General features: G+C 63.0%; 55 protein-coding genes and 2 tRNA genes (1 of these 57 cut by a window edge). 44 read left to right on the top strand and 13 right to left on the bottom strand.

All coding sequences use genetic code 11. The features are described 5' to 3' along the window. The first annotated feature begins 275 nt into the window (after positions 1 to 275). From EG244_RS09380 to EG244_RS09390, 3 genes are all read left to right on the top strand, one after another. Positions 276 to 352, top strand: a tRNA-Asp gene (locus tag EG244_RS09380). Between the two features lie 150 nt (positions 353 to 502). Beyond that, a tRNA-Asp gene (locus EG244_RS09385) sits at positions 503 to 579 on the top strand. A 140-nt stretch (positions 580 to 719) separates the two neighbouring features. Continuing rightward, positions 720 to 1,112, top strand: coding sequence for a hypothetical protein (locus tag EG244_RS09390; protein WP_124964755.1), 393 nt, complete (start codon positions 720 to 722; stop codon positions 1,110 to 1,112). 19 nt (positions 1,113 to 1,131) lie between these two features. Here the strand turns inward: EG244_RS09390 and EG244_RS09395 are convergent, their stop codons facing one another. Continuing rightward, positions 1,132 to 1,728: an exonuclease domain-containing protein gene (locus EG244_RS09395; protein ID WP_124964756.1), complete on the bottom strand. Its 597-nt coding sequence runs from the start codon at positions 1,726 to 1,728 to the stop codon at positions 1,132 to 1,134. Further along, positions 1,725 to 2,429, bottom strand: a complete 705-nt coding sequence (locus tag EG244_RS09400) for an NAD-dependent deacylase (protein ID WP_124964757.1) — start codon at positions 2,427 to 2,429, stop codon at positions 1,725 to 1,727. Before EG244_RS09400 ends, EG244_RS09395 begins: the two co-directional genes overlap by 4 nt. A gap of 437 nt (positions 2,430 to 2,866) precedes the next feature. Here EG244_RS09400 and EG244_RS09405 point away from each other — a divergent pair, with 437 nt between their 5' ends. The 3 genes from EG244_RS09405 (at position 2,867) to EG244_RS09415 (ending at position 4,817) form a co-directional block, all read left to right on the top strand. Beyond that, positions 2,867 to 3,304 carry a pseudoazurin gene (locus EG244_RS09405; RefSeq protein ID WP_124964758.1) on the top strand — a complete coding sequence of 146 codons (438 nt, stop codon included), beginning with the start codon at positions 2,867 to 2,869 and terminating at the stop codon, positions 3,302 to 3,304. 233 nt (positions 3,305 to 3,537) lie between these two features. Beyond that, positions 3,538 to 3,795, top strand: a complete 258-nt coding sequence (locus tag EG244_RS09410) for a DUF6455 family protein (protein ID WP_124964759.1) — start codon at positions 3,538 to 3,540, stop codon at positions 3,793 to 3,795. A gap of 92 nt (positions 3,796 to 3,887) precedes the next feature. Further along, positions 3,888 to 4,817, top strand: coding sequence for a carbon-nitrogen hydrolase family protein (locus tag EG244_RS09415; protein ID WP_124964760.1), 930 nt, complete (start codon positions 3,888 to 3,890; stop codon positions 4,815 to 4,817). Between the two features lie 15 nt (positions 4,818 to 4,832). Here the strand turns inward: EG244_RS09415 and EG244_RS09420 are convergent, their stop codons facing one another. Next, positions 4,833 to 5,855 (bottom strand): NAD(P)/FAD-dependent oxidoreductase, encoded by a 1,023-nt coding sequence (locus EG244_RS09420; protein ID WP_124964761.1) that lies wholly within the window; start codon positions 5,853 to 5,855, stop codon positions 4,833 to 4,835. Positions 5,856 to 5,941: 86 nt separating this feature from the next. On the opposite strand from EG244_RS09420, the gene mnmD reads away from it, so the two are divergent. The 4 genes from mnmD to uvrB are packed head-to-tail and all read left to right on the top strand — an operon-like array spanning position 5,942 to position 10,628. Further along, entirely contained in the window at positions 5,942 to 6,616 is a 675-nt protein-coding gene (mnmD, locus tag EG244_RS09425; protein WP_124964762.1) for a tRNA (5-methylaminomethyl-2-thiouridine)(34)-methyltransferase MnmD, read from the top strand. A 1-nt stretch (position 6,617) separates the two neighbouring features. Continuing rightward, positions 6,618 to 7,493, top strand: a complete 876-nt coding sequence (locus EG244_RS09430) for a DMT family transporter (RefSeq protein WP_124964763.1) — start codon at positions 6,618 to 6,620, stop codon at positions 7,491 to 7,493. Between the two features lie 3 nt (positions 7,494 to 7,496). Beyond that, complete coding sequence (locus EG244_RS09435) at positions 7,497 to 8,408, top strand: DMT family transporter (protein WP_124964764.1); 912 nt, start codon at positions 7,497 to 7,499, stop codon at positions 8,406 to 8,408. Between the two features lie 33 nt (positions 8,409 to 8,441). Beyond that, positions 8,442 to 10,628: an excinuclease ABC subunit UvrB gene (uvrB, locus tag EG244_RS09440; protein ID WP_124964765.1), complete on the top strand. Its 2,187-nt coding sequence runs from the start codon at positions 8,442 to 8,444 to the stop codon at positions 10,626 to 10,628. A 116-nt stretch (positions 10,629 to 10,744) separates the two neighbouring features. Here uvrB and EG244_RS09445 read toward each other — a convergent pair whose 3' ends face one another. The 4 genes from EG244_RS09445 to rsfS form a co-directional block, all read right to left on the bottom strand. Continuing rightward, positions 10,745 to 11,287, bottom strand: a complete 543-nt coding sequence (locus tag EG244_RS09445; RefSeq protein WP_124964766.1) for an NYN domain-containing protein — start codon at positions 11,285 to 11,287, stop codon at positions 10,745 to 10,747. Between the two features lie 70 nt (positions 11,288 to 11,357). Beyond that, on the bottom strand, positions 11,358 to 11,612 hold the full coding sequence (locus EG244_RS09450) for a GlsB/YeaQ/YmgE family stress response membrane protein (RefSeq protein ID WP_124964767.1): 255 nt from the start codon (positions 11,610 to 11,612) through the stop codon (positions 11,358 to 11,360). A 142-nt stretch (positions 11,613 to 11,754) separates the two neighbouring features. Then, complete coding sequence (rlmH, locus tag EG244_RS09455) at positions 11,755 to 12,225, bottom strand: 23S rRNA (pseudouridine(1915)-N(3))-methyltransferase RlmH (protein WP_124964768.1); 471 nt, start codon at positions 12,223 to 12,225, stop codon at positions 11,755 to 11,757. Next, a complete protein-coding gene (rsfS, locus tag EG244_RS09460; protein ID WP_407644042.1) occupies positions 12,225 to 12,653 on the bottom strand; it encodes a ribosome silencing factor in 429 nt (142 codons plus the stop codon). The genes rlmH and rsfS overlap by 1 nt, the downstream gene beginning before the upstream one ends. 449 nt (positions 12,654 to 13,102) lie before the next feature. On the opposite strand from rsfS, the gene leuC reads away from it, so the two are divergent. From leuC to EG244_RS09495, 8 genes are all read left to right on the top strand, one after another. Beyond that, the gene (gene leuC / locus EG244_RS09465; RefSeq protein ID WP_124964769.1) at positions 13,103 to 14,521 is read left to right on the top strand and encodes a 3-isopropylmalate dehydratase large subunit; all 1,419 of its coding nucleotides are present in this window, start codon (positions 13,103 to 13,105) and stop codon (positions 14,519 to 14,521) included. A gap of 48 nt (positions 14,522 to 14,569) precedes the next feature. Next, entirely contained in the window at positions 14,570 to 15,082 is a 513-nt protein-coding gene (locus tag EG244_RS09470; RefSeq protein WP_124964770.1) for an HdeD family acid-resistance protein, read from the top strand. 12 nt (positions 15,083 to 15,094) lie between these two features. Further along, on the top strand, positions 15,095 to 15,700 hold the full coding sequence (leuD, locus tag EG244_RS09475; protein WP_124964771.1) for a 3-isopropylmalate dehydratase small subunit: 606 nt from the start codon (positions 15,095 to 15,097) through the stop codon (positions 15,698 to 15,700). A gap of 263 nt (positions 15,701 to 15,963) precedes the next feature. Beyond that, complete coding sequence (locus EG244_RS09480; RefSeq protein ID WP_124964772.1) at positions 15,964 to 16,800, top strand: hypothetical protein; 837 nt, start codon at positions 15,964 to 15,966, stop codon at positions 16,798 to 16,800. A gap of 83 nt (positions 16,801 to 16,883) precedes the next feature. Continuing rightward, positions 16,884 to 17,666: an endonuclease/exonuclease/phosphatase family protein gene (locus EG244_RS21395; protein WP_325050388.1), complete on the top strand. Its 783-nt coding sequence runs from the start codon at positions 16,884 to 16,886 to the stop codon at positions 17,664 to 17,666. A gap of 94 nt (positions 17,667 to 17,760) precedes the next feature. Beyond that, the gene (gene leuB, locus EG244_RS09485) at positions 17,761 to 18,867 is read left to right on the top strand and encodes a 3-isopropylmalate dehydrogenase (RefSeq protein WP_124964773.1); all 1,107 of its coding nucleotides are present in this window, start codon (positions 17,761 to 17,763) and stop codon (positions 18,865 to 18,867) included. Positions 18,868 to 19,046: 179 nt separating this feature from the next. Beyond that, positions 19,047 to 19,565, top strand: coding sequence for a DUF805 domain-containing protein (locus EG244_RS09490; protein ID WP_124964774.1), 519 nt, complete (start codon positions 19,047 to 19,049; stop codon positions 19,563 to 19,565). A gap of 121 nt (positions 19,566 to 19,686) precedes the next feature. Next, complete coding sequence (locus EG244_RS09495) at positions 19,687 to 21,153, top strand: alanine/glycine:cation symporter family protein (RefSeq protein WP_124964775.1); 1,467 nt, start codon at positions 19,687 to 19,689, stop codon at positions 21,151 to 21,153. Positions 21,154 to 21,215: 62 nt separating this feature from the next. On the opposite strand, the gene EG244_RS09500 is transcribed toward EG244_RS09495, so the two are convergent. Together EG244_RS09500 and ssb are read right to left on the bottom strand one after the other, a co-directional pair. Further along, entirely contained in the window at positions 21,216 to 22,532 is a 1,317-nt protein-coding gene (locus EG244_RS09500) for a glycosyltransferase family 2 protein (protein WP_124964776.1), read from the bottom strand. A gap of 909 nt (positions 22,533 to 23,441) precedes the next feature. Beyond that, positions 23,442 to 23,975 carry a single-stranded DNA-binding protein gene (gene ssb / locus EG244_RS09505; RefSeq protein ID WP_124964777.1) on the bottom strand — a complete coding sequence of 178 codons (534 nt, stop codon included), beginning with the start codon at positions 23,973 to 23,975 and terminating at the stop codon, positions 23,442 to 23,444. 180 nt (positions 23,976 to 24,155) lie between these two features. Here ssb and EG244_RS09510 point away from each other — a divergent pair, with 180 nt between their 5' ends. Together EG244_RS09510 and EG244_RS09515 are read left to right on the top strand one after the other, a co-directional pair. Next, on the top strand, positions 24,156 to 24,764 hold the full coding sequence (locus EG244_RS09510; protein ID WP_124964778.1) for a lytic transglycosylase domain-containing protein: 609 nt from the start codon (positions 24,156 to 24,158) through the stop codon (positions 24,762 to 24,764). Position 24,765: 1 nt separating this feature from the next. Then, complete coding sequence (locus tag EG244_RS09515) at positions 24,766 to 25,092, top strand: arsenate reductase family protein (protein WP_124964779.1); 327 nt, start codon at positions 24,766 to 24,768, stop codon at positions 25,090 to 25,092. Between the two features lie 231 nt (positions 25,093 to 25,323). Here the strand turns inward: EG244_RS09515 and EG244_RS09520 are convergent, their stop codons facing one another. Beyond that, entirely contained in the window at positions 25,324 to 25,893 is a 570-nt protein-coding gene (locus EG244_RS09520; protein ID WP_124964780.1) for a YcbK family protein, read from the bottom strand. Between the two features lie 465 nt (positions 25,894 to 26,358). Here EG244_RS09520 and EG244_RS09525 point away from each other — a divergent pair, with 465 nt between their 5' ends. The 13 genes from EG244_RS09525 to EG244_RS09585 all read left to right on the top strand — a co-directional run bounded on the left by EG244_RS09525 (position 26,359) and on the right by EG244_RS09585 (position 37,778). After that, positions 26,359 to 27,972, top strand: coding sequence for a L,D-transpeptidase family protein (locus EG244_RS09525; RefSeq protein ID WP_233588965.1), 1,614 nt, complete (start codon positions 26,359 to 26,361; stop codon positions 27,970 to 27,972). Beyond that, positions 27,969 to 28,532, top strand: coding sequence for an RSP_2648 family PIN domain-containing protein (locus EG244_RS09530; protein WP_124964782.1), 564 nt, complete (start codon positions 27,969 to 27,971; stop codon positions 28,530 to 28,532). The genes EG244_RS09525 and EG244_RS09530 overlap by 4 nt, the downstream gene beginning before the upstream one ends. An 85-nt stretch (positions 28,533 to 28,617) precedes the next feature. Continuing rightward, positions 28,618 to 29,532, top strand: a complete 915-nt coding sequence (locus EG244_RS09535) for a YicC/YloC family endoribonuclease (protein WP_233588966.1) — start codon at positions 28,618 to 28,620, stop codon at positions 29,530 to 29,532. A gap of 3 nt (positions 29,533 to 29,535) precedes the next feature. After that, entirely contained in the window at positions 29,536 to 30,174 is a 639-nt protein-coding gene (gmk, locus tag EG244_RS09540; RefSeq protein WP_124964783.1) for a guanylate kinase, read from the top strand. A 31-nt stretch (positions 30,175 to 30,205) separates the two neighbouring features. Next, on the top strand, positions 30,206 to 30,724 hold the full coding sequence (locus tag EG244_RS09545) for a gamma carbonic anhydrase family protein (protein WP_124964784.1): 519 nt from the start codon (positions 30,206 to 30,208) through the stop codon (positions 30,722 to 30,724). Positions 30,725 to 31,041: 317 nt separating this feature from the next. Next, complete coding sequence (gene rpsD / locus EG244_RS09550; protein ID WP_124964785.1) at positions 31,042 to 31,662, top strand: 30S ribosomal protein S4; 621 nt, start codon at positions 31,042 to 31,044, stop codon at positions 31,660 to 31,662. Between the two features lie 179 nt (positions 31,663 to 31,841). Then, positions 31,842 to 32,384, top strand: coding sequence for a TIGR00645 family protein (locus EG244_RS09555; RefSeq protein ID WP_124964786.1), 543 nt, complete (start codon positions 31,842 to 31,844; stop codon positions 32,382 to 32,384). An 85-nt stretch (positions 32,385 to 32,469) separates the two neighbouring features. Continuing rightward, positions 32,470 to 33,558, top strand: a complete 1,089-nt coding sequence (gene hisC, locus EG244_RS09560) for a histidinol-phosphate transaminase (protein WP_124964787.1) — start codon at positions 32,470 to 32,472, stop codon at positions 33,556 to 33,558. After that, the gene (locus EG244_RS09565; RefSeq protein WP_124964788.1) at positions 33,555 to 34,502 is read left to right on the top strand and encodes a prephenate/arogenate dehydrogenase family protein; all 948 of its coding nucleotides are present in this window, start codon (positions 33,555 to 33,557) and stop codon (positions 34,500 to 34,502) included. Before hisC ends, EG244_RS09565 begins: the two co-directional genes overlap by 4 nt. A gap of 2 nt (positions 34,503 to 34,504) precedes the next feature. Then, positions 34,505 to 35,515, top strand: coding sequence for an extensin-like domain-containing protein (locus EG244_RS09570; protein WP_233588967.1), 1,011 nt, complete (start codon positions 34,505 to 34,507; stop codon positions 35,513 to 35,515). 7 nt (positions 35,516 to 35,522) lie between these two features. Beyond that, on the top strand, positions 35,523 to 35,855 hold the full coding sequence (locus tag EG244_RS09575; RefSeq protein WP_124964789.1) for a GIY-YIG nuclease family protein: 333 nt from the start codon (positions 35,523 to 35,525) through the stop codon (positions 35,853 to 35,855). A 172-nt stretch (positions 35,856 to 36,027) separates the two neighbouring features. Next, positions 36,028 to 37,305, top strand: a complete 1,278-nt coding sequence (locus tag EG244_RS09580) for a solute carrier family 23 protein (protein ID WP_124964790.1) — start codon at positions 36,028 to 36,030, stop codon at positions 37,303 to 37,305. A gap of 125 nt (positions 37,306 to 37,430) precedes the next feature. After that, entirely contained in the window at positions 37,431 to 37,778 is a 348-nt protein-coding gene (locus EG244_RS09585; RefSeq protein ID WP_124964791.1) for a DMT family protein, read from the top strand. Between the two features lie 82 nt (positions 37,779 to 37,860). Here EG244_RS09585 and EG244_RS09590 read toward each other — a convergent pair whose 3' ends face one another. Then, positions 37,861 to 38,067 (bottom strand): cold-shock protein, encoded by a 207-nt coding sequence (locus tag EG244_RS09590; RefSeq protein WP_124964792.1) that lies wholly within the window; start codon positions 38,065 to 38,067, stop codon positions 37,861 to 37,863. A 223-nt stretch (positions 38,068 to 38,290) separates the two neighbouring features. On the opposite strand from EG244_RS09590, the gene EG244_RS09595 reads away from it, so the two are divergent. The 6 genes from EG244_RS09595 (at position 38,291) to EG244_RS09620 (ending at position 46,027) form a co-directional block, all read left to right on the top strand. Continuing rightward, positions 38,291 to 40,111: an ABC-F family ATP-binding cassette domain-containing protein gene (locus EG244_RS09595; protein WP_124964793.1), complete on the top strand. Its 1,821-nt coding sequence runs from the start codon at positions 38,291 to 38,293 to the stop codon at positions 40,109 to 40,111. Positions 40,112 to 40,391: 280 nt separating this feature from the next. Next, the gene (locus EG244_RS09600; protein ID WP_233588968.1) at positions 40,392 to 41,975 is read left to right on the top strand and encodes an ABC transporter substrate-binding protein; all 1,584 of its coding nucleotides are present in this window, start codon (positions 40,392 to 40,394) and stop codon (positions 41,973 to 41,975) included. Positions 41,976 to 42,078: 103 nt separating this feature from the next. Further along, positions 42,079 to 43,062: an ABC transporter permease gene (locus tag EG244_RS09605; RefSeq protein WP_124964794.1), complete on the top strand. Its 984-nt coding sequence runs from the start codon at positions 42,079 to 42,081 to the stop codon at positions 43,060 to 43,062. Between the two features lie 73 nt (positions 43,063 to 43,135). Continuing rightward, positions 43,136 to 44,062, top strand: a complete 927-nt coding sequence (locus tag EG244_RS09610) for an ABC transporter permease (RefSeq protein ID WP_124964795.1) — start codon at positions 43,136 to 43,138, stop codon at positions 44,060 to 44,062. Continuing rightward, entirely contained in the window at positions 44,059 to 45,042 is a 984-nt protein-coding gene (locus EG244_RS09615; RefSeq protein ID WP_124964796.1) for an ABC transporter ATP-binding protein, read from the top strand. Before EG244_RS09610 ends, EG244_RS09615 begins: the two co-directional genes overlap by 4 nt. Continuing rightward, positions 45,035 to 46,027, top strand: coding sequence for an ABC transporter ATP-binding protein (locus EG244_RS09620; RefSeq protein ID WP_124964797.1), 993 nt, complete (start codon positions 45,035 to 45,037; stop codon positions 46,025 to 46,027). Before EG244_RS09615 ends, EG244_RS09620 begins: the two co-directional genes overlap by 8 nt. A 1,441-nt stretch (positions 46,028 to 47,468) precedes the next feature. Here the strand turns inward: EG244_RS09620 and edd are convergent. Next, positions 47,469 to 49,274, bottom strand: coding sequence for a phosphogluconate dehydratase (gene edd, locus EG244_RS09625; protein ID WP_124964798.1), 1,806 nt, complete (start codon positions 49,272 to 49,274; stop codon positions 47,469 to 47,471). A 188-nt stretch (positions 49,275 to 49,462) separates the two neighbouring features. Between edd and EG244_RS09630 the strand changes: the two genes are divergently transcribed. Together EG244_RS09630 and EG244_RS09635 are read left to right on the top strand one after the other, a co-directional pair. Then, the gene (locus EG244_RS09630) at positions 49,463 to 49,648 is read left to right on the top strand and encodes an RSP_7527 family protein (RefSeq protein WP_124964799.1); all 186 of its coding nucleotides are present in this window, start codon (positions 49,463 to 49,465) and stop codon (positions 49,646 to 49,648) included. A 116-nt stretch (positions 49,649 to 49,764) separates the two neighbouring features. After that, the gene (locus EG244_RS09635; RefSeq protein ID WP_124964800.1) at positions 49,765 to 50,964 is read left to right on the top strand and encodes an RSP_2647 family RNA methyltransferase; all 1,200 of its coding nucleotides are present in this window, start codon (positions 49,765 to 49,767) and stop codon (positions 50,962 to 50,964) included. An 82-nt stretch (positions 50,965 to 51,046) separates the two neighbouring features. On the opposite strand, the gene EG244_RS20405 is transcribed toward EG244_RS09635, so the two are convergent. Beyond that, positions 51,047 to 51,196: a hypothetical protein gene (locus EG244_RS20405; RefSeq protein ID WP_158617282.1), complete on the bottom strand. Its 150-nt coding sequence runs from the start codon at positions 51,194 to 51,196 to the stop codon at positions 51,047 to 51,049. Positions 51,197 to 51,469: 273 nt separating this feature from the next. On the opposite strand from EG244_RS20405, the gene EG244_RS09640 reads away from it, so the two are divergent. From EG244_RS09640 to EG244_RS09650, 3 genes are all read left to right on the top strand, one after another. Continuing rightward, complete coding sequence (locus EG244_RS09640; RefSeq protein ID WP_124964801.1) at positions 51,470 to 52,636, top strand: M20 aminoacylase family protein; 1,167 nt, start codon at positions 51,470 to 51,472, stop codon at positions 52,634 to 52,636. A 27-nt stretch (positions 52,637 to 52,663) separates the two neighbouring features. Next, positions 52,664 to 53,833 carry a M20 aminoacylase family protein gene (locus EG244_RS09645; protein WP_124964802.1) on the top strand — a complete coding sequence of 390 codons (1,170 nt, stop codon included), beginning with the start codon at positions 52,664 to 52,666 and terminating at the stop codon, positions 53,831 to 53,833. 105 nt (positions 53,834 to 53,938) lie between these two features. After that, positions 53,939 to 54,847, top strand: partial view of a UDP-3-O-(3-hydroxymyristoyl)glucosamine N-acyltransferase gene (locus tag EG244_RS09650; RefSeq protein WP_124964803.1) — the 5' portion only. The gene runs 204 nt beyond the window's last position; 909 of the gene's 1,113 nt are visible here — the first part of the coding sequence; the start codon lies at positions 53,939 to 53,941; its stop codon lies off the right edge, out of view.

Below are 54,847 nucleotides of genomic sequence, written 5' to 3' on the forward strand. Positions count from 1 at the left end.
TCCTGCGTCCTGCGTCCTGCGTCCTGCGTCCTGCGTCCTGCGTCCCGGGCCGTGTTTAATTATGCGCCGAAGGGCCAGCTCTCCGGCTGGGGTTTTGCGCGGCGCAGGCCCTGCGCTGACCGCAGTGCTGCCGCTCATCGCTACGAAGACGGGGGGCGGAGGTTGTGGGGGACAGGCTGTGTCAAATCTGTGCAAAAATATGCAGAGCGGCGTGCATTTTTCGCATTCGCCCCATTGCGCCCGCCTGGCGTTGCCCTTAGACACCCTCTCACAGCGCGGTTGTAGCTCAGTTGGTTAGAGTACCGGCCTGTCACGCCGGGGGTCGCGGGTTCGAGCCCCGTCAACCGCGCCACGCTCAAAACGCCCTCAGGTTTTCCTGAGGGCGTTTTGCGTTTCATCCATCACATTAAAGACGCCCCGCAGTATTTTGAAAAATATATCAAAATCCTGCTGATAGCGCATTGACGCCACCGGCCGCTGTCCGTAAATATCCCCGCATAGCGCGGTTGTAGCTCAGTTGGTTAGAGTACCGGCCTGTCACGCCGGGGGTCGCGGGTTCGAGCCCCGTCAACCGCGCCACTTTCAAAACGCCCTCAGGTTTTCCTGAGGGCGTTTTGCGTTTCCCGTCTGTGTTGAAAATCAGCCTGGTTCCGCGCGACGGAAGTGGCCGCAGGGGACGTTCTACTTTCAGATCCGGTTGAGATCTGAAGGAGATCACGATGAAAGCTGCACTCGCTCTGGCCCTCTGTGCCGCCCTCGCTTTGCCCGCTGTGCCAGCCATGGCCTGGCAGGCCCCGCGACCGGTCGCTCCGCAGGCGCATCATCAGCCGCATTCGAAGCCGCTGCCGCCGCGCCCGCAGCTGCAGCCCGTGAGGCCGCATCACGCGGCGCGTCCGCAGCCGGGGCGTCCGATGGAAAAGGCACCGCGTGCGCCGCGGATCGGAGAGTACCTGCGCGAGGCGCGTCCCTTCCGCCCGACGCCGGGCCCGCGCTTTCGCGCCCCGCCGCGCGGTCAGGAATACCGGGTGGCCAATGACCACCTGGTGCTGGTGAACAGCCGGACCCTGCAGGTGGTCGCGGTGGTGGGGCTTCTCTCCGCGCTGCTGCGCTAAGGACCTGCGGCGCTGCAGATCAGCTCTGCAGTGCCGCTCCGGTCTTTTTGCGGGAGGCGGGGGCGGCAAGCTCGGTGAAACTGCGTCCCGTCAGCGCTTCTGCCTTCAGAACCACCATGGCGGCGGCGCGGGCATCTTCGCCTGCGTCGTGGTGGTTGAACTGCAGATTAAGCTGTGTTTTCAGATGCCCCAGCCCATGCCCGCCCGCGCCTTTAAACTCAGGCCAGGCGGCGCGGGCCACGCGGACGCTGTCGATCCAGGACCAGTCCGGCGCGTCAATCCGGTTGCTGCGGCAGGCGGCATGGATCGCGCCGCGGTCAAAGTTTGAATGCTGGACCAGCGTGACCTGCGACAGCAGCGGCGACAGGCGGTGCAACAGTGGCGCAAAGGTCGCAGCCCCCGCGACCGTCTCTGCGCTGATGCCATGCAGCCGGGTGTTGAACGAGGAAAAGTAATCGCGCGGGTCCACATAGCAGACCCAGGTCGCGATGCTGCCATCAAAACCCACCCCCGCCAGACCGATCTGGCAGATGCTGGCGCAGTCAGAATTCGCCGTCTCAACATCCAGCGCGATAAAGCGGTAGCTGCGGGCAGAAAACGCGCTGAAACCGCTCATGCGGTGCCCAGCTTCTGGCGCAGCGCGCGCAGCATCTCAGGCACCTGCTCTCCGGCGCGGCCCTGGAAAAAGCGCTGAAAATCGCGGTGGTTCTCGGGCGGGTCCAGGTTCACCAGCCAGCTTTCCGCGCCGTAATGGCGCGCAAGCTCGGCAAAACCTGCGGCGGGATAAACATTCCCCGAAGTCCCGATGGCGATGAAAAGCGAGCAGTCAGAGAGCGCGCTTTGGATCTGCTCCATAAAACAGGGCATCTCTCCGAAAAAAACGATGTCGGGGCGCAGACGGCCCGTGCCGCAGTCAGGGCAGGGGATATCCGGGGTGCTGTCGCCCGGGAAGCGCTGACGGTGGTCGCAGCGGCTGCATTTCAGGCTGAGAAGCTCGCCATGGATATGCAAAAGCCCGGTCTGGCCCGCGCGTTCATGCAGATCATCGACATTCTGGGTGATGACCAGCAGGTCGCCGGGGATTTCTGCGGCGAACTCTGCCAGCGCCAGATGGGCGGCATTGGGCGCAACACCGGCCAGGGCCGCGCGGCGTTTGTTGTAGAACTCATGCACCAGCGCCGGATTGCGGCTCAGGGCTTCGGGCGTGCAGACATCTTCGATGCGGTGCTGCGCCCAGAGACCATCCTCAGACCGAAAGGTCTCAAGTCCGCTTTCCGCAGAAATTCCGGCTCCGGTCAGAATGACGACTTCGGGCATGGCGGCTCCTTTCATTTGTGCCTTTGTGCCATGACCCGCGCTCTGAGGCGAGGCACCTCAGAGCGCGATTGGGGTCCCGGCAGCCCCGGCGCGATTCGCGGCAGGCGCTGTGACGCACCGCAGCCTTGCGATGCCCGCAGGTCCGCTCTGACGAAGGCGCAGCAGGCGCTCACGTGGGTGTGATCGCAGTGGTGTGCAATGGCATACCGGCGACATTTCCTGTCGCTGCCCGGGGGTTATGCGCAAGTTCCTGACCCGGCCTGCCCCCGCGGGCTGCGACATAATAAGCAGCCGTCTTGCACCGGCTTGCACCAATCCCGACTTGGGTTTCAAACCGGCGCATCCCGCAAGGACGCGAGATCCGAGACAGCCGGTTTTCTGCCCCGCTCACGGGGTGTGACTGACTGACCGGCTTGTTGTGACTCTGGAGAACAGACATGAAAAAATCCTTCCTCGCCGTGGCTTCGGCCCTGGTCCTCGGCCTGACCGCTCCGGCATTTGCTGCTGAGCACGAAGTGAAAATGCTCAACAAAGGCGAGACCGGCACCATGGTCTTTGAGCCGGCTTTCATCAAAGCTGAGCCGGGCGACGTCATTAAGTTCATCGCTGAAGACAAAAGCCACAACGTCGAAAGCATCGCCGGCATGCTGCCGGAAGGTGTTGAGAAGTTCAAAAGCAAGATGAACGAAGACTTTGAGCTGACCGTCACCGAGCCGGGCGTTTACGGTGTGAAATGCACCCCGCACTTCTCGATGGGCATGGTTGCGCTGATCCAGGTTGGCGATGCTCCGGCAAACCTCGAAGAAGCTAAAGCTGCGAAAACCAACAAAAAATCGGCTGAGCGTTTCGAAGCTGCCTTCGCTCAGGTGCAGTAATTCCGGCGCGGCGTGACCGGCTCCTTTCGGGGAGTTGGTCCCGCCCCGGTATCTCCGCCCCCCGCCTGCTTCCCCCTTGAGCGGTGTGGCGGATGTGACGGCCCTGTCCCTCCCCGGGCAGGGCCGTTTTATTTTGTCCAAAACCTGCATTTATGTAAAAAGTTTGATCAAGATCAAAGTTTTAGCACTCGGGGCCCTGTAGCTCACAGGTCAGACTGATGTGCAGGTACCTGATGAAACTCTTTCGCCGTCCCGACAATGATGTCCGTATGAACCGTATGGCGAAGGCCGTTGGCCTGGATCTGCAGGTGGAGGCGCAGCAGGGTCGGCTTGCGCCCGCCGAACTGCGGCTGGCCTCGCATCGCTGTGGCGAATGCGGCGGAGAGCTGGAATGCCGCATCTGGCTTCAGGCCCGTCAGGATCAGGCCGCAAATCCCCCGGGCTATTGCCCCAATACATCCCTTTACAGAGATCTGAAGTCCGACGGCTGAGGCGGGCAGGCGACAAAGCTCTTGTCACCGCGCGGCTTTCCCCGTTCCATCCTTTCCATCGCTGCCAGGGAGGGCAGCAGGGGAGGAATGGAATGACGGAGAAGGTTCGGGTGGCTGTGGCGCAGATCGCGGCATATCCTGAGGATTCGGTGGCGACTGCAGAAAAGGTCGTCACCACCCTGCGCGAGGCCGCAGCTGGTGGCGCGCGTCTGGTGGTGTTTCCGGAGGCGCTGCTTGGCGGCTATCCCAAGGGGGCCTCATTCGGCGCCCCCATCGGCATGCGCCGCCCCGAGGGGCGCGAGGCTTACCGCCGCTATCATGCCGCCGCGATTGATCTCGACGGGCCTGAGGTCGGGATGATCGCCGCGGTCACCGCCGAGACCGGCCAGTTCGTCGTCATCGGCGTGATCGAGCGGGACGGTGGCACCGTCTATTGCACGGCGCTTTATTTTGACGGCGAAAAGGGGCTGGTGGGCAAGCACCGCAAGCTGATGCCCACGGCGGCAGAGCGGCTGATCTGGGGCTTTGGCGATGGCTCAACCCTGCCGGTCTTTGAGACGCCTTATGGCACCGTGGGGGCGGTGATCTGCTGGGAAAACTATATGCCCGCGCTCAGGATGTATATGTATCATCAGGGCGTTACGATCTATTGCGCGCCGACGGCGGATGATCGTGACACCTGGATCCCCAGCATGCAGCATATCGCCATGGAGGGGCGCTGCTTTGTGCTGACCGCCTGTCAGCATATCACCCGCAAAGCCTATGCCGGAGATCATGAGAGCGCGCTTGGCGATGATCCGGATCTGGTGATGATGCGCGGCGGCTCGGCGATCATCTCGCCGCTGGGGCAGGTGCTGGCGGGCCCGGATTTCGCGGGCGAGACGGTGCTTTACGCCGATCTGGACATGGGCGAGATCGCGCGCGGCAAATATGACTTTGACGCGACCGGGCATTATTCGCGCCCCGATGTGTTCCAGCTCAGCGTCGACACCCGGCCCAAACGTGCGGTCAGCACGATCTGAGCCGGGGCGTTCTTCTCAGGCGGGCAGGGCCCAGGCCGCGGGGATGGCATCGCGGCCTTCAAAGATCAGGTCACACAGCAGCCCTGCCGCCAGCGGGGCCATGGCAAAGCCGGTCTTGAAGCCGCCATTGGCGATATAATGCCCCTCCCGCCCCGGCCAGGGCGCAAGGCAGACCGTGCGCGTCGCAGCGCGCGGTCGCTCTCCGGCCCAGCGGCTTATGACCCGCGCGTCTTTCAGCGCAGGCAGGGTCTGAACCGCCAGTTCCAGCAGCGCCTCAAGCCGGGCATCGGTGCTCTCAGGATCGTCGTAATCGCGCTCTGAGGTGGAGCCGAGACCGGTGGTGCCATCGGCGTGAAAGACGAGGTGCAGCCCCGGCGCATAGACCTGCGGTGCCTCCGGGGCAGAGAAGGCCAGCAGCGCCGCCTGACCCTTTTCACCGCGCCCGATGGGGCGGCCGAAGGTCTCTGAAAGCTCTCGCAGCCCCGCCGCGCCGGTGGCATGGACCACCGTCCCGCGCAGATCACCCGTGCGCAGCACCTCACCGCCCAGACGGGTCAGCGCCGCCACCAGGGCAGGAACCGCCATGCGGGGATGGATGCGCGCCGTCAGATCATCTTGCGCCACCAGCCCCGTGGGGCTTTGCGGATCAAGCGGGCGACCGGCCTCGCGCACAAACCAGCGCGCCTGCCCCTGCCAGAGGCTCTCTGCCTCAAGCGCGCGCGCCTGCGCCAGTTCCACCGCGCGGGCGTCCTTCAGCGGTTGCACCCGGCCGGTGCGCGCCCAGCCCGCAGGCTGACCACCCGCCGCTTCGACACCGCGCCAGAACGCTCCGGCCGAAAGCAGCGCCTGCAGCTGCAGCGCTTTGGCGGGTTTCCAGTTTTCCGGGGCATGGGGGGCCAGTGCGCCCACGACGCCGCCGGAGGCCCCGGCTCCGGGGCCATGGGGGTCGATGACCTGCACTCTGGCGCCGCGCTTTGCTGCTTCATATGCCACCGAAAGGCCGAAGATTCCGGCACCAAGAACAGTCAGATCGGTCATGGCTTGCCTTTGTTCACAGAGGGGCAGAGAAGTGCAGAGACTGCGCCGCAATTTCGGCGCGCAGCCAGTTGAGGACAAGAGGAAAGATGACCGCAGGCAGCACTTCGGGTCTTGAGTGGAAAGAGGGCGATGTGCCCGTCTCGCTGCGGTTTGACGACCCCTATTTCAGCCTTGGAAATGGCCTTGCCGAGACGCGGCATGTGTTTCTGGGCGGCAATGATCTGCCCGCGCGGTTTCGCGATGGCTTCGGGATTGCGGAGCTGGGCTTTGGCACCGGGCTGAATATGCTGGCGACCTGGATTGCGCTGCGCGATCACGGCTTTCAGGGCGAGATGAACTACACCAGCTTTGAGGGCTATCCGCTGGAAGCGGAGGAGATTGACCGCGCACTCCGCGCCTTCCCCGAGGCCCATGCGGTGGCCGCCCCCTTCCTTGAGCAATGGGCCGCAGGCGCGCGGGTCATCACCCTGCCGGGGCTGCGGGCCGAGATCGTGATCGGCGATGTGCGCGAAACGCTGCCCGCCTGGTCCGGGCGCGCGGATGCCTGGTATCTGGATGGCTTTTCGCCTGCGAAAAATCCCGAGATGTGGGGCGCGGATCTGATGGCCGAAGTCGGGGCCCATACCGCCCCGGGCGGCAGCTTTGCCACCTATACCGCCGCGGGCCATGTGCGCCGCGCTCTGGGGGAGGCGGGCTTTGCGGTCGAGCGGGCCCCTGGCTTTGGCTACAAGCGCCATATGAGCCGCGGGGTCCGCAGCTGAGATGAGCGCCAGCGACAATCGCGCCGGGATCTGGCTGATGGTGGTGGGCGTTGCGGCCTTCACCGTTCAGGACGGATTGTCGCGCTATCTGGCGGGTCAAACCACGGTCTGGTTCACCATCATGCTGCGCTATTGGTTCTTCGCAGCTTTTGTTCTGCTGATGGCCTGGCGCAAGCCTGAGGGGTTTCGTGCCGCCGTTTCGCTGCGCCGCCCCGGTCTGCATCTGTCGCGGGCTGTGCTGCATGTGGCGGAGATCCTGGTGATCGTGCTCAGCTTTACGCTGATCGGGCTGATCAATACCCATGCCGTCTTTCAGATCTGCCCGCTGCTGGTGGCAGCGCTTGCCGGGCCGGTGCTGGGAGAGCGGGTGTCGGTCTCGCAGTGGATGGCGATCGGGGCGGGGTTCTGCGGCATCCTGCTGATCCTGCGGCCGGGCTCGGATCTCTTCTCTGCTCTGGCGCTGCTGCCGCTGCTGGCGGCGGTTCTTTTCGCGCTTTATACCGTGCTGACGCGGCTCGCGACGCGGCAGGAGGGGGCTTTTGTTTCGTTCTTCTGGTCGGGCATCCTTGGCGCGGGTCTGATGACACTGGGCGGGATCTGGTTCCGCGAGCCGATGCCCGCCACGCAATGGGGGCTGACCGTGGCCAACGGGGCGGTGGCCATCCTTGCCAACTGGCTGATCATCCGCTGCTATACCAAAGCGGAGGCCAATGTCGTGCAGCCCTTTGCCTATCTGCAACTGGTCTTTGTGACGATCATGGGGATCCTCGTCTTCCGTGAACCCGTTGAATTTATGACCCTGGTCGGGGCAGGCGTCATCGTGCTGGCAGGTCTGAGCACGCTGATCCGGGTGAGACCCGGCAAAATCGGAAACTGAGACATGGATAAAGCCAGCAATCCCGGACGCGGCATCATTTTGATGCTTCTCGCGGTGATGATCTTCGCGGTTCAGGATGCAATCTCGCGCCATCTCGTTGAAAGCTACAACGTCTGGTTCGTGATGATGATCCGCTTTCAGGTGATGTTCGCGGCCGTGATGCTGCTGGCGATGAAGCGGGGCCCGGATTTCCGCTCAGCGATCCGCAGCGGCATGCCGCGGCTGCAGATCTTTCGCTCGGTGCTTCTGGTGGCGCAGACCTGCCTGATTGTGACCTGTTTCACCAAAATCGGTCTGATCAATACCCATGCGATCTTTGCCTCCGCGCCGCTGATCGGCGCGGCGCTCTCGGTGCCGATCCTTGGCGAGAAGGTCGGCTGGCGGCGCTGGCTGGCGATCGGGGTGGGCTTTATCGGGGTTTTGATCATTCTCCAGCCGGGGGCGGACAGCTTTTCGCTGATGTCGCTTCTGGTGCTGATTTCGTCTTTCATGTTCGCCACTTACGGCGTGGTGACGCGCCTTGTCAGCCGCACCGACAGCGCGGCGGTTTCGCTGTTCTGGGTCGGCTTTGTCGGCGGCATTGTCATGACGCCTCCGGGACTTGCGAATATTGAGCCGATTGCCCTGGCGGACTGGCCCTGGATGGCGGTGCTTTGTGTGACGGGGATGCTGGCGCACTGGCTGATGATCATGGCCTTTGAGGCGGCAGAGCCGAGCGTGATCCAGCCCTTTGCCTATACGCAGCTTGTCTTTGTCTCTTTCATCGGGGTGATTGTCTTTAATGAAGAGCTGAAGACCTCTGTTCTGATGGGCACGCCGGTGGTGATCGGCGCGGGTCTTTTCACAATCTGGCGCACCGCGATGAAGGCAAGGGCAGAGAAGCGGGCCAGCCTCTTGCACGACGGGGGCAACTGACCCCATTTGTGGGGCTGAGCCTGCGGAGACGTTATGCCCCATAATAACATGAATGCCCTGACCGAGCGCCCTGATGTGCTGAGCCGCCCCAAGCTGGAAGGCGGGCGGGCCTTTGTGCTGCAAACCCCCTTTGAGCCGGCGGGCGACCAGCCGACAGCGATTGCCGAACTGGTGGCGGGGGTTGGCGCGGGAGAGCACAATCAGGTGCTTCTGGGGGCGACCGGCACCGGCAAGACCTTCACCATGGCCAAGGTCATTGAGCATACGCAGCGCCCGGCGATCATCCTTGCGCCCAACAAGACCCTGGCTGCGCAGCTTTATGGCGAGTTCAAGGGCTTCTTCCCTGACAATGCCGTCGAATATTTCGTCTCTTACTACGATTACTACCAGCCCGAGGCCTATGTCGCCCGGACCGATACCTTCATTGAGAAGGAATCCCAGATCAACGAGCAGATCGACCGGATGCGCCACTCGGCCACCCGGGCGCTGCTGGAGCGCGATGATGTGATCATTGTGGCCTCGGTCTCCTGTATCTATGGTATCGGCTCGGTTGAGACCTATTCGGCCATGACGCAGGACCTGAAGGTCGGCGCGTTTTACGACCAGCGCGAGTTCATCCGCGAGCTGGTCGCGCAGCAGTATAAGCGCAATGAGGCGGGGTTTCACCGCGGCCATTTCCGCGTGCGCGGTGATGTGGTCGAGGTCTGGCCCGCCCACCTTGAGGACCGCGCCTGGCGCTTCAGCTTCTTCGGAGAAGAGCTGGAAACCATTACAGAATTTGATCCGCTGACCGGGGCGAAAACCGCCTCCTTTGAGCAGATCCGCATCTATGCCAACAGCCATTATGTCACCCCGCGCCCGACCATGTCGCAGGCGATCAAAGGCATCAAAGATGAGCTGTTTCACCGGCTGAAACAGCTCAACGAGGAAGGCAAATTGCTAGAGGCCCAGCGGCTGGAGCAGCGCACCAATTTCGACCTTGAGATGCTGGAGGCCACCGGGGTCTGCAACGGGATTGAGAACTATTCGCGCTATCTGACGGGCCGCGCGCCCGGTGAGCCGCCGCCGACGCTTTTTGAGTTCATCCCCGATAATGCCATCGTCTTTGCCGATGAAAGCCATGTCTCGGTGCCGCAGATCGGCGGCATGTATAAAGGCGACTTCCGGCGCAAGATGACGCTGGCGGAACACGGCTTCCGGCTGCCCTCCTGCATGGACAACCGCCCCCTCAAATTTGAGGAATGGGATGCGATGCGGCCGCAGTCGGTCTTCGTTTCGGCCACGCCCGCGAAATGGGAAATGGAACAGGCGGGCGGCGTCTTTGCCGAACAGGTGATCCGCCCGACCGGGCTGCTTGATCCGGTGATTGAGATCCGCCCGGTGAAAACTCAGGTCGATGATGTGCTTTCTGAGATCCGCATCGTGGCGCAGCAGGGCCTGCGCATCCTGGTCACCACGCTGACCAAACGGATGGCGGAGGATCTGACCGAATATCTGCACGAGCAGGGGGTGCGGGTGCGCTATATGCACTCCGACATCGACACCATTGAGCGGATTGAGATTCTGCGCGATCTGCGGCTCGGGGCTTTTGATGTGCTGATCGGCATCAACCTGCTGCGCGAAGGCCTTGATATTCCCGAATGCGGTCTGGTGGCCATTCTGGACGCCGACAAAGAGGGCTTTTTGCGCTCAGAGACCTCGCTGGTGCAGACCATCGGGCGGGCGGCGCGCAATGCCGATGGCCGGGTCATCATGTATGCCGACAGGATCACCGGCTCGATGGAACGCGCCATGGCGGAGACCGACCGGCGGCGCGAAAAGCAGATGGCCTATAACGTCAAACACGGCATCACCCCCGCGACCGTGAAGAAAAACGTCGAGGACGTGCTGGCGGGCCTCTGGCAGGGCGACACTGACCAGAGCCGCGTTACGGCGAAGGTCGACAGGCCGCTGGTTGGCTCCAACCTCTCGGCGCATCTTGAGGCCCTGCGGCTGCAGATGCGAAAAGCCGCTGAGAACCTTGAGTTCGAAGAGGCCGCCCGCCTGCGCGATGAGGTGAAACGGCTTGAGGCGGTGGAACTGGCCGTCTCGGACGATCCGCTGGCGCGGCAGTCGGTGATCGAGGAGGCGGTGGAAGAGGCGGTTTCGGCGCGCGGCCGCTCTACCGCCGGTCGTCCCGGCCAGCGCGGCGGCGTGAAGCGGCGTCGCAGCGCGAAGTGATGCGGGTGGCGCCCGCTGCAACACCGGCTCTGTCAAAGCTAGGTCGCGGTTATGGGTGCTAAGAGCCTTGGCCCGCTCAGATGATGCTGAGCGGAGCTACGACAGGCGATGACGATCTATCTGCGGGCGTCCCGGCCCGCGGAGCGGGCGTTGGCCAGATCCAGCTCGGCCCCGGTCAGCCCGACCCGGCCCCGTACCAGCACATCGCCCCGGCGCAGCATGGGATATTTAAGGATCCAGTCGCGGTAGCCGTCATTGGTGACAATACGCAGCTTGCGCCGCTTTGCCCGCTCCAGAAGCTCCAGATCTGCGATTTTGCCCTTGCCGACCACGGTGATGTCGCGCGGCTGAACGCCGATATGGGGCGCCAGCATCTCCGGCCCGCTCCAGCGGTCAAAGACCAGCCAGCCGACATTGGCGTCAAAGACCACCTCGGGACGATAGCCGCTTTGTTGCAACAGGGTGATAACGCGGCGCAGCGCGCGCAGATCGGGGTTGTTGTTCGCCCAGTGCAGCACATTTGAGCCGTCGACCAGGATGGGTTTTCCGGGCGCTGGCCAGAGCCGTTTGAGAATGATCCCGAGAAGCGCAAAGAGGATCAGCCAGGCTCCGATGCCATTGGCCTCAAGGAGCGCGAAAATATCGGTTAAAGCAGGCACGTCAGGTCTTTCAGATCAGACGGGCGACCCCCTGAGGCCGCCCGTTCCGGCAGGATGTTTTGTCGGCGCTTCAGGCGCGTTTGACAAGGCGCAACAGCAGCAAAAGAATGATCGCACCAATGACGGCGTGGATGATCGCGGCCAGGATGCCACCGTCGGTCATAAAGCCGATGCGCGGGAAGATCAGCCCGGCGATGAAAGCACCCAGGATGCCGACGACAATATTTCCAACGAGGCCAAAGCCATAGCCCGAGACGATCTGACCCGCCAGCCAGCCCGCAACGGCGCCGATGACGAGCATAATGATAAGACTTTCGATACCCATATTACCTTTCCTCCAAATTGAATGGTCTCCGCCATCCAACTTCAAGGATGCGCCCCGGTTGCCGGTGTCGCAAGATTTTCATGGATTTCGCTTGGAATGACGTAATTTTCGTCGAAAATGTCACAGAAAAGGGCCAAATCCCTCAGCTGCGGTGATAGGGCCCGCCGGAGAGAATGGTCGTCGCGCGGTAGAGCTGTTCGGCCAGCATCACGCGCACCAGCATATGCGGCCAGACCATCCGCCCGAAACTGATCGCATGGCCCGCGCGGGCGCGCAGCGCCGGGTCAATGCCGTCGGCACCGCCGATGACAAAGGCGAGGTCCTGATGACCGGCATCACGCCAGCGGCGCAGATGATCGGCAAACTCGGGGCTTGAATGCACCGTGCCGCGTTCATCCATCACCACGATAAAGGCATTGGCGGGAATGGCACGGGCAAGCAGCTGCGCTTCGGCACCCATGCCCATGTTCTTCTTGTCCTCGACCTCATGTTCGGTCGCAGGCCCAAGGCTGAGGCTGCGGCCGGTGCGGGCGAAGCGCTCAAGATAATCGTCGGTCAGGGCGCGCTCTGGGCCGGAGCGAAGCCGGCCCACTGCGCAGATCTGCACACGCATCAGCGCGGCGTGGTATGTGCCGCGCCGGGCATCCACATCTTCTCAAGCTGATAGAACTCGCGCACTTCCGGACGGAAGATATGCACGATGACATCGCTTGAATCGACCAGCACCCAGTCGGCGGTCTCTTTGCCTTCCATCTTCGCGAAGATGCGGAACTGCTCTTTGAGACGTTCCGACAGCTTTTCTGCGATGGCAGCGACCTGACGGCTTGAGCGGCCCGAGCAGATCACCATGTAATCCGCGACATCGGAGCGACCACGCAGGTCGATCTCGACGATTTCTTCGGCTTTGTCGTCGTCAAGCGAAGCCAGCACGGCATCGAGGACGTCTTTTGCGGTAAAGTCTGCGGGGACTGTGCGGCCCTCGCGGGGACCGACCGGCAGGCCGGTCGCAGGATCGGAGTGAGACAGGGGACTAACCTCCAGCAACGTGCCGCAGAACCCCGGCACCGGGTATAAGCCCTAAAATAGCAGTCACAGGCGTTGGAAACAACGCCCCCGGGCCAAAGGGGCTTTCTAAGGCCGCTATGTCGCAGCTGCAAGCGGATAGACTTGCGCTCCGCATAATCGTGAACGGGCTGATATAAGCCCCCCGCGGCCGCGCCGATGCAGGAGATCTGATGCGCGGCAGGAATTAATGCGCAAATGCCTCGTCTGAGGAAAGATACTTGCGCCAAAGGCCGTTTCAGCCTATCTGATCCTCCATGATGATCTATTTCGACATCACAGATCACGCGCGCCTGCCGCAGCGTTTCGCCCGCAACGACCGGGCGTCGATTTCGCGACTTCGCTGAAGCCGGATCTTTCACGCGTCTGCGCGCGTGCTGCCGTTTCGCACGCGCTTTCCCTGACTAAGCCAAATCGAGAGATGAGCCATGACCGCTCCGCGCACGCTCTATGACAAAATCTGGGACGACCACGTCGTTCATACGTCCGAAGACGGCACCTGCCTGCTTTATATCGACCGCCATCTGGTCCATGAAGTGACCAGCCCCCAGGCCTTTGAAGGTCTGCGGATGGCGGGCCGTAAAGTGCGCGCGCCGGAGAAGACCATCGCTGTGCCGGATCACAACGTCCCCACCACTGAGGGCCGTGACACCCACATCGACAACGAGGAATCGCGGATCCAGGTCGAGGCGCTTGATAAAAACGCCAAAGACTTCGGCATCAACTATTACCCCGTCAGCGACATCCGTCAGGGCATCGTGCATATCGTCGGCCCCGAGCAGGGCTGGACGCTGCCGGGCATGACCGTGGTCTGCGGCGACAGCCATACCGCCACCCATGGCGCGTTTGGCGCTCTGGCGCATGGCATCGGCACTTCTGAGGTGGAGCATGTTCTGGCCACCCAGACGCTGATCCAGAAGAAATCGATGAATATGAAAGTGGAAATCACCGGCAAACTGCGCCCCGGTGTGACCGCGAAAGACATCACCCTGTCGGTGATCGGGGCAACCGGCACCGCCGGCGGCACCGGCTATGTCATCGAATATTGCGGCGAAGCGATCCGGGATCTGTCGATGGAAGGCCGTATGACGGTCTGCAATATGGCCATCGAGGGCGGTGCCCGCGCTGGTCTGATCGCGCCCGATGAGAAGACCTTCGCCTATGTCACCGGCCGTCCGCATGCCCCGAAAGGCGAGCAGCTCGACGCCGCGATCGCCTATTGGAAAACCCTCTTCACCGATGAGGGCGCGCATTTCGACAAGGTCGTGGTGCTGAAGGGCGAAGAGATTGAGCCGGTTGTGACCTGGGGCACCTCGCCCGAGGATGTGCTCGGGATCTCGGGCGTTGTGCCGCATCCCGAAAGCTTCACCGGTGGTAAGATTGAAGCGGCCCGCCGCTCGCTGGACTATATGGGCCTTGAGCCGGGCACGCCGCTGAAGGACATCAAAATTGATGCCGTCTTCATCGGCTCCTGCACCAACGGCCGGATCGAAGATCTGCGCGCTGCAGCCGAAGTGCTGAAGGGCAAAAAGATCGCACCGGGCGTGCGCGGCATGGTCGTTCCGGGCTCGGGTCTTGTGCGGGCGCAGGCCGAGGCTGAGGGGCTGGCACAGATCTTCCTTGATGCGGGCTTTGAATGGCGTCTGGCCGGCTGCTCGATGTGTCTGGCGATGAACCCCGACCAGCTGGCACCGGGCGAGCGTTGCGCGGCCACCTCGAACCGCAACTTTGAGGGCCGTCAGGGCCGCGGCGGGCGCACCCATCTGCTGAGCCCCGGCATGGCTGCGGCAGCCGCCGTCACCGGGTATCTGACCGATGTGCGCGAGCTGATGGCAGAGACCGTCTGAGACAGGCCCCGCAGGGGGTATAAGATCAACCAGCGACAGGGAACGGAAATGAAAGGCTCGACGATTGCTCTGACTGCCGGTGTGCTGGCCCTTCTGGGTGGCATGATTGCGCTTTTGTTCCCGCTTCCCGCGGGGATTGCCGTCACCACCTTCACGGGGGCGGCTTTCCTGATCGCGGGGGCCTTTGGTCTCTTTGGTGCCTTCTCGCAACAGGGCATGCCCAGGCGCGGCTGGGTGGCGTTTCTGGCGCTGCTGCAGCTTGTCCTTGGCGTGGCGATCCTTGCGGATCCGCTGGCGGGGCTGGTGTCGCTGACCATTATCGCGGGCAGCTTCTTTCTGGCCTCTGGTGTGGTGCGGCTGATGCTGGCCTGGCGGCTGCGCCAGCAGGCCAGCCCGCTTTTGCTGGCGCTGACGGGGCTTTTGTCGCTGGGGCTTGGTCTTTACGTCTTCTTCTCTCCGGCCACGGCGAGCACGGTGCTTCTGGGCACGCTGCTGGCGGTCGAACTTCTTTCTGCCGGTGTTGCCCTGGTCGGTCTGGGGCTGGCGCTGCGCAAATTGTGACAGGCATCTGACATGGATAAATTCACCACCCTCACCGGGATCGCGGCGCCCATGCCGCTGGTCAATATCGACACCGATATGATCATCCCCAAACAGTTTCTCAAAACCATCCAGCGTTCGGGCCTTGGCAAGAACCTGTTTGATGAGATGCGCTTTAACCAGGACGGCAGCGAGATCGCGGATTTCGTGCTGAACCAGCCCGCTTACCGCAGCGCTGAAATCATCATCGCCGGCGATAACTTCGGCTGTGGCTCCTCGCGCGAGCATGCGCCCTGGGCGCTGCTGGATTTCGGCATCCGCTGCGTCATCTCGACGAGCTTTGCTGACATCTTCTTCAACAACTGCTTCAAGAACGGCATCCTGCCGATCCGTCTGTCCGAAGAGCAGGTCGGGATCCTGATGGAGGACGCCCGCAAAGGCGCCAATGCCCGCATGACCGTCGATCTGGCGGCGCAGACCGTGACCTCCTCGGATGGTCAGGTCTTCAGCTTTGAGGTGGATGCCTTCAAAAAGCACTGCCTGCTGAACGGTCTGGATGACATCGGCCTCAGCCTTGAGAAGGTTTCCTCGATCGACGCCTTTGAGCAAACCGCCGGGACAAAACGTCCCTGGGTCTGAAAACGGCCGCAGTGAAATAAGGAAAAGGGCCGCCAGGTAAGGAATGGCGGCCCTTTTCATTTGTAAAAAATGATGCAATCGGGCGACAGGTTGTTCGCTTTTCTGCCGCAATCCGCTGTTCTGCTATCGGTGTAGTTGCGCGGACGGGAGGGAGCGGGCAGGATTTGGGCAAAATTAAGGCAATCCGCCGTGATGAGCGGAGACAGGCAGAGATCGTGCAGACAGACCGGCGCACCTTCCGCCCGAGGGAGGAAGACGTAACCATGATCACGCGTTTCACCGGTGCATTCGTGCGCATGGTGCTGGTTATGCTGCTGATTGCTTTGCCTTCGATGCTGCTTGAAAGTGATGCCGACACCCGTCAGATCATCGCGCTGCTTGCCCTTTTTGCGGGCGGTCTGGTGCTGGTGGAATATGGCGCCCTCTATCCCAGTCTGATTGAATTTCGCGACGCGTCGCCCTTTAACCGGCTGCGCTTTGCGATGCTTTTCGTGACGGTGGCGATTTTATCGCTGATTGAGCGCGGTGAGGTTGTGCCAAGCCTGCTCTCCTCGCTGCTGGGGCATCTCGGGCAGACGATCGGCGGCGCGATTGATTTCCCCTTCAGCCCGGTGCGGCTGGTTATCGGTGCCCTCTCGTCAGAGATGCCGCCCGAGCATCTGGACCGGGTGCGCGCGGCTGCGGGGATCAGCTATCTGGTTTCGCTGATCAGCCTGGTGATCTTTGTGTTTTTGATGCGCAGCGGGCGCTGGCCGGGGCGGGGGACCAGCTTCAATGTCTGGGTGAACCTGCCGACGTTTGATCCGACCGCGGGCCGCGATGTGGTTTACCGGCTGGAGCGCGATGCCCGCGTTAACATTTTGTTAGGCTTTATGCTGCCATTCCTGATCCTGCTCGGTATGGCGCAGGCAGCGGGCAGCCTGCCGCCCGTTATGCTTCCGGACCCGCAGATGCTGATCTGGGGGATTGCTGCCTGGTGCTTTTTGCCTGCCTCTCTCTTTATGCGCGGCATCGCCATGAACCGCATCGCCGCGATGATCCGCGAGCAGCGCCGCCTGGCAGATACCGCCGGGCCGGGGCAGCGCTTTGTGCCTGCCTGAGCTTATGGGGCGCGCCGGGCAAAGCTGACCCGCTGCGCCTTGCGGTCTGGAATGCGGATCTGTCGCGCGAGGGCCCGGGGCTTTTGCTCAGTGAGATCCGGGCTGCAAAAGCGCCGCCGCTGCTGCATCTTCGGGATGTCATCCGCGAGCATCGTCCGGACATCCTGCTGCTGACGCGCTTTGATCACGATTATCAAACACTTGCGCTGAAAGCCTTTGCGGGCTTTCTTGCCGAAGGCGGCGGTCCGCAATACGCTTACCTGGTGTCTCCGGTGCAAAACCGCGGGCTGATTGCGGAGCTGGATTTAGACGGCGACGGCAAGGCTGCGGGGCCCCGTGATCTGCAGGGCTGGGGGCTCTTTTCCGGGGATGGGGCCATGGCACTGCTGTCGCGCTTTCCGCTGCATCTGCGCGAGGATCATTCAGGCTATCTCTGGCAGGATCTGCCGGGGCAGAGCGGCGGCGCGGTGCGGGCAGGGCAGCGGCTCTCCACCTCCGCCCATTGGGTGGTTGAGGTCGAGCATCCGGAGGCCGGGCGAATAGTCCTGCTGATCCATGGCGCGGGCTATCTGCGCTTTTCCGGTGCGGCGCGCAACCGCGATGAGGTGCTGTTCTGGCGGCACTGGCTGGCGGACAAACCTCCTGGCCCGCTTCTCTATATCGGCCATCCGGCGCGGGAGGCGGGGGATACGGCTGGGCTGATCGGCCCGCCGTTTTCGGCGGGATGTGAGACGCCGGGGGGCGTTGCGATCCTGACCTCACATCACTGGGCCGGGCCGCAGTGCACCACAGGCGCGGAAGATCTGCCACAGGCGCGCTTTGCTGCCCGCATTCTTATTGCGGAAACCGTGTTGAAACTGCCGTAAAATTGCCGGGAAGGGGTGCGACCGCCCGGCTCTCTCTTGACCCTCCTGGCCCCGGGGGATAGGCCGAAGCCAACCCTCAGGAAGGAGATATATCGTGGTGAACCCCTCTCTGCTCATCCTCGCCGGTGACGGCATTGGCCCGGAAGTTATGACCGAAGTGAAAAAGGTCATTGCATGGATGGGGGACAAGCGCGGGATTACCTTCGACGTCTCTGAGGACCTGGTCGGCGGCTGCGCCTATGACCAACACGGCACGCCGCTGCATGACGACACCATGGCGAAAGCGCAAAGCGTTGATGCGGTTCTGCTCGGCGCTGTGGGTGGCCCGAAATACGACAATCTCGATTTCTCGGTCAAGCCCGAGCGCGGCCTGCTGCGTCTGCGCAAAGAGATGGATCTGTTTTCGAACCTGCGCCCGGCGCAGTGCTTTGACGCGCTGGCAGATTTCTCGTCGCTGAAAAAAGACGTGGTCGCCGGTCTCGACATCATGATCGTGCGCGAGCTGACCTCGGGGGTTTATTTCGGTGAGCCGCGCGGCATTTTCACCGAAGGCAATGAGCGCGTGGGCATCAACACCCAGCGTTACACCGAATCCGAGATCGCCCGCGTTGCCCGTTCGGCCTTTGAGCTGGCCCGCAAGCGCGGCAATAAGGTCTGCTCGATGGAGAAGGCCAATGTGATGGAATCGGGCATTCTCTGGCGCGAAGTCGTCCAGGAAGTGCACGACAAAGAATACCCCGATGTTGAGCTGAGCCATATGTATGCCGACAACGGCGCGATGCAGCTGGTGCGCCGGCCCAAGCAGTTCGACGTCATCGTGACCGACAACCTCTTTGGGGATCTGCTGTCGGATGCGGCGGCGATGCTTACCGGCTCGCTGGGCATGCTGCCCTCGGCCAGCCTTGGCGCACCGATGGCCAATGGCCGTCCGAAAGCGCTTTATGAGCCGGTGCATGGCTCGGCCCCGGATATCGCGGGTCAGGGCAAAGCCAACCCGATTGCCTGTGTGCTCTCCTTTGCCATGGCGCTGCGCTACAGCTTTGATCTGGGCGATGAGGCGGCGCGCCTTGAGCAAGCCGTTGAGAAAGTGCTGGCCGATGGTCTGCGCACCGCCGATCTGATGGGTCCTGAGGGCGGCACGCCGATCTCGACCTCGGCCATGGGCGATGCCATCGTCGCAGCGCTTGACGCCTCGCTCTGAGCGTCATCTGCCTTAAATCTGCTCAGGCCTCCCCCTTGGGGGAGGCCTGTTGCATTTCGGAGCCCGCGCGCGAGGGGGAGCCCCCGGCCCCGGCGGGGTGACTTGACAGAAGGTAAGGCCGCGCAAAGACTTGCACCGCGTTTTTATCTTTTGCCCTTCTGACCCTGAAAGGTCCGCTCATGGGATTTATCGAGTCGATCCGCAGCTGCTTTTCGAAGTTTTTCACCTTCACGGGGCGCGCGGCGCGGCCTGAATTCTGGTGGTTTGTGCTCTTTGCCTTTGTGACCAATACCGTTCTGACGCTTCTGGATGAGTTGGTTTTCAACTTGCCGGGGCAGACGCTGCTGCTGGGAAGCCCGCTCTCGGGGATCTTCAGCCTTGTGGTCTTTTTTCCGCTGCTGGCTGTCGCCTGGCGTCGGCTGCATGACACCGGCCGTCCCGGCTGGCTGGCGCTGGTGCCGGTTGGGTTGAACATCCTTGGCATGGTGGGGGTGTTTTCGGGCATCCTTGCCTTTGCCACCCTTGAAAAAGCCGGTGCGGAGTCTGACACCCTGCTGAGCCTTGCAACGTTTCTTGGAGTTAACGGCATCCTGCTGGTGCTGGCCGCGCAGTTTGTGATGACGGTCCTGCTGATCTGGTGGTGCAGCCGTCCGGGTGAGCCTGGGGGGAACGCCTGGGGGGCACCTCCTTTGCGCTGAGCGCAACCGTGCCAAATTGTCGCGCCCCGCGGCGCTGCAGCGCGGGGCGTGATGTGGCAAGGGAGAGTGTGAGGGCACTGCCTCCGGCGGTGCCTGACATGGACAACGCAGGAGGAGCGCTATGGATCTCGCACAGCTGGAAACACTTTTGGGTCGGATCGGAGCCGTCATCTGGGGCCCCTGGCTTCTGATCCCGCTGCTGCTTGGAACGGGGCTTTATCTGACCTTCAGGCTGCGGCTTTTACAGATGTTTTATCTGCTGCCCGCCCTGAACCTTGGTCTTTTGCGCCGCAAAGACGACGCGGGCGAAGGGGATATCTCGCAGTATCAGGCGCTGACCACGGCGCTGGCGGCCACCGTCGGCACCGGCAATATCGTCGGTGTGGCGACGGCCATCAGCATCGGCGGCCCCGGCGCGCTGTTCTGGATGTGGGTGACGGCGATCCTTGGCATGGCCTCCAAATACAGTGAGGCTTTTCTTGGGGTCCGCTTTCGCACCACCGATGCGGCGGGAGAGAAATCCGGCGGTCCGCAGTATTACCTGGAACGCGGCATCAAAGGTCCGCTGGGCAGGACCCTTGCGCTGAGCTTTGCGATTTTCGCGGTCTTTGCCTGTTTCGGCATCGGCAATATGACCCAGGGCAATTCGATTGCCTCAAACCTTGAGGCAAGCTTTGCCGTGCCGCATGGGCTGACCGGTCTGGTGCTGGCGGTGCTGACCCTTGCGGTGCTCGTTGGTGGCATCCATTCGATCGGGCGGGTGACGGCGGCCTTTGTGCCGGTGATGATCGTCTTTTATGTGCTGGGCGCGCTGTTCATCCTGGCGGTGAATATCGCGGATGTGCCTGCGGCTCTGGGGCTGGTGTTCTCCTCGGCCTTCACGGGGCATTCGGCGGTTGGGGGCTTTGCGGGCTCGACCATTATGATCGCGGTGCAGTTTGGTGTGGCGCGGGGGATCTTTTCCAACGAATCCGGTATGGGCTCGGCCGCCATTGCCGCGGCTTCGGCCCAGACCACCCATCCGGTGCGTCAGGGGCTGGTCTCGATGACGCAGACGTTTATCGACACCATCATTGTGGTCTCCTGCACCGGCCTGGTGATCGTCACCACCGGCGTCTGGGCGGAAGTCGATCCCGCCACGGGGGCGCAGATCCCGGCTTCGGTCATGACGGGTGCGGCCTTCAGCCATGGTCTGCCGGGGAACTGGGGGCATTGGATCGTGACCCTGGGTCTGGTGCTCTTTGCCTATTCCACCGTGCTCGGCTGGGCCTATTACGGTGAGCGCAATATTGAGCGGCTCTTTGGGCGCCGCGCCGTGGGGCCGTTTCGGCTGTTCTTCTCTGCCGTGGTCTATATCGGCTGCACGGTGGAACTGGGCGTGGTCTGGAACTTTTCGGATGTCACCAATGGTCTGATGGCGATCCCGAACCTGATTGGTCTGCTGATCCTCTCAGGCCTCGTGGTGCGGGAGACCCGCGCCTATCTGAAGCATGACCCGCAGCTGACAGCCAGTGCCTCAGAGATCGAAGCCTTTATGGCCGATGATCCCGGCTATGGCGAATGGCGCAGATCAGAAGCGGTAAAATGACAAAAGGGCTGCGAGAGCAGCCCTTTTTCAATATGCCCCTCTTGCTGGTGGAAGGGCGCGCGTCAGGATCCGCGCAGATCTGCGGCCCTCCGGATCAACCGCGCCTGAGGCGCATAGCTGGCAAGATGAGGCTGCGCCTCCTTGCTGCCAGGCAGGGCGACCGCGGTATATCGCGGGCCGTAGCCCTGCAGATGCTGCTCAACCGAGGGGCAATAGGGGGCGTAAAGCACCTCAATCCCGCGCCGCTGCAGATCCTCCGCATCGGCCAGGCCCTGGCTCAGCCGGGCCTCCGGCAGGAAGGTGACCTGCCAGCCAAGCGCCTGAGCGTCGAGCATCAGACTGCGGGCCTCTCCGGCGGGATCCGCCGCCCCCGCCCCGGCGATCACCAGAAGGCGCGGCCCGAGGTCAAAGTCTTTCGCATCAGAGAGCAGCACAGTGCGATCGGGGTGGCTTTGCAAAGTGGTCTGCCAGCGGGCGAAGAATTTCTCAGCATTCACCACCTGATAGGCTTTGACCCCGCGGGTGGTGTCGGTGCCGGAAGTAATGCCCTCATAGTGAATAAGCTTTGACAGCGGCTGCACCATGACCGTCAGCCCCGCCTCGCGCACTTTCATGGCAAGATCGGTGTCCTCGTAATAGGCCGGTGCGAAATGGCGGTCAAAGCCGCCGAAGCCCTCGATGAGCGCGCGGGGCAGCATGATCGAGGCGCCCGAGCAATAGGCCACCGGCCGGGCATAGCTGACCTGCGGGTCGCGCGGCGTGGCGTTGCGGCCATAGTTCCAGGGCTGCCCGTCGCGCCAGACGATACCGCCTGATTCCTGCAACACCCCGTTGGGATAGATCAGCACAGATCCCACCAGCCCGGCGGAGGGAAAGTTCACAAAAGTCTCTGACAGCTCATCCAGCCAGCCCGGCAGAACCTCGGTGTCATTGTTGAGGAAAAGCACATACTCCCCCCTCGCGCGCGCGAGACCGGCATTACAGCTGGCGATAAAGCCGCCGTTCACCTGCTGCGGCAGGTAGTGTACCCAAGGGATACGCCGCATCTGCAAGGCGGTGTCATCGGTCGAGCAGTCATCCACCACAATCACCTCAAAGCGGCGCGTGGTGTCATGAACCAACAGGCTGCGCAGGCAGGCGAGGGTATAGGGGCTTTGGTTATAGACCGGGATGATCACCGAGACATCCGGCCGCTCAGCGCTGTCGGGCGACAGGATACGGCGGCTGCCACCCCGCATCAGTTGCCACTGCGCCTCATCAAGCGGCGGCGGCGCAGTCGGTGCCAGCGCCGCAAGCGCGGGGACAGGGACCCCGGGGCTCAGAAGCTCGCGACGCATGTCCTGCAGGCGGAGTTCATATTTCGCGACTTTGCGGGCCATCCTGGCCTGAAAGCCCCCGCCCGCCAGGGGAAATCCTGCCAGAGCGCGGTGCAGCCGCAGCCTCAGCTCAAGCCTGTTCCGCCGCTTTTCCCAGATCCCTGCCGCAGCGGTTTGCGCGGGAGAATCCGGTGTGACATCAGGGACACGGGAGGCAATGTCCCGTGCCAGTTTCTGGCGCAGAGTTTCTGACAACGAAGGCTACCATTTACTAAAACACCCCTGATATGTCGTGCAAGCAAAGGCCAGGAGAAAGCCCCGACGTGACGCTGAGAGCGGCCTTTGACCCGGGCGGGCACAAATCCGCTTTCTGCGCCGGTTGAAACCGCCCGTCTTCGGCATTTATCCGCTGAACCTTGATGTTCACTTAAATTATATGAAGCGGGCAGCTCAGGTCGGGCTGGTTTTGAGGCTGCTTGCGCGTCCCGAGCCATTGCGCTGCCTGAGGAGGTCGGTGCCTCGGCTTATCGGTGCTTCGGCTTATGGGAGATGCGTCAGCCCCTGAGCGCGGGAGTCGGCCGTGGATCCCGGGAAGGAGTGCGCCGACCGCAGGCGCGCCTTAACGCTTGGCTGACTGTGAACGGATGCTCAGGACTGCTGAAAATCGGGGGGGCAATCGCGGCGCGAAGCCATATCTTTGCACAGCCGCTTCCGGTTCAGGCCTGGCCATGACAGACTGTCAGCCGCGTCTCATGAACGGCAATCCTGCAAGCCCAAGGCCTCAGGACCATGTCACCACTGGCGAGCCGGCACCAACGGATCCTTTAGGGGGTCTGTTTTTTGGCTGGCACAATGTCGCGCGTCTCACCTGCTCACGAAGACCTGTGAGCAGGTGAGGAGGATGTCAGCCAGGATCGCCACCTCACAGAGGCGAGGTGGCGTGTCAGTCTACAATCCGGCCTGCAGCCCCGTTCAGAACGGGATTTCGTCGTCAAAGCCGGTGTCGCGCGGGGCCTGCTGGCTGCTGCCCTGGGGGCGACCGCCACCATAGCTGCCGCCGCCGCTGCCACCGCCATAATTGCCCTGACCGCCGCCAAAGTCGTTGCCGCCGCCGAAGTCGCCGCCGCCCTGACCACCGCCACCGCCGCCTTCACCACGACCGTCGAGCATCGTCAGTTCGCCGCCGAAGGGACGCAGTGCGATTTCGGTCGAATAGCGGTCCTGGCCGGACTGGTCCTGCCATTTGCGGGTCTCAAGCTTGCCCTCAATGTAAACCTTGGAGCCTTTGCGCAGATACTGCTCGGCAAGGCGGACGAGGGGTTCGCTGTAAAGGACGACCGTGTGCCACTCGGTGCGCTCTTTGCGCTCACCGGTCTGGCGGTCTTTCCAGGTCTCAGAGGTGGCGATGCGCAGGTTGGCAACTTTTCCGCCGTTCTGGAAGCTGCGGACCTCGGGGTCGCGGCCGAGATTGCCGATGAGAATGACCTTGTTGACCGAACCTGCCATATGCGGGACCTCTGTAAATAATGGGATGCGCCAGGGCTGTGCCCGGCGGTCTGGCCTGTGTAGCTAATGTGGCGGCACGGTGCAACTTTGGCAGAGAATTGCCGCCTTGAAAACGGGGGCTGTCTCCTTTGGCAGCAGCGGGTAAGATACGCCTCAGGTAACGGGGTGTCAGAGGCACAGATGCGCAGGCAGTGGGTTGGAGCAGGGCTGGTTCTGCTGATGATCAGCGCAGGCGCGGCCAGCGCGCAGGACCGCAATCGGGCGGGGGCAGGCAACAACCGTAAAGCCTTGTTTTCCCAACAGACGCGACTTCTTGACACAAGGCTGTCGCGGCAATACGAAAATTCCGCCCGCCTCACGCCCCGCGCGAAAAAATCGGCAACGACCTCAACCTCAGGGATGATTCCCCGTTATGCGGGCCGATACCGCGGTGAGTGGCTGACGGTGGCACGCACGGCGGCGCGCAAACACGGCATCCCGGAAGATCTGTTCCTGCGCCTCGTGCAGCGGGAATCAGGGTTCAATTCGGCGGCGATCTCGCACAAGGGCGCGACGGGTCTGGCGCAGCTGATGCCCGATACGGCACGCCAGCTTGGAGTGAACATCGCCGATCCGCACCAAAATCTGGACGGCGGCGCGCGCTATCTGAAGATGATGTATGCGCGCTTCGGCAACTGGCGCCACGCGCTTGCGGCCTATAATGCGGGGCCGGGGGCCGTGGAGAAGCACGGCGGTGTGCCGCCCTATGCCGAGACCCAGGCCTATGTCGTGGCGATTTTAGGAAATTAAGATGATCCTTTACGGAATTCCGACCTGTGACACCTGCAAAAAGGCGCTGAAAGCCTTTGCAAATGAGGGCATTGAGGTCAGCTTTCGCGATGTGCGCAAAGACCCTCTGAGCGAGGCTGAGATTGACGAGCTGGTGACGGAATTCGGGCCTGCGATCATCAACCGACAATCGACCACCTGGCGCTCGCTCTCTGACTTCCTGCGCGAATCAGAGGCGGAGGCGCAGCTTGCCGCACAGCCGACCCTGATGAAACGCCCGATCATTCGCGGCCCCGGCGGGCTGACGATGGGCTGGTCTGATGAGATCGCCAGCGCTCAGGGGCTCTGAGCCGACAGCGCTGAGACCACGAAGACCGCAGGTGCCATGCCTGCGGTTTTTTGCGGCCTGCGTCGGAGGCCAGGGGAACTTCGCCGGGGGCAGGGCGTTATCTCTGCAACCGGGGCACGAGCATCATAAAGGCGCAACCCTCCCCCAAAGGATGTGCCAAATGATTGATAAAATGCCGAAAGCCCGCCGATGGCGGGCTTGTGCGGAACGTCCTGCAAAAGGGGCTGCGGTTCAGCCGCCCCAGCTGCGGATCGGGCCGCAGTCCATATGGACGAAGTTGGAGCGCGAGTAGCGACCGACGCCGCCTGAGGCGCAGGCCTCTGCTGCGCGGGCCATCTGGCTGACTGAGCGCGACTTCAGCCGCAGGTCCGCCGCCTGGCCCGTCATGTGCAGCGAATTGCGGGCCACACCGCGGGTATTGGAGCGAAGTGCATTGTTGGTCTGGCGTGAACGGAAGCCTGAGAGCAGCATATAGGGCTCTGAGACATCCATCATGCGGTGAGTGGCCGCGATAATATCAAGGGTGCGGGTGTCGATTTTATGAACAGAACCGCTGCGCACATCGCGCATGAAATGATTGATCTCTTTCAGCGCTTCCGAAACGTATTTTCCGTCAATCCAGTAGATGGCATCGAGGCTTTCCCCGGTGCGGCCCGAATACATCCGCAGGCGGCGTACATCCCCCGCGCCGCGCAGGAAGCCGAACGCGTTCGAGTAGGTGGGTGCCGCAGCAACGACACCGGCCGCAAAAAACCCCAGCAGCCGACGCCGCGAAAGATCGGTAGACCCGTTATCCGTCATTCTATTCGCCTGTCCCTCAGGGGCCGGACGGAAACTTGCGAGACCGCCATACCCTTCGTTCCTTTTGTTTCGCATCCCCAAATGCCCGGGTTTTATGGCATGGCATCTTCCATCGGCCAACCCGCCGAGGGTGCGACACGGAAGGTTTTTCGCATTAATAGGCAAAAAATTGCTGAACATGAGCAATCTCTGTGCGTAAGGCTGAACCCTGACGGGGATATCCCCTTTCCGGTTGAGTGGTCTTTGCAATGCCGTGGCAGTTCTGTCACATCCGGGCGCAAAGCGCATAAAACCAGCGGGTCCCTGCGCGGCAGGGGTTCAGACAACGGGCAGGATTTGCGACATCTGAGATCAGGCACTTTGTGCTGAGGCGGATGGGTTCAGGGATATAGGTTGCGGGTTATGTACTTGTTTTCAGATAAATTCTACCCGTCAACACGGATGGTTTCTCAGCCGCTGTCGCGGATGGCACTTGTTATGGCGGCGGGCCTCATGCTGGCCGCGGGCGGCAGCGCTCAGGCGCAGGTCAGCGGGGCGGCCACGGGTGGCACGGCGGTCATGGTTCCCGCCACGGTGCCGCAGACCAGCGGATTTCGTCAGGCGCTCGCGGCAGCAGCTTCGGGGGATGAGGCCGTCCAGAGCTTTTTCCGCGATCGCGGCTATGACGCGTTCTGGACCGGGGAGGGGCCTGAGGGAATCACCCGGCGCGCGGCCCTTCTGGCGGCGCTCGACGGTGCGGACTTTCACGCGCTGCCGGTGAGTCGCTATGACGCCCGCGGGCTGCGGCTGGCTTTCGGGCAGCTGCGCTCTGAAGGGGATCGCGGCCGCCTTGAGATCCGCATGACCCGCGCGCTTCTTGATTACGCCCGCGACCTCAGCTCCGGAGTGCTGACGCCCGCACGCCTTGATCCTGGCATCGTGCGCACTCTGCCGCGCCCGGAAGAGCCCGCCGTTCTGGCGGCTTTTGCCGCGGATCCGCAGCGTCTTCTGAACAGCCTCAGCCCGCGCAATCCGGAATATGTCCGCCTGCTGCGCGCCCGCGCCGATCTGCAGCGTCAGATCGCGGGGGGTGGCTGGGGGCCGGGGATCGCGGCAAAATCTCTGCGCCCCGGCGCTCAGGGGCCGGAGGTCATTGCGCTGCGCGATCGTCTGTCGGCCATGGGCTATCTCAGCCGCAGTGCCACGGCGAGCTATGACGGGGCGATTGCCGCTGCGGTCCGGGCCTTTCAGGACGATCAGGGCCTGACCGCCGACGGCGTCGCCGGAGAGGCCACGCTGCGTGCGCTGAACACCGCTGCCGAAGACCGTCTCGCCGCTGTGACCGTCGCGATTGAGCGCGAGCGCTGGGCGAATATCCCGCGCGGCGATCGCCATATCTGGGTGAACCTCACCGATTACACGGTAAAGCTGATCGATGATGGCAAAGTCAGCTTTGAGACCCGCGCCGTCATCGGCTCGACCAAAGATGACAAGCGCACGCCGGAGTTCAGCCACCGCATGACCTATCTTGAGGTCAATCCCGACTGGACGGTGCCGCCGGGCATCATCCGGCGCGATTATCTGCCCAAACTCCAGGCCAACCCCAATGCGCTGGGCCATTTGAAGGTGGTGGACAGCCGGGGTCGTGAAGTGCCGCGCTCGGCGATCAATTTCGCCGCCTATAGTGCGCGCAATTTTCCCTTCAGTCTCAAGCAGCCGCCGGGGCCGTCCAATGCGCTGGGACGGGTGAAGTTTATGTTCCCCAACCCCTGGTCGATCTATCTGCATGACACCCCCGACAAACATCTCTTTGCGCGGGATGCGCGGGCGTTTTCGTCGGGCTGCGTGCGGCTGAATGATCCCTTTGATTTCGCTTATGCGCTGCTCGCGCGGCAGAGCGATGACCCGAAGGGGCTGTTTCAGCGGGTTCTGAACAGCGGCAAACAGACGCGGATCACTCTGGAAGAGCCGGTGCCGGTGCATCTCGATTACCGCACGGCCTTCTCCGATGCGCGGGGCAAAATGCAGTATCGCCGCGACATCTATGGCCGGGATGCGGTGTTCTATGCGGCTTTGGTGAAAGCGGGCGTGACCCCGTGAGTTTTGCCCACAGCCGACCGAAGCTTCTGCTCGATGCCTGCGTTCTCTTTCCGACCATCCTGCGCGAGATCCTGATCGGGGCCGCCGCCGGGGGGCTTTATCAGCCGCTCTGGTCGGCGCGTATCCTTGAGGAATGGGCGCGGGCCACCCGCAAGCTCGGCCCTGGCGCGGAAGATCAGGCGCGGGCCGAGATTGCGCTGCTGCGCGCCACCTGGCCTGGGGCCGAAGTCTCTCCCCCGCCCCATATTGCGGCGCGGCTGGTGCTGCCGGATGAGAATGACCTTCATGTTTTCGCCGCCGCGATCCATGCCGGGGCAGAGGCGATCATCACCGTCAATGCGGCCGATTTCCCGAAAGGCGTGCTCGCCTCTGAGGGGCTGGACCGGCGCGATCCGGATGGCCTGCTGTGGGAGATGGCCTCGCATCATCCCGAAGTGATGGCACGGGTCCTGGAGGCGGTGCGCGCCAAAGCGGAGGCCATTTCCGGCGAGCCTCAGGCGCTGAAGCCGCTGTTGAAACGGGCGCGTCTGGGTCGGCTGTCGCGGCTGATGGCGGGCTGAGACGGCAGCGCGCGGGCTTTCGCAGGGCTTTCCCCCTGCGGCGTCCTGTGGTTGAAGGGGGAAACACCACCCCCCGGAGCGCGCCATGAGCCAGACTGCACCGCTGTCGATGACTGCCTTTGCCGCCCGTCGTGGTCAGGGCGAAGGCGCATATGCCTCCTGGTCCTGGGCCTGGGATATGCGCTCGGTGAACGGCAAGGGCCTTGATCTGCGGCTGCGGGTGCCGGATTTCATCGAAGGGCTTGAGGCGGCGGTCCGGGCTGAGGCAGGAAAGCGGCTCAGCCGCGGCACTGTCAGCATCAATCTGAAGCTCGCGCGCGCGCAGGGCGCCGAGACCTTCCGCGTGAATGAGGCGGCGCTGGCCACCACCATCTCCGCGCTGGCCCGGGTTCAGGCCGCGGCCCTGGAGGCCGGGCTGGTTCTCGCGCCCACGACGGGGGGGGATGTGCTTTCCCTGCGCGGCGTGACCGAGGCGGCAGCCGGCGATGACAGTGAGGCCGTAGCGCTTCTGGCACCGTTGATGGCGGATTTTCACGCACTACTGGCCGATTTCAACGCCATGCGCGCCTCAGAGGGGGCGGCTTTGCGCGGCGTTCTTCTGGCGCAGATCGATGCCATTGAGGCGCTGACGATTGAAGCGCGCGCTGCCGCCGAGGCGCGTCGCCCGCGTCAGGCCGAGATCCTGCAGGAAAATGTCCGCCGCATTCTGGGCACCACCGAAGCCGATCCGGCGCGGCTGGCCCAGGAACTGGCGCTGCTTGCAGTCAAAGCCGATATCACCGAAGAGACCGACCGTCTGAGCGCCCATATCGCGGCCGCCCGTGCGCTTCTGGCGCAGGAGGCGCCGGTGGGGCGCAAATTCGATTTTCTGGCCCAGGAATTCAACCGTGAGGCCAATACGCTTTGCTCGAAATCGGGGGACATCGCGCTCACCCGGATCGGGCTTGATCTGAAACACCTGATCGACCAGATGCGCGAACAGGTCCAGAATCTGGAGTGACCGATGGCCCGTCGTGGTCTTTTGCTGATCCTCTCCTCGCCCTCGGGCGCGGGAAAATCCACGCTTGCCCGCCGCCTGATGGAGTGGGATCCGACGCTGAAATTCTCGGTCTCGGCCACCACGCGCAATCCGCGTCCGGGCGAAGAGGACGGCGTGCATTATCATTTCCGCGATCATGACACCTTCCGGAGCATGGTGGCGGCAGACCAGATGCTGGAGCATGCGGAAGTGTTCGGCAATTACTACGGCAGCCCCCGTGGCCCGGTCGAGCAGGCGATGCGCGAGGGGCGCGATACGCTGTTTGACGTCGACTGGCAGGGCGGGCAGCAGATCCGCAATTCGGCGCTGGGCCAGGATGTAGTCTCGGTCTTTATCCTGCCGCCCTCAATCGCAGAGCTGGAGCGCCGCCTGCGTGGCCGGGGTCAGGACAGCGAAGAGGTGATCGCGGGGCGCATGGCGAAATCGCAGGCCGAGATCAGCCATTGGGCGGAATATGACTATGTTCTGGTCAACCACGATATCGACGCCGCTGCGCGCGGGTTGATCACGATCGTCGAGGCCGAGCGGCTGCGCCGCGCCCGCCAGCCCGCGCTGGTGGATTTCGTGCGCGGCCTCGATACGGAATTTGCGGCGCTGAACTGAAGCCGCAGGGAGAACGGCAGAGAGGAGCGCCATGATCTACGCCTTGGAGGAATTTGAGCCCGAAATCGCCCCGGATGCCTTTGTGGCCCCGGGCGCGCAGGTGATGGGAAAGATCCGGCTGGAAGCGGGATCTTCGGTCTGGTTCAACGCCGTGCTGCGCGGCGATAATGAATGGATCACCATCGGGCGCGGCTCAAATGTGCAGGAGAACTGCGTCTTTCACACCGATATGGGCTATCCGCTGGTGGTGGGGGAGAACTGCACCATCGGCCATAAGGCGGTGCTGCATGGCTGCACCATCGGGGATGGGTCTCTGGTGGGCATGGGGGCGATCATCCTGAACGGCGCAAAGATCGGCAAAGGCTGTCTGATCGGGGCCGGCGCGCTGATCCCCGAGGGCAAAGAGATCCCCGATGGCGCTTTGGTCATGGGGGCGCCCGGCAAAGTGGTGCGGATGCTCGATGCGGAGGCGCAGGCGCAGCTTTTGAAAAGCGCGGAAGGTTACCGCAGGAATGCGCTTCGCTTCCGCCAGGGGCTGCGCGCGCTCTGAGATCCGGGGCGGCGCTCCTGGCTGAGCGCGCCGGGGAGGGCTGCCTGCCCTCCCCGGACCCCGCCCGGGAGTATTTGGAAAAAGCCAAAGTCAGGGCGGGGGCAAGTTTCGGGGCCGGGGGCGTTGACAGGGGCGGGAGGGCGGAGTATCAGCCCCGAGGTCCCGGTTTGCGCCGGGGCTTTTCATTGGTGTTGGGGGGCCTCGCAAGAGGAATCCTGTCGCCTGAAGGGCCGGTTGTCCGGTCCTGACGGAAAGGACAACGCCCTTCATGCTCCGCCCGATATCGGGCAGGGGCTTTTACTTTGAAGGAGATCAGCGTGACCAAACGGACCGCTGCCAAGTACAAAATTGATCGCCGCATGGGCGAAAACATCTGGGGCCGTGCCAAATCGCCGCTGAACAAGCGCGAATACGGCCCGGGCCAGCACGGCCAGCGCCGCAAGTCCAAACTGTCGGACTTCGGTATCCAGCTGCGCGCCAAGCAAAAGCTCAAAGGTTACTACGGCGACCTGACCGAAAAGCAATTCCGTAAAATCTACGGCGAAGCTGAGCGCGTCAAGGGCGACACCGGTGAGAACCTGGTGGGTCTGCTCGAGCGTCGTCTGGATGCAGTGGTTTACCGCGCGAAATTCGTGGCGACCATCTTCGCAGCCCGTCAGTTCGTGAACCACGGCCACGTCACCGTGAACGGCCAGCGCGTGAACATCGCTTCCTACCGCGTCAAAGAAGGCGATGTCATCGCTGTTCGTGACCGTTCGAAGCAGCTCGCGGTCGTTCTGGAAGCCGTTGCTCTGACCGAGCGCGACACCCCGGACTACCTGGAAGTCGACACCTCGAAGCTGACCGCGACCTTCGTGCGCACCCCGGCTCTCTCGGACGTTCCCTACCCGGTCGTCATGGAGCCGAACCTGGTCGTCGAATACTACGCGAAAAACTGATCCTGATCTTCAGGACCTGTTTGAAAGGCCGCGCTTTGCGCGGCCTTTTGCATTTGGCGCTCTGTTTTTTCAGGGCAGGCGGGGCGTGTCGCCGCAGGGGGAAAGATTTTTCATCTGCGGGATGAAATCCCGGTGGCGCTTCGCTATGTGGGAGACGAATTCTTACTGAGACGGGTCCCATGTCCGAAAAACCTACTGTTGAAGTGCGCTTCGAGCGGGTGCTGTTTGCCAGCCGCTGGCTGATGGCGCCGATGTATCTCGGCCTCGTGGTCACTTTGATGATGCTGCTGGCGATCTTTGTGCGCGACCTCTTTTATTACGTGCCGCAGGTCCTGACGATGAGCGCGGATCGCGGCATCCTGGTGGTGCTGACCTTTATCGATCTGACGCTGGCGGCCAATCTCATCGTCATCGTGCTGTTTTCGGGCTATGAGAACTTCGTCTCCAAGCTTGATATTCAGGATGCCAAGGACCGTCCGGGCTGGATGGGGACGGTGGATTTCTCGGGGCTGAAGATGAAGGTCATCGCCTCGATCGTCGCCATTTCGGCCATCTCGCTGCTGAAGCGTTTCATGGAAATCGGTGAGAGCGCGGCGGATGCGAAATACGGTGAGACGGAGTTGTTCTGGATGACCGTGATCCATCTGACCTTCGTTCTCTCGGGCGTTCTGCTGGCTGTGATGGACTGGTTCACCGCGCAGGCGAAATCGTCGAAATACTGATGGCCCGCAGGGGGCGTCTTTCCCTCTGGTCAGAGACGTAAGCCGGGGCTAGAACCCGCAGGAACTGATTGAAGCGAGCCGTCCCATGCACCCGACGATCCGCCCGCAGCCGGGCCTTCTGGATATTGCCCTTTATGAGGGAGGCCAGGCCCAGGTCGCAGGCGTCAGCAATGTCGTCAAGCTCAGCTCAAATGAGAATCCCTTCGGGGCTCCGGACCGCGCGCGTGAGGCTTTCACCCGCGCGGTTCACTCATTGCACCGCTATCCGAACACCGATCACCTGAGCCTGCGTCAGGCGATTGGTGAGGTCTGGGGGCTGGATCCCGCGCGGATCATCTGCGGTGTGGGCTCGGATGAGATCATCCATTTCCTCTGCCAGGCCTATGCGGGCCCCGGCGATGAGGTGATCCACACCGAGCACGGCTTTTTGATGTATAAGATCAGCGCGCTGGCGGCCGGGGCCACCCCGGTCTGCGTGCCGGAAGCTGACCGCGTGACGGATGTCGATGCGATCCTTGCGGCCTGCACTGAGCGCACGAAGCTGGTCTTTCTGGCCAATCCGAACAACCCCACCGGCACCATGATCGGCAATGGCGAGATGGCGCGGCTGGCCGCTGCTTTGCCGCCTCAGGTGCTGCTGGTGATCGACGGCGCCTATGCGGAATATGTTCAGGGCTATGATGCGGGGGCGTCATTGGTGGAGGGGCGTGACAATGTGATCATGACCCGGACCTTCTCGAAGATCTACGGGCTTGGTGGTCTGCGGGTGGGCTGGGGCTATGGTCCGCAGCATGTGATTGAGGTGCTGAACCGGGTGCGGGGGCCCTTTAACCTTTCGACCGTGGCGCTGGAGGTGGCAGAGGCCGCGGTGCGCGATCAGGATTTTCTGACCCGTTGCCGCAACGAGAATGCGCGGATGCGCGGTTGGCTGGCCGAGGCTCTGGCCGATTTCGGTGTGCCCTCGGATCCGTCTTTTGCCAATTTCATTCTGGCCCGTTTTGCCGATGCCGAAGAGGCAAAGGCCTGTGACGCTTTCCTCAAAGAGCGCGGGCTGATCGTGCGGATGGTGGCGGGTTACGGCCTGCCGCAGTGTCTGCGCATCACCATCGGCGATGAGCCGGGCTGCCGCCGCGTTGCCCATGCCATCGGCCAGTTCAAAGGGGTGCGCGAATGAGCGTGATCTATCCGCGTGTCGCCCTGATCGGGCTGGGGCTCATTGCCTCTTCCATGGCCCATGCCATGCGCGAAGCCGGGATCGTGGGAACGGTTGCCGGTCACGCAAAGTCCGAGGCCACGCGCAAAGCCGCGCTGGAGATCGGCTTTTGTGATGAGGTTTTCGCCACGGCCGCAGAGGCCGTGAAAGACGCCGATCTGGTCGTCCTGGCCGTGCCCGTGGGGGCTATGTCTGCCATTGCCGCGGAGATCGGCCCGCATCTGAAGCCCGGGGCCTGCGTCAGTGACGTGGGCTCGGTGAAACAGGCGGTGATTGAGGCGGTGGCCCCGCATATCCCCGAAGGCGTGGATTTCGTGCCCGCGCACCCCCTGGCGGGGACCGAGCATTCCGGCCCGCATTCGGGCTTTGCGAGCCTCTTTCGCAACCGCTGGTGTCTGCTGACGCCGACGCCGCAGAGCCGCCCGGAAGCCGTGGCGCAGCTACGGGCTTTCTGGGAGGGCATGGGGGCCAATGTCGATGAGATGGACGCCCCGCATCATGATCTGGTGCTGGCGGTTGTCTCGCATACCCCGCATCTGATCGCCTTTACCATGGTGGGCGTGGCCGATCACCTGGGGCGGGTCTCGAATTCAGAGGTCATTAAATATTCGGCCTCGGGGTTTCGGGATTTCACCCGGATTGCGGCCTCGGATCCGACGATGTGGCGCGATGTCTTTTTGACCAACAAAGAGGCGACCCTCGATATCTTAGGCCGCTTCACGGAAGAGCTGTTCATGCTGCAGCGTGCGATCCGCATGGAAGACGGTGAGCAGCTTCACGCTTACTTCACGCGCACCCGTGCAATCCGTCGTGGCATTATTGACGCGGGGCAGGATACTGCCGCACCGGACTTTGGCCGCGTGGCGGCTGCGGTGGGCGATACATCTCCGAATCGGAAGGAGTGAGGGTGATCAAAGCCTGGTGTCTTGCAGCGGTAGCCTTCGCCCTGGCCTCCGGGCCGCTTGTGGCTGCGCCTTTGCGCGACACGGCAGGATCCCTCGCCCCCTCTCAGACCATTCGCCCGCAGGCAAGGGGCGGCGCTGATGCGCTGCCGCAGCCTGTGGCCGCTGAAACCCAGGCTGATCTGGCCGCCGCCGCTTCGCTGGTTTCTTCTGATACTCTGCGCCCCCGCGCGCGGCCCGGGGCGACACTGGCCGCCGCGGTCAGCACCGCAGGCCCTGCGACACCCATCGGACTTTATCCGGCGCTGCGCCCGGCGGCCCGACCCGCAGGCATGGCCGTTGCGCGCACCGCGCAGGTCAGCCCGGCGCCCTCTGCGCCGCTGCGGCAGGGGCGGGGTGCCTCGCTGCACAATCCGAACGAGAATGGCGGTCAGGTGATCCCGGCTGCGGTCGTGCGGCCCGCGCCAGGGATCGGGGCCGGGGTCACCGGCACGCGCGGTGCCGTTTGTGGCGTGCCGGGGATCATGGGAGAGACCCTCTCGCCGATCGCCGCGCGGGTGGGGGGCTGCGGCATCGCCAACCCTGTGAAGATCACTTCGGTCAACGGCGTGCGCCTCAGCCAGGCGGCCACTATGGACTGCGACACCGCGCGGGCGCTGAACGCCTGGGTGCAGCGCGGGCTGAAGCCTGCCTTCGGGGCCACCAATGGCGGTGTGACGGGGCTGCAGATCGCCGGAAGCTATGTCTGCCGCACCCGCAACCACCGCGCAGGTGCGAAGATCTCCGAGCATGGCCGGGGCAGGGCCGTTGATATCTCCGGCATTCAGTTTGCCAATGGCGCGAAGCTCTCAATTCTGCGCGATTATAAGGGCCGTCAGGGGAGCCCGATCCGTGCCGCCCATCGCGCGGCCTGCGGGATTTTCGGCACCACCCTGGGGCCGGGGTCAGACGGCATGCACGAAGATCACCTGCATTTTGACACGGCCCGTCACCGTAACGGGGCCTACTGCCGCTGAGGGCATCATGACACAGACCGACCGCAAAGCTGCCATCGCCGCCTATAAAGAGCGGGCATCCGAGACCAGCGTCTATGCGGTCCTCTGCGAGGCCAGCGGTGAGACCTGGATCGGCACCACGCCCAATCCCGACACGCTGCAAAACCGGCTGTGGTTCACGCTGAAGATGGGCAGTGCGACCAATAAATCCATGCAGGCGGCCTGGGACAGCGCGGGTGAGGCGGCGTTTCGCTATGAGATCCTGGCGCGTTTTGACGATGAAAGCGCCATGGCCCGCAAAGACCGCGCCGAGACCCTTGCGCGTGAGCTGCGCGCCGAACGGGGCGCCGAAACGGCCTGACTTAAGCCCTTATTATTTGTCCAAATGGTCAAATAATAAGGGTTTTTACAGGGCTTTTCGGAATTTTAGCCCCGCTCCGGCACAGGATTGAGGCATTCGGGCTTTTTGCGCTGGCAATTCCGGCAGATCGGCGTAATCAGCCCTCACACCTCCGTTATCCCGAGAGACACGAATGGGCTATTTCCCGAACTGGCGCCCCGCGAGTGGCGCCACAGTGCTGCCGGATGAGAAGCTTCCTGCAGCCGCCGCCGTTCCGATGGCATTTCAACACCTTCTTGCCATGTCGGGCTCGACGATCCTGGCACCGATCATCATGGGGTTTGACCCCAATGTGGCGGTGTTCTTCTCGGGCATCGGCACGCTGTTGTTCTTCATCCTGACGGGGGGCCGGGTGCCGAGCTATCTCGGCTCGTCCTTTGCCTTTATCGCGGTGGTTCTGGCGGTGCTGAGTGCGCCGGGCGCGACCATCGGTCATGCGCTTGGCGGCATCGTCATCTGCGGTCTGATCTATGCGCTGATCGGGCTTGTGGTCATGGCAGTGGGTTCGGCCTGGGTTGAAAAGCTGATGCCGCCGGTGGTGACCGGCACCATCGGGATGGCCATTGGTCTGAACCTTGCGCCGGTCGCGATCAGCCAGCTTGGCAAGGGCGGTGAGGCTTCGGCGGGTCACATGACCATCGCGCTGCTGACCGTTCTCGCCATGGGTATGGTCTCCTGCTATGGCAGCCAGGCGCTGCGCCGGGTTTCGGTGCTGATGGCGATGATCTTTGGCTATGTGCTGGTGCTGGTTTTTGGCGGCCGCGTGGCGGGCGTCGATGCGATCGACTTCACCAAAGTGGCTGAGGCTGCCTGGTTCGGCCTGCCGAACTTCACCTCGCCGGTCTTTGAGTGGAGCCACATCACCATGATCGCCCCGGTCGCCATCGTGCTGGTGGCGGAAAACCTTGGCCATATCAAAGCGCTCGGCTCGATCACCGGGAAGAACATGGACGGCTATATCGGCCGTGGCTTCCTCGGCGATGGTCTGGCCACCATGATCGCAGGCTCGGGTGGCGGCACCGGTGTGACCACCTATGCCGAAAACATCGGCGTTATGGCGATGACCAAAGTCTATTCGACGCTGATCTTCCCGATCGCGGCGGTGATTGCGATCATCCTTGGCCTCTCGCCGAAATTCGGCGCGATCCTGCAGACCATTCCTGCTCCGGTGCTGGCCGGTCTGGCGGTTTCGGTCTTTGGTCTGATTGCCTCGGCCATGGCGCGGATCTGGGTCGACAATAAGGTCGATTTCTCGGACCCGCGGAACCTCTTTACGGCGGGTGTGGCGCTGATCCTGGGCGCAGGCGATTTCACCGTGACCTTTGGCGGCTTCGCTCTGGGCGGCATCGGCACTTCGACCTTCGCGGCGCTGGTGACCTATCAGCTGCTGGGCCTGAGCCGCAAAGCCTGAGGCTTTCGCGACTGACCCTTTGAAAGGCCCCGCTTCGCAGCCCGCAGCGGGGCTTTTCTGCATCTGGCGCGGCTGCGGCCGCTCGGCTAGGTCTGAGGGGGAAATCACTCAGAGAGTGCCCCTCTATGTCGCTTCCCATTCCTTTGATGACCATCGGCCTGCTGTTGCTGGCCAATGTCTTTATGACTTTTGCCTGGTATGGCCACCTGAAGCACCCGGGGGCTTCGCTGGTGACGGTGATCTTCATCAGCTGGGGGATCGCGTTTTTTGAATATGTGCTGCAGGTGCCCGCCAATCGCATCGGATATGGCTATTTCAACGCCGCACAGCTGAAGACCATTCAGGAGATCATCACCCTGTCGGTCTTTGCGGTCTTTTCAGTTTTCTGGCTGAAAGAGCCGCTGGGCTGGAATCACTTTGTGGGCTTCGCCTTTATCGCGGCGGGGGGCTTTTTCATCTTCCACAAATGGTGAGCGATGCCACCCGGGCCTCTCGAAAGAGGCATATGAAAAAGCCCGCCGGGAGGCGGGCTTTTAAGGCTCTGAGGCGGCCGGATCAGGCCAGCACGATATTGGTCGCGGATTCGCGGCCGTCGCGCGATTTTTCGATGTCAAAGGTCACCGGCTGGCCGTCTTTCAGCGAATTGATGCCGGCACGCTCAAGCGCGGTGATGTGAACGAAAACGTCCTTCGACGAGCCTTCCGGCGCGATAAAGCCGTAGCCTTTGGTGGTGTTGAACCATTTCACGGTGCCATTGGCCATTGTGAAACCTCCTGTCTGATGCCGCCCACGGAATGTGACGGCCCGGCGCAGTCAAGTCAGATCGGAGTCGAGGCGCCAGGGGCAGACCGGTGTCGATAGAAAGACGTCGCAGGCTCACGATGCCACGAAAGAGAGATATTGCAAGAAAATTTTAAGGCCGCCTGAGGCTGTGCTGAACCTGCCCGCTTGACCCTGAGCAGAGGCTGTCCTAGTGGCCTTGGGTATGGCACGCGCACCCCTTCTCCAGCTCTCCGGTATCACGCTCACCTTTGGCGGAAACCCTGTTTTTGATGACCTTGACCTTGTGGTCCAGGCCGGCGACCGTATGGCGCTGGTCGGGCGCAACGGTTCGGGCAAATCCACCCTGATGAAGGTGATGGCCGCCCTGGCGGAGGCCGATCAGGGCAGCCGGGTGGTCCCGCCGGGCATCACCGTCGGCTATATGGAGCAGGACCCCGATCTTTCGGGTTTTGCGACACTTGGCGATTACGCCTCAGCCGCTTTGCCCGATGGCGAAGACTGGAAGATCGCGGCCGTGGCCGAGGGGCTGCGCTTTGATCCGGAAACCCCGGTCTCGACCGCTTCGGGCGGGGAGCGGCGGCGCGCGGCGCTGGCGCGGCTCATGGCCTCTGAGCCTGAGCTGATGCTGCTGGACGAGCCGACCAACCACCTCGACATCGCGGCCATCGAATGGCTGGAGAATGAGCTGTCGACCACGCGCTCGGCATTCGTTCTGATCTCGCACGACCGCGCCTTCCTGAAGCGACTGACCAAAGGCACGCTTTGGATTGACCGCGGGCAGGTGCGGCGGCGCGAATCGGGCTTTGATGGCTTTGAGGACTGGCGTGACACCGTCTGGGCCGAAGAAGACGCCGCCCGCCATAAACTTGACCGTAAGATCAAGGCCGAAGCAAAATGGGCCGTTGAGGGCATCTCGGCGCGGCGTAAGCGCAATATGGGCCGCGTCCGCGCGCTCGATGCGCTTAAGGCTGAGCGCTCGTCGCAGATCCGCCGTCAGGGCACTGCGGCCATGGAGATCGAATCCGCGCCGACCTCCGGCAAGCGGGTGATTGAGGCCACCGGGATCACCAAAGACTTCGGTCACGGCCCGGTCATTAAAGATTTCGACCTGCGCGTCATGCGCGGCGACCGGATCGCTTTCGTCGGCCCCAACGGGGCGGGCAAGACGACGCTTCTGAAGATGCTGACCGGCGAGATGGCCCCCGACAGCGGCACCGTGGTGCTGGGCACCGGCCTTGAGGTCGCGGTCTTTGATCAGGCGCGTGCCCAGCTTGATCCCGAAGCCACGCTCTGGGACAGCCTGACCAATGACCCGCAGATGCTGGTCTCGGGCGCGTCGGATCAGGTCATGGTGCGCGGGGTTCCCAAGCACGTCGTGGGCTATCTGAAAGACTTCCTCTTTGACGAGCGCCAGGCGCGGGCACCGGTCAAAAGCCTCTCGGGCGGCGAAAAGGCACGTCTGCTGCTGGCGCGGCTGATGGCACGCGAATCAAACTTCCTGATCCTTGACGAGCCGACCAACGATCTTGACGTCGAAACCCTTGATCTGCTGCAGGACATCCTGGGGGATTTCCCGGGCACCGTTCTGCTGGTCAGCCACGACCGCGATTTCATCGACCGCGTGGCAACCGCCACGGTGGTTCTGGAAGGTCAGGGCAGGGCGACCGTTTATGCCGGTGGCTGGAGCGATATGCTGATCCAGCGCGGCGGCAATCCGGTCGCGCTCTCGGTCTCTAAATCGGGCAAATCCTCGGCCCCTTCGGCTGCACCTGTGGCCAAAGCGGCTCCGGTGAAATCCGGCCTGAGCTTCACCGATAAAAAGCGCCTCGAAGATCTGCCCGCGGTCATGGAGCGCTTTGAAGCGGAAATCGGCAAGCTGAACGAGCTTCTTGCGAGCCCGGATCTCTTCACCCGGGAGCCGGTCAAGGCCCGGCGCGCCTCAGATATGCTGCTCGAGCGGCAGGCCGCGCTGGCCGCCGCAGAGGAAGAATGGCTCGCGCTGGAGGAAAAGGCTTCCGGTTGACTTTAGGACAGCCTGAAGTTGAGATACGCCCCGGATCGCTTCCGGGGCGCGTTCATTATCGGCGCTCCGCTGATTCTGACGACCCCGGGTCAGAAATGTTTATCACGCCTGCGTTATAATGCCCCGTTTTTCAGAAATTCAGGCACAATACGGAGCGTCGGAATTGACGCTTACAAACGTCATTCGTTACATCACAGACTTCACCGCTCCGGGGGAGCGGGAATGGTATGGGACTGCCGGTCAGCGGTCCCGGTTCTCAGGAGGAGCCCAGATGACTCATATGCCCCGATTCAGCCGCGCCACAGCCGGCCTTATGCTTTCGGCTGCCACCCTGGCGCTGAGCCTTACGGCCGCAGATGCAAACACCATCCGCTGGGCCCGTTCGGCCGATGCGCTGACGCTGGATCCGCATTCGCAGAATGAAGGTCCGACCTCGACGCTGCTGCATCACATCTATGAGACTCTGGTTCTTCGTGAAACCGACGGCTCGCTGACCCCGCGTCTGGCCACCGAGTGGAGCATCCATCCCGAAGATCCCTCGATCTGGGTCTTTAAGATCCGCGAAGGCGTAAAGTTCCACGACGGCGCTGATCTGACCGCCGAAGACGTGGTGTTCTCGTTCAACCGCGTGAAGGCTGAGTCCTCGGGCTTCCGTGCGCTGCACGCGGCTGCCGTTTCGGCTGAGGCCGTGGATGATCACACCGTCCACATCAAAACGAACGGTCCCTCGCCGCTTTACGTTCAGAACCTGACGAACTTCTTCATCGTCGACAAAGACTGGGCCGAAAAGAACAACGTTGTTGAGCCGCAGAACTTCGCTGCCGGTGAAGACAATTTCGCCGTGCGCAACACCAATGGCACCGGCCCCTACAAGCTGGTCTCGCGCGATCCGGAAGTGAAAACCGTTCTGACGCTGAACGAGAACCACTGGGCCGAGAAGCCGCAGGTGACCGAGGTGATCTATACCCCGATCGCCGAAGCTGCGACCCGCGTGGCCGCTCTGCTCTCGGGTGAGATCGATTTCGTGCAGGACGTGCCGGTGCAGGACGTGAACCGCCTGCAGGAGACCCCCGGTGTCACCGTGGTCAACGGCCCGGAAAACCGCTCGATCTTCTTCGCCTATGACGTCTCGTCGCCGAAGCTGCGTTCGGGCAATGTCGATGACAACCCCTTCGCCAAACAGGCTGTCCGCGACGCGATCCATATGTCGATCGACCGCGATGCGATCAAACAGGTCGTGATGCGCGGGCAGTCGCAACCCGGCGCCATGCCGCTGCCGCCCTTCGCCAATGGCTGGACCGCCGAGCTTGATGCCTATGACAAGCCGGATTACGCCAAAGCGGCTGAGCTGGTCAAAGAGGCCGGCTATCCCAATGGCTTCAGCTTTGACATGAACTGCTCGAACGACCGCTATCTCAACGATGAGGCGATCTGTCAGGCCGTTGTGGCGATGCTCAGCCGCGCCAATATCAAAGCGAACCTGGTGTCGCAGTCGCGCAACCTGCACTTCCCGCTGATCGAGAAGCGCGAGAGCGACTTCTATCTGCTGGGCTGGGGCGTGCCGCCCTTCGATTCGCAATATGTCTTCGACTTCCTCGTGCATACGCCGGGCGGCAGCTATGGCTCGTATAACGGTGGTCAGTATTCGAACCCGGACCTCGACAAGAAAATCGAGGCTCTGGCGACGATGACCGATCTTGAGGCCCGCAATGCGTCGATCGCGGAAATCTGGAAAGTCGTGATGGATGAGAAGATCATCCTCAACATCCACAACCAGGTGCTCGCCTATGCGATGAAAGACGGCATCAACCTCGCCGTTCACCCGGAAAACCAAGCCAATATGTCGACGGTCACCTACAAGTGATCTGATCGGTCGGGCCGGGGCAGGCGCCCCGGTCCGGTCACTCGCCAGAGCCGCCGGTGCATCGCATCGGCGGCTTTGCCAGCCAGGGGATGTCCAAACACCCATGCTCGCCTATTCACTTCGCAGAGTTCTGCAATCGATCCTCGTTATGCTGGTCGTTGCCCTGATCTCTTTCGCCCTGTTTCGTTTCGTTGGTGACCCGGTTAACTCCATGGTGGGCCAGGAAACCTCTCTCGCAGACCGTGAGGCGCTGCGCCGTCAGCTCGGTCTCTATGACCCCTTTGTGGTGCAGTTCTGGAATTTCATCACCCGCGCCGTGCAGGGAGATTTCGGGATCTCTTACCGGCTGCAGGAGCCGGTGATGAAGCTCATCCTGTCGCGTCTGCCCGCAACGCTTGAACTGGCGCTGGTCTCCGGCACCGCCGCCTTCATTCTCGGTGTGGGCTTTGGCGTCTATACCGCGCTGAACCGCCGGGGCCTGGCCTCGAACGGGATTATGACGCTCTCGCTGATCGGGGTCTCGCTGCCGACCTTCCTGATCGGCGTGCTGCTGATCTGGGTCTTCGCGGTTGAGCTGAAATGGCTCCCCTCCTTTGGTCGCGGCGATACCGTGGCGCTGACCTCCTGGTGGACGACCGGCTTCCTGACGCCCTCGGGCCGGGCCTCGCTGGTGCTGCCGGCGGTGACGCTGGGGCTTTATCAGATGACGCTGATCATGCGCCTTGTGCGCGCGGAGATGCTGGAAGTTCTGCGCACCGATTATGTGAAATTCGCCCGCGCCCGTGGGTTGTCGCAGCGTGCCATTCACTTTGGTCACGCGCTGAAGAACACCATGGTGCCGGTGATCACCGTCATGGGCCTGCAGCTCGGCTCGATCATCGCGTTTTCGATCATCACTGAAACCGTATTCCAGTGGCCCGGGATCGGCTCGCTGTTCATCAATTCGGTGAAGGCTGTCGATGTGCCGGTGATGGCGGCTTACCTCATGATGATCGCGGCGATTTTCGTCATCATCAACCTGATCGTCGACATCCTTTATTACATCGTGGACCCGCGTCTGCGGCTGGATGGCGGGGGCAAGCACTGATGCGAGCGCCCCTCCACGCCCTTCGCGGCGGCCTCTGCCGCCAGATCTCCCTTCCGATGACCGGAGCCCGCAGATGAGCCAATCCACCAGTAAACTGGCCCGAATGTGGGACAGTGACGTCGCCTATAGTTTCCGCCGCTCGCCGGTGACTATCATTGCGGCCATTGTGGCGCTGACGATCATCCTTGGGGCGGTCTTCGCGCCCTGGATCGCGCCGCATAACCCCTTTGACCCCTCATCGCTGAACCTGATGGACGGCTTCTCGCGTCCGATGGTGCCCAATGAGTTCTCGGGCAATACCTATCTGATGGGGACCGACAACCAGGGCCGCGATATCTTCTCGACCATCCTTTACGGCGCGCGGATCTCGCTTTTCGTGGGCTTTGCGGCTGTGGCCTTCGGGATGATCCTCGGGATCACTGCGGGCCTTGTCGCCGCCTGGCGCGGTGGCTGGGTTGACAGCCTGCTGATGCGCATCGCCGATGTGCAGCTCTCCTTCCCCTCGATCCTGATCGCGCTGCTGATCTTCGGCATCGCGCGCGGCGTGATCCCGACGAATATGCGCGAGACCATGGCGATCTGGGTGCTGATCGTGGCCATTGGCCTCTCGGACTGGGTGCAGTTTGCCCGCGTCGTCCGTGGTGCGGCCATGGTTGAGAAGAACAAAGAATATGTCCAGGCCGCCCGCGTCATCGGCGTGCATCCGGCCCGGATCATCTTCTCGCATATTCTGCCCAATGTGCTTGGCCCGGTGCTGGTGATCGCCACCATCTCGCTGGCCCTCGCCGTCATCTCTGAGGCAACGCTGTCGTTCCTTGGGGTGGGTGTGCCGCCGACCCAGCCCTCGCTGGGCACGCTGATCGGCAATGGCCAGAAATATCTCTTCTCCGGCGAATGGTGGATCCTTCTGTTCCCCTCCGCCACGCTGCTTGCGCTGGCGCTCTCGGTCAACCTGCTGGGTGACTGGCTGCGCGACGCTCTGAATCCGAGGCTGAAATGACAAAGCCGCTGCTTTCCGTCCGCGACCTGAAGGTTGAATTCCCGACCCGCCGCGGTGTGCTGACCGCGCTGAACGGCGTCTCCTTTGACATCATGCCGGGCGAAGTCCTGGGCATGGTCGGTGAATCGGGTGCCGGCAAATCGCTGACCGGCGCTTCGATCATCGGCCTGCTGGAGCCGCCGGGCCGCATCGCCGGGGGCGAGATCCTGCTGAAGGGAGAGCGGATCGACAATATCTCCCCGGACGCCATGCGAAAAGTGCGCGGCAAGCGCATCGGCATGGTCTTCCAGGATCCGCTGACCTCGCTGAACCCGCTCTATACGGTCGCCAAACAGCTGACCGAGACCATTATGACCCACCTCCCGGTCTCGGCCTCTGAGGCGCGCAGGCGGGCCATCGCGCTGCTGGACCGCGTCGGCATCCCGGCGGCCGCGCGCCGCATCGACGACTACCCGCACCACTTCTCGGGCGGGATGCGCCAGCGCGTGGTCATCGCGCTTGCGCTCTGCGCCGAGCCGGAACTGGTCATCGCTGATGAGCCGACGACGGCTCTCGACGTCTCGGTTCAGGCTCAGATCATCGATCTGATCAAAGAGATCTGCGCCGAGCGCAACGCCGCCGTCATGCTGATCACCCACGACATGGGCGTGATCGCTGAGACTGCCGACCGCGTCGCCGTGCTTTACGCCGGGCGTCTGGCTGAGATCGGTACCGTCCATGACGTGATCACCCGGCCTGAGCATCCCTATACCCAGGGGCTCATGGGCTCGATCCCGACCCTGACCCAGGAAAGCGATCGCCTGATCTCGATCCCGGGATCAATGCCGCGGCTGAACGCCATCCCGCCGGGCTGCGCCTTCAATCCGCGCTGCACCCAAACCTTCGGCCGCTGCACGGCGGAACGCCCCGATCCGATCGCGCGTCCCAATGGCCGTCAGGTCGCCTGCTGGCTTTACGATGAGGAGAAGGCCCATGGCTGAGCCCCTGATCCGCGTTGAGAACCTCTGGCGCAAATTCGACGTCTCAAAACCCTTCCTGAACCGGGTCATTGAGCGCGAAGAGAAACAGTTCCTGACCGCTACCGCGGATGTCTCCTTTGAGATCAACCGCGGCGAAACCTTTGCCCTCGTGGGCGAATCCGGTTCGGGCAAATCGACCATCGCCAAGATGATGGTCGGCCTTGTCGGCATTTCGGGCGGCAAAATCTCCTTCGACGGCCGCGATATGGCGGGGCTCTCCCCCAAAGAGCTTCGCGATCTGCGCCGCCGCTTCCAGATGATCTTCCAGGACCCCTTCGCCTCGCTGAACCCGCGCTGGCGGGTGGGGGATATCATCGCTGAGCCGATGATCACCTTCGGCATGGCCAATGCCACCGACGCCCGCAAAGAGGCCGAGCGCCTCCTCGGCGTGGTGGGCCTCTCGGCGAAAGATGCGGAAAAATTCCCGCATGAATTCTCCGGCGGCCAGCGCCAGCGGATCGCCATTGCCCGCGCGCTCTCGTCCAAGCCCGAGTTCATCGTCTGCGACGAGCCGACCTCTGCGCTCGACGTCTCGGTCCAGGCACAGATCCTCAATCTGATGCGCGATCTGCAGGATGAGCTGGGCCTGACCTATCTCTTCATCAGCCATGACCTCTCCGTGGTGCGCCATATGGCCAACCGCATCGGCGTGCTCTACCTCGGCCGCCTTGTCGAAGTCTCCGAGGCCAAGGCCCTCTTCAAAGAGCCGCAGCACCCCTATACCCGGATGCTGCTCGAAGCGGTCCCCGATCTCGCGCTCTCCGGCCGGCGCCGCAAATCGGTCGAGGGGGAAATCCCCAACCCGATCTCGCCGCCCCCGGGCTGCTCCTTCCACCCGCGCTGCCCTCTGGTGCGCCCCGAGTGCAAACTCGCGATCCCCGGGCGCCGCCCGACCCCGATCGGCTCGGCCGCCTGTATCGCCATCGGCGAAACCGCGACCCTGTAAGCTTAAAAACGCCGCGGGCTCATCCCCCGCGGCGTTGTCTTTGGCTTTTCTTAAATACTCATCTTCACACGCAGCCGATCAGGATGCCCTCACCGGCCCCCGCATCAGAGCAGGTTCCCCCCCCCCCTGCCGTTTCAGAACAGAAGTTCATCGAGCCTGTTCCGAGGGCCCCCCGGCAATCGCGGTGAAGATCGCGCTGAGACCGGCGAAGGGTTCGCTGCCGCCGAACGTGCCGGTCCCGATGATCGCCTCCATGCCTTCGCAGCCAAAGCCCCCTCATCATCACCAGCAAACTGCGCATTCCTGCTGCTCACCGCGATGGGGCGCATCAGATTGTCCGCGAGAGGGCTGCCGGTAACAGCGAGGTGTTCATCGGTGAGGAAAGCTTACAAACCCTGACAGGAATTATGAGAATATGCCTATTCCTCACAGAGGCGTGATTTCGCCAAGACGCCCGGCGCGGCAACAGCAGCCATGCGCCCGTTGCCGTGACTGATCGCTTAGGTGCAGACCGCGTCTGGCGTACTGACAGGCGTTGCTCAGGTGTGATCGTGACCACGGTTCAGATCTCAGCCATCCGCTACAGTCCTTCGGCCCCGATCCCGGATCCGTCCTTGTCGAAGGGATCTCTCAGCTTACGGCGCGCGCGCGCCTGGCATTGGGCGATGACGGCAGGATGCCGCCTTTGCGGGTGGTTTTGATCCGGCGGTTACAAGCCCTTCACCGGCCTCGCCCAGAGCGTTTTGCGACCATCCTTCGTCCGCAGGACTCCGTTAAAGCCTTCGCTGCGCCATCCGGATCGATGGGAATAAACTCGCCGGGCAGATCATCTGCGCTCCTTCCGCAGGGTCACCCTGGGCCAGCCCCCGAAGATCGCCGAGCTTTGCAGCCCCGGGTCCAGGAGTGAGGTCGGGCGCTGTTATGTTCCAAGCGGCTCGCACGGCCCCAAAGCGGCCTGGCTCCGCGCTGAACTGGTCCGTTTCAACGCTTCGGCCAATTGCTCAACGACCTGGGCGAGCCGGACGGCGGCCCCTGCCTGCCCAATCGGTGAGCTCCGCTGCAGAGCCAGCCTGTCGCGACCTTTTCTGAAATCGACGGGCCAGGTGGCGCTCGGGATCCGCCTCCCCGGCGTCGGCCTCAGGATGAAGGCCCGCCAAAGGCACGGAGAAAATGGCCGACGGAAAGCCGGTTCGCCTGCAGGCCGTGGTGCCGCGCCACCTCACCTCCGGATGCATCCTTCTCAAGCGTCCAAGGCAGGGTCCGCGCCTTCGCCACCGGCGATGGCCAGAGGCAAATCCATCAACACGCGGCGGTGTGAGAAACGCAATTTGAACCAGGATTGCAAAACGCATTCCCATCAGACAACGGGCATAGGCTCGCAGCTGTCTTTACCGCGGAGAATGAGGCGGACAGCGACCGCTTTCACCGATCCGCATCGCGCTCACCACAGGATCGAAGCGCCATTTTCCGCCCCCGAAGCCCGCGCCCGCAGCCCCGCAAAGAGCTCGCGCCCGGTGCCAAAATCGTTCGCCGAGAGATCCGCCACCGCCACAGGGCGCTCTGCGAAGCCCGGTTCCAGCACGATAAGCTCGCCGCTGCCGGCATCAAGCCGCACCAGGTCGCCATCGCGCAGCCGCGCCAGCGGTCCGCCATCCGCCGCTTCCGGGCTGAGGTGGATGGCTGCCGGAACTTTACCGGAAGCTCCCGACATCCGCCCGTCCGTCAGCAGCGCGACCCGCAGACCCCGGGCCTGCAGAACCGAAAGCACCGGCGTCAGCCCGTGCAGCTCCGGCATCCCATTGGCCCGCGGCCCCTGAAAGCGCACGGCAATAATGACATCTGACGTGAACTCTCCGGCGCGGAAGGCCTCTTTTACGGCCTCCTGGGTCTGAAACACCCGGGCAGGCGCTTCGATCAGATGGCGATCCTCAGGGATCGAAGAGACCTTCATCACCCCGCGCCCCAGATTTCCCTGCAAAGCGACAAGGCCGCCGCTGGGTTGAAAGGGCGCCGCAACGGGCCGCAGAATCCGGTCATTCAGCGAGGCCCCCGAGACGCTCTGCCATGACAGAGCCCCCTCGCGCAGCACCGGCTCTTCGGCATAGGCCGAGAGGCCCCGACCGGCGACGGTCGCCACATCCTCATGCAGCAGCCCCGCATCCAGCAACTGACGCACCAGCCAGGCGATGCCGCCCGCAGCGTGGAAATGGTTCACATCCGCCAGACCATTGGGATAGACCCGCGCCAGCAGCGGCACCACCTCTGAGAGATCGGCAAAATCGGATATGTCGAGCAGGATCCCCGCCGTCCGCGCCATGGCCGGAAGATGCAGCACCAGATTGGTCGAGCCCCCGGTTGCCATCAGCCCGACGATGCCGTTCACAAAGGCCTTTTCGCTCAGCACATGGCCTGCGGGGGTGAATTCGGCTCCCCGCGCGGTGATCGCGGCCGCGCGTGCGACCGCCGCTTCCGTCAGCGCGCTGCGCAAAGGCGTGCCGGGGTTCACAAAGGCCGCGCCCGGCAGATGGAGGCCCATCAGCTCCATCAGCATCTGATTGGTATTGGCCGTGCCGTAAAAGGTGCAGGTACCCGAGCCGTGATAGCTGGCCATCTCCGCCGCCATCAATTCCGCCCGGCTGATCTCTCCGGCCGCAAAGCGCTGGCGCACCTTCGCCTTTTCGTCATTCGGCAGTCCTGAGGTCATCGGGCCTGCGGGCACAAAGACCGCCGGAATATGGCCAAAGCTTGCCGCCGCCATCACCAGACCGGGCACGATTTTATCGCAGACCCCAAGCCAGAGTGCGGCGTCAAAACAGTCGTGGCTCATGGCGACGCCTGAGGCGAGCGCAATGACATCGCGCGACATCAGGCTCAGCTCCATGCCTGCGCGGCCCTGCGTCACGCCGTCACACATCGCCGGCACGCCGCCTGCGACCTGGGCCGTGGCCCCGGCGCGGCGGGCGTAGTCGCGGATCTGGGCGGGATAATCCTCATAGGGACGATGCGCCGAAAGCATATCGTTATAGGCGGTCACGATGCCGATATTCGGGGCCGCCGCCGCGGCGATCGCCGCCTGATCCGGACCGGCCCCCGCCGAGGCATGGGCCGCATTTGAGCAGTCGAGATGCGCGCGGGCAGGGCCGATGGCTGCCGCCCGCTCCAGACGCTCCAGATATCGCCCGCGGGTCTCAGACGACCGGGCCACGATGCGGCGGGTCACTTCAGCGATGCGCGAATGGATGGTCATATAGGCTCCGGGACGGGCAGGTGTGCCCCTTAAATGTAGGTTCCGCGTTGCACAGACACAAGCAATCGCCACCCAAAGGCGCGGGCATTGCGCCAGGCGCATGGCGGCTCTGCACTGCAGCATCATTGTGCAATCGCAGCATAAGGCCCATTTGGGGGACAACGCAGCAGAAATTTCCGGAGCCTGTCATGAGCAAATCTTTCACTCCCGCCGCCCCCCTGACCCCGCAGGAACTCAATACCATCCTCCGCGAAGCCCGCGCCCACCGCGCCCGCGTTCTGGCGAAGGGTGTCTCGGCCATCGCGCAGCGTCTGCGTGCGCTCTTTGGGGCCGGTTCGCGGACTGCGGGCAAAGGTCAGAACCGCGCGGTCTGATCCTCTCTCCGCCTCTCTGAAAAGACGGCCCCGGCATCCGCCCGGGGCTTTTCTTTTTGAGGCCCGCGGCCTCACATTTCCCTTCCTCACAAGGCGCGCGGCGCGTAAAAGAGCCCATGAGTGTATCATCCTATCCCATTGTCCGCCTGCGTCCCAAAGCCGAAGCCCGCGCGATCCGCCACGGTTTCCCCTGGGTCTATGGCGATGAACTGGTCACCGACCGCCGCACCCAGGGCCTTGAGCCCGGCGCGCTGGCGATCCTCGAAGATGCTGAGCGCCGGACGCTTGGTCTTGTGACCGTCAACACCCGTTCGCGCATCATTGCGCGGATGATTGACCGCGATCCGGAAGCCGTGATCGATCAGGCCTGGTTCGAAATCCGCCTGAAGCGCGCGCTCGATCTGCGTGAGCGGCTTTATGCTGATCCCTTCTATCGTCTGGTCCATGCCGAAGCCGATGGCCTGCCGGGCGTGGTCATCGACCGTTTCGGTGATGTCGCCGTGGTGCAGCCGAATGCGGCCTGGGCAGAGACTCACCTTGAGGCTCTTGTGGCCGCGCTGGTCGCGGTGACCGGCGTCAGCGCCGTTGTGAAAAACGGCTCGGGCCGCTCGCGCGGGCTGGAAGGCCTGCCGGAAGAGACCCTTCTGCTGCGCGGTGACCTCAACGGCCCGGTGCCGGTGAAGATGAACGGCGCGATCTATATGGCTGACCTGATTGGTGGCCAGAAGACCGGCCTGTTCTACGATCAGCGTCCGAACCACGCCTTTGCGGCTGCGCTCTCGCGCGGGCAAAAGGTGCTGGACGTCTTCTCGCATGTCGGCGGCTTTGGTCTGGCGGCGCTGGCCGCGGGGGCGGCTTCGGCGCTGTCCGTGGACGGCTCTGCAGCGGCTCTCGATCTGGCGCGCAAAGGCGCAGAGGCCATGGGCGCCTCGGATCGCTTTGCCACGCGGCAGGGCGATGCCTTTGCAACCCTGGAGGCCCTGGCGGCTGAGGGAGAGCAGTTCGGCGTTGTGATCTGCGATCCGCCCGCCTTCGCTCCGGCCAAGCCGGCGCTGGAAGCCGGTCTGCGTGCCTATGAGCGTGTGGCCCGTCTGGCGGCCCCGCTGGTCGCCCCGGGCGGCATTCTGGTGCTTTGCTCGTGTTCGCATGCCGCGGATCTGAGCGCGTTCCGCAATGCCTCGGCGCGCGGTATCGGTCGCGGCGGTCGTCGCAGCCAGATCCTTCACACCGGTTTTGCAGGCCCCGACCACCCGGTGCTGCCGCAGCTGGCAGAGGGCGGCTATCTCAAGGCCCTTGCTTTCCGTCTGGACGGCTGAGGCGATACAGGCCCGGCCTGATCGCTGATATCGCGAAATAATGCGCAGCCCGCGGCGGAAACGCCGCGGGCTTTGCTATGGATCAGGGGGCGGTCAGCGCCATCATGGCAAAGGCAAAGAGCGAAAAGATCACTGCGATGGTTTTCGCCGCTGAGACCGGGAAACGCAGAAATGTTTCATGATATTCTTCGCCTTCTGACAAAAGGACGCTGAAATGGTCGGTGTCTTTCATCTGTGCCTCCTCGCCTGCATTCGGTCAGAGTAGCCGTATGTCGTTTACATATTATGGCCGGAAATTGGATTTCCTCATGAAATTTTGCATGAGATTTATACATTTTTGCGTGTGAGCCTGGAACACCACAGAATTTCCTTTGGAGTTGCAGGCCCCGAAGCGCGCTCGCCTCTGTCTTTTGATCCCCCCTTGCAGAGGTCTGCCGCAGCGGGCAGGCTGGTGCAAAGAAGACGCAGAACCGGCCGGCCCGGTCTGTTACAAGGGGCCAGCTCCATGCCGATAAAAAACCGATTCGCCGAACTCCTGCCCGAGATCACCGCCTGGCGGCAGGATTTTCACCGCCATCCTGAGCTGATGTATGAGGTGCATCGCACCGCCGGGATCGTGGCCGAAAAGCTGAAGGACTTCGGCTGCGATGAGGTGGTGCCGGGGATCGGCCGCACCGGGGTGGTGGGCGTCATTCACGGCAAATCCACCGCCTCGGGCAAAGTGATCGGGCTGCGCGCCGATATGGACGCGCTGCCGATCCCGGAGGCCAGCGGCGTCGATTATGCCTCGACCATTCCCGGTGTCAGCCATGCCTGCGGCCATGACGGCCACACGGCGATGCTGCTGGGGGCTGCGAAATATCTGGCGGAAACCCGCAATTTCGACGGCACCGTGGTGCTGCTGTTCCAGCCCGCCGAAGAGGGCGGCGCCGGTGGCAAAGCCATGGTCGATGACGGCGTGATGGAGCGCTGGAACATCCAGGAAGTCTACGGCATGCACAATATGCCGGGAATTAAGGCAGGGACCTTTGCGATCCGTCCCGGCGCGCTGCTGGCCTCGGCCGACAGCTTGGAGATCCGGGTGACCGGCAAGGGCGGCCATGCGGCGGCCCCGCATCAGGCGATTGATACCGCGTTGGTCGCGGCACAGATCATCGTCTCGGCGCAGAGCGTGGTTTCGCGCAATGTCGATCCGCTCAAAAGCGTGGTGCTCTCGATCTGCACCATTGAGACCGACAGTCAGGCCCGCAATGTCATTCCCCATACGGTGAAGATGACCGGCACGGTGCGCTGCCTTGATGAGGCGATGCGCGATGTCGCCGAAGAGAGCCTGCGCCGCATCGTCACCTCAACCGCTGAGGCCTTTGGCGCGACGGCGGAGCTGATCTATGATCGTGGTTATCCGGTGACGGTGAACCACCCCGCGCAGACCGAATTTGCCGCCGATATCGCCGCTGAAATCACCTCTGCGGTGAACCGCGACACGCCCCCGGTCATGCCGGCGGAAGACTTCGCCTATATGCTGGAAGCGCGTCCGGGGGCCTATATGTTCCTCGGCAATGGCGACACGCCGATGTGCCATCACCCGGCCTACCGCTTTGACGATGAGATCATGCCGCTGGGCTGCAGCTGGTTTGCGCTGCTGGCTGAGCGCCGTATGCCCGCCCGATAAACCACACGACCAACAGGGAAGACCAAAATGCCGGTGAAAAACCGCCTTGCAGAACTGCAGCCCGAAATCGCCGCCTGGCGCCAGCACCTGCATGAGAACCCCGAGCTGCAGTATGAGCTTTATAAGACCTCTGCCTTCGTCGAAGCGCGTCTGCGCGAGATGGAGCTCGATGAGATCACCACCGGCATCGGCAAAACCGGTGTGGTCGGCGTGATCAAAGGGCGCAGCAATACCTCGGGCAAAGTGGTGCTGCTGCGCGCCGATATGGATGCGCTGCCGATCCTGGAAGACACCGGGCTTGAGTATCAGTCGAAAACCCCCGGCGTGATGCATGCCTGCGGCCATGACGGCCACACCGCCATGCTGCTGGGGGCTTCGAAATACCTGTCAGAAACCCGCAATTTCGACGGCACTGTGGTGCTGATGTTCCAGCCCGCCGAAGAGGGCGGTGCCGGTGCCAAAGCGATGATCGACGACGGCATTCTGACCCGCTGGGGCAAGGTCTCAGAGGCCTATGGCATGCACAACTGGCCGGGCATTGCGACGGGGCAGTTCGCGGTGAAGCCGGGTCCGCTGATGGCGGCCACCAATACCTTCCGCATCGTGGTCAAGGGCCGGGGCGGTCACGCGGCAAAACCGCATGACACGATTGACCCCACGGTCATCGGCTCGCAGATCGTGCTGGCGCTGCAGACCATCGCCTCGCGCGTCAATGATCCGCTGAAATCGATCGTGGTCTCGGTCACCTCGTTCCAGACCAGCTCTGAGGCCTATAACGTGATCCCGCAGCAGGTTGAGCTGCGCGGCACGGTGCGCACGCTTTACAAAGAAAGCCGCGAGCTGGCCGGGGAGCGCGTGAAAGCCATCGCTGAGGGCACTGCGCTCGCGCATGGTGCCGAGGCTGAGGTGGAGTGGATTGAGGGCTATCCCGGCGTCATCAACCATGAGGTTGAGACCGGCTATGCCATCAAGGTTGCCGAAGAGGTCTCGGGCGTGCCGGTGCATCCGATCCTGCCGACCATGGGCGGCGAAGATTTCGCCTATGTGCTGGAAGAAGTGCCGGGCGCTTATATCTTTATGGGCAATGGCGATACCGCAGGGGTTCACCATCCGGCCTATAACTTCGACGATACGGCCATCCCGGCGGGCTCGTCCTGGCTGGTGGGCATGGTGGAAAGCCGCCTGCCGATCGCATGATCTGAGGGGCGCTGCGGGCGTTCTGCCCTTTTCGGGAGGCTCGCCGCGCCCTACATAGCTTACGAGTGAGGCGGGGCGCGGCACGCCCCGGCCAAGGAGCGTAAGATGACCCCGAATTCCCTGACCATCGCTGAAATCGCTGCCGCCATCGGCGCCCGCGCTGCGGGCAAGACCGATCTGCGGGTGCTCCGCGCGGCCGAGCCTCACACCGCGGGCCCCGAGGATCTGGCGCTGGCAATGGACCCGAAATATGCGGGCGGGCTGGAGCAGGGACAGGCGCGCGCGGCCGTGATCTGGGACGGGGCGGACCACCGCACACTTGGCCTGGAGGCGGCGATCTATATCTCGCGTCCGCGCCTTGCCATGGCGGGGATTGCCCGTGCCTTTGATCCCGGCCCCGAGATTGCCCCTGGCATCCACCCGATGTCGGTGATCGACCCCAGTGCCGAGATCGGCGAAGGCGCGGCCATCGGCCCCTTCGTCACCATTGGCGCAGGCGTGAAAATCGGCCCCGGCGCGCGGATCGCCAGCCATGTCTCCATCGCTGAATATGCGGTCATCGGCGCGGATGCGCTGCTGCTGCAGGGCGTGCGCATCTGTCACCGCGTGACCATCGGGGACCGCTTTATCGCCCATCCCGGCGTGGTGATCGGCGCGGATGGCTTTTCCTTTGTGACGCCCGAGAAATCCGGCGTCGAGCAGATCCGCGACAGCCTGGGCGAGCGCAAAGACTTCCGCGAGCAGACCTGGACCCGCATCGCCTCGCTCGGCGGGGTGGAGATCGGCGATGATGTCGAGATCGGCGCCAATTCCTGCGTGGATCGCGGCTCGGTCAGGGCCACGCGCATCGGCGCAGGCAGCAAGCTCGATAATATGGTGCATGTCGGCCATAACGTGCAGGTGGGACGCGACTGCCTGCTCTGTGGTCAGGTGGGCATTGCAGGCTCTTCGACCATTGGCGACCGCACGGTTCTGGGCGGGCAATGCGGCGTCTCGGATAATATTTCCGTCGGC

Origin of the sequence: Falsigemmobacter faecalis, from assembly GCF_003863335.1 — a bacterium.
In the GTDB taxonomy this organism is placed as follows: Bacteria; Pseudomonadota; Alphaproteobacteria; order Rhodobacterales; family Rhodobacteraceae; genus Wagnerdoeblera; species Wagnerdoeblera faecalis.

What these genes read in the sequence shown, in the direction of transcription:
- EG244_RS09390 (WP_124964755.1), top strand. Translation starts at nt 720, where the DNA reads ATGAAAGCTGCACTCGCTCTGGCCCTCTGTGCCGCCCTCGCTTTGCCC.
- EG244_RS09395 (WP_124964756.1), bottom strand. Translation starts at nt 1,728, where the DNA reads ATGAGCGGTTTCAGCGCGTTTTCTGCCCGCAGCTACCGCTTTATCGCG.
- EG244_RS09400 (WP_124964757.1), bottom strand. Translation starts at nt 2,429, where the DNA reads ATGCCCGAAGTCGTCATTCTGACCGGAGCCGGAATTTCTGCGGAAAGC.
- EG244_RS09405 (WP_124964758.1), top strand. Translation starts at nt 2,867, where the DNA reads ATGAAAAAATCCTTCCTCGCCGTGGCTTCGGCCCTGGTCCTCGGCCTG.
- EG244_RS09410 (WP_124964759.1), top strand. Translation starts at nt 3,538, where the DNA reads ATGAAACTCTTTCGCCGTCCCGACAATGATGTCCGTATGAACCGTATG.
- EG244_RS09415 (WP_124964760.1), top strand. Translation starts at nt 3,888, where the DNA reads ATGACGGAGAAGGTTCGGGTGGCTGTGGCGCAGATCGCGGCATATCCT.
- EG244_RS09420 (WP_124964761.1), bottom strand. Translation starts at nt 5,855, where the DNA reads ATGACCGATCTGACTGTTCTTGGTGCCGGAATCTTCGGCCTTTCGGTG.
- mnmD (WP_124964762.1), top strand. Translation starts at nt 5,942, where the DNA reads ATGACCGCAGGCAGCACTTCGGGTCTTGAGTGGAAAGAGGGCGATGTG.
- EG244_RS09430 (WP_124964763.1), top strand. Translation starts at nt 6,618, where the DNA reads ATGAGCGCCAGCGACAATCGCGCCGGGATCTGGCTGATGGTGGTGGGC.
- EG244_RS09435 (WP_124964764.1), top strand. Translation starts at nt 7,497, where the DNA reads ATGGATAAAGCCAGCAATCCCGGACGCGGCATCATTTTGATGCTTCTC.
- uvrB (WP_124964765.1), top strand. Translation starts at nt 8,442, where the DNA reads ATGCCCCATAATAACATGAATGCCCTGACCGAGCGCCCTGATGTGCTG.
- EG244_RS09450 (WP_124964767.1), bottom strand. Translation starts at nt 11,612, where the DNA reads ATGGGTATCGAAAGTCTTATCATTATGCTCGTCATCGGCGCCGTTGCG.
- rlmH (WP_124964768.1), bottom strand. Translation starts at nt 12,225, where the DNA reads ATGCGTGTGCAGATCTGCGCAGTGGGCCGGCTTCGCTCCGGCCCAGAG.
- leuC (WP_124964769.1), top strand. Translation starts at nt 13,103, where the DNA reads ATGACCGCTCCGCGCACGCTCTATGACAAAATCTGGGACGACCACGTC.
- EG244_RS09470 (WP_124964770.1), top strand. Translation starts at nt 14,570, where the DNA reads ATGAAAGGCTCGACGATTGCTCTGACTGCCGGTGTGCTGGCCCTTCTG.
- leuD (WP_124964771.1), top strand. Translation starts at nt 15,095, where the DNA reads ATGGATAAATTCACCACCCTCACCGGGATCGCGGCGCCCATGCCGCTG.
- EG244_RS09480 (WP_124964772.1), top strand. Translation starts at nt 15,964, where the DNA reads ATGATCACGCGTTTCACCGGTGCATTCGTGCGCATGGTGCTGGTTATG.
- EG244_RS09490 (WP_124964774.1), top strand. Translation starts at nt 19,047, where the DNA reads ATGGGATTTATCGAGTCGATCCGCAGCTGCTTTTCGAAGTTTTTCACC.
- EG244_RS09495 (WP_124964775.1), top strand. Translation starts at nt 19,687, where the DNA reads ATGGATCTCGCACAGCTGGAAACACTTTTGGGTCGGATCGGAGCCGTC.
- EG244_RS09500 (WP_124964776.1), bottom strand. Translation starts at nt 22,532, where the DNA reads ATGGCCCGCAAAGTCGCGAAATATGAACTCCGCCTGCAGGACATGCGT.
- ssb (WP_124964777.1), bottom strand. Translation starts at nt 23,975, where the DNA reads ATGGCAGGTTCGGTCAACAAGGTCATTCTCATCGGCAATCTCGGCCGC.
- EG244_RS09510 (WP_124964778.1), top strand. Translation starts at nt 24,156, where the DNA reads ATGCGCAGGCAGTGGGTTGGAGCAGGGCTGGTTCTGCTGATGATCAGC.
- EG244_RS09515 (WP_124964779.1), top strand. Translation starts at nt 24,766, where the DNA reads ATGATCCTTTACGGAATTCCGACCTGTGACACCTGCAAAAAGGCGCTG.
- EG244_RS09520 (WP_124964780.1), bottom strand. Translation starts at nt 25,893, where the DNA reads ATGACGGATAACGGGTCTACCGATCTTTCGCGGCGTCGGCTGCTGGGG.
- EG244_RS09525 (WP_233588965.1), top strand. Translation starts at nt 26,359, where the DNA reads ATGGCACTTGTTATGGCGGCGGGCCTCATGCTGGCCGCGGGCGGCAGC.
- EG244_RS09535 (WP_233588966.1), top strand. Translation starts at nt 28,618, where the DNA reads ATGAGCCAGACTGCACCGCTGTCGATGACTGCCTTTGCCGCCCGTCGT.
- gmk (WP_124964783.1), top strand. Translation starts at nt 29,536, where the DNA reads ATGGCCCGTCGTGGTCTTTTGCTGATCCTCTCCTCGCCCTCGGGCGCG.
- EG244_RS09545 (WP_124964784.1), top strand. Translation starts at nt 30,206, where the DNA reads ATGATCTACGCCTTGGAGGAATTTGAGCCCGAAATCGCCCCGGATGCC.
- EG244_RS09555 (WP_124964786.1), top strand. Translation starts at nt 31,842, where the DNA reads ATGTCCGAAAAACCTACTGTTGAAGTGCGCTTCGAGCGGGTGCTGTTT.
- hisC (WP_124964787.1), top strand. Translation starts at nt 32,470, where the DNA reads ATGCACCCGACGATCCGCCCGCAGCCGGGCCTTCTGGATATTGCCCTT.
- EG244_RS09565 (WP_124964788.1), top strand. Translation starts at nt 33,555, where the DNA reads ATGAGCGTGATCTATCCGCGTGTCGCCCTGATCGGGCTGGGGCTCATT.
- EG244_RS09575 (WP_124964789.1), top strand. Translation starts at nt 35,523, where the DNA reads ATGACACAGACCGACCGCAAAGCTGCCATCGCCGCCTATAAAGAGCGG.
- EG244_RS09580 (WP_124964790.1), top strand. Translation starts at nt 36,028, where the DNA reads ATGGGCTATTTCCCGAACTGGCGCCCCGCGAGTGGCGCCACAGTGCTG.
- EG244_RS09585 (WP_124964791.1), top strand. Translation starts at nt 37,431, where the DNA reads ATGTCGCTTCCCATTCCTTTGATGACCATCGGCCTGCTGTTGCTGGCC.
- EG244_RS09590 (WP_124964792.1), bottom strand. Translation starts at nt 38,067, where the DNA reads ATGGCCAATGGCACCGTGAAATGGTTCAACACCACCAAAGGCTACGGC.
- EG244_RS09595 (WP_124964793.1), top strand. Translation starts at nt 38,291, where the DNA reads ATGGCACGCGCACCCCTTCTCCAGCTCTCCGGTATCACGCTCACCTTT.
- EG244_RS09600 (WP_233588968.1), top strand. Translation starts at nt 40,392, where the DNA reads ATGCCCCGATTCAGCCGCGCCACAGCCGGCCTTATGCTTTCGGCTGCC.
- EG244_RS09605 (WP_124964794.1), top strand. Translation starts at nt 42,079, where the DNA reads ATGCTCGCCTATTCACTTCGCAGAGTTCTGCAATCGATCCTCGTTATG.
- EG244_RS09610 (WP_124964795.1), top strand. Translation starts at nt 43,136, where the DNA reads ATGAGCCAATCCACCAGTAAACTGGCCCGAATGTGGGACAGTGACGTC.
- EG244_RS09615 (WP_124964796.1), top strand. Translation starts at nt 44,059, where the DNA reads ATGACAAAGCCGCTGCTTTCCGTCCGCGACCTGAAGGTTGAATTCCCG.
- EG244_RS09620 (WP_124964797.1), top strand. Translation starts at nt 45,035, where the DNA reads ATGGCTGAGCCCCTGATCCGCGTTGAGAACCTCTGGCGCAAATTCGAC.
- edd (WP_124964798.1), bottom strand. Translation starts at nt 49,274, where the DNA reads ATGACCATCCATTCGCGCATCGCTGAAGTGACCCGCCGCATCGTGGCC.
- EG244_RS09630 (WP_124964799.1), top strand. Translation starts at nt 49,463, where the DNA reads ATGAGCAAATCTTTCACTCCCGCCGCCCCCCTGACCCCGCAGGAACTC.
- EG244_RS09635 (WP_124964800.1), top strand. Translation starts at nt 49,765, where the DNA reads ATGAGTGTATCATCCTATCCCATTGTCCGCCTGCGTCCCAAAGCCGAA.
- EG244_RS20405 (WP_158617282.1), bottom strand. Translation starts at nt 51,196, where the DNA reads ATGAAAGACACCGACCATTTCAGCGTCCTTTTGTCAGAAGGCGAAGAA.
- EG244_RS09640 (WP_124964801.1), top strand. Translation starts at nt 51,470, where the DNA reads ATGCCGATAAAAAACCGATTCGCCGAACTCCTGCCCGAGATCACCGCC.
- EG244_RS09645 (WP_124964802.1), top strand. Translation starts at nt 52,664, where the DNA reads ATGCCGGTGAAAAACCGCCTTGCAGAACTGCAGCCCGAAATCGCCGCC.